The sequence below is a fragment of the Bradyrhizobium erythrophlei genome, assembly GCF_900129505.1.
Classification (GTDB): domain Bacteria; phylum Pseudomonadota; class Alphaproteobacteria; order Rhizobiales; family Xanthobacteraceae; genus Bradyrhizobium; species Bradyrhizobium erythrophlei_D.
On the sequence record NZ_LT670818.1, the window covers coordinates 9,124,012 to 9,181,682 of the forward strand.

The 57,671-nt window shown below is 62.5% G+C and carries 50 protein-coding genes and 2 pseudogenes (2 of these 52 only partly in view); 33 read left to right on the top strand and 19 right to left on the bottom strand.

The genetic code is table 11. The features are described 5' to 3' along the window. Positions 1 to 183 carry the end of an NADH-quinone oxidoreductase subunit B family protein gene (locus tag B5525_RS43180; protein ID WP_079572630.1) on the top strand. The gene continues 348 nt to the left of window position 1, outside the view, so 183 of the gene's 531 nt are visible here — the last part of the coding sequence; its start codon lies beyond the left edge, outside the window; the stop codon is at positions 181 to 183. Between the two features lie 18 nt (positions 184 to 201). Here the strand turns inward: B5525_RS43180 and B5525_RS43185 are convergent, their stop codons facing one another. Then, a complete protein-coding gene (locus B5525_RS43185) occupies positions 202 to 528 on the bottom strand; it encodes a helix-turn-helix domain-containing protein (protein ID WP_079572632.1) in 327 nt (108 codons plus the stop codon). A 100-nt stretch (positions 529 to 628) separates the two neighbouring features. Here B5525_RS43185 and B5525_RS43190 point away from each other — a divergent pair, with 100 nt between their 5' ends. Next, entirely contained in the window at positions 629 to 1,348 is a 720-nt protein-coding gene (locus B5525_RS43190; protein WP_154073768.1) for a spermidine synthase, read from the top strand. A 98-nt stretch (positions 1,349 to 1,446) separates the two neighbouring features. Here B5525_RS43190 and B5525_RS47690 read toward each other — a convergent pair whose 3' ends face one another. After that, on the bottom strand, positions 1,447 to 1,737 hold the full coding sequence (locus B5525_RS47690; protein WP_079574542.1) for a hypothetical protein: 291 nt from the start codon (positions 1,735 to 1,737) through the stop codon (positions 1,447 to 1,449). A gap of 417 nt (positions 1,738 to 2,154) precedes the next feature. Further along, complete coding sequence (locus B5525_RS45205; RefSeq protein ID WP_154073769.1) at positions 2,155 to 2,331, bottom strand: hypothetical protein; 177 nt, start codon at positions 2,329 to 2,331, stop codon at positions 2,155 to 2,157. 354 nt (positions 2,332 to 2,685) lie between these two features. On the opposite strand from B5525_RS45205, the gene B5525_RS43200 reads away from it, so the two are divergent. The 6 genes and pseudogenes from B5525_RS43200 (at position 2,686) to B5525_RS43230 (ending at position 10,635) form a co-directional block, all read left to right on the top strand. Continuing rightward, entirely contained in the window at positions 2,686 to 3,600 is a 915-nt protein-coding gene (locus B5525_RS43200) for an ABC transporter substrate-binding protein (protein WP_079574543.1), read from the top strand. Continuing rightward, positions 3,600 to 5,219, top strand: a complete 1,620-nt coding sequence (locus tag B5525_RS43205; protein ID WP_079572634.1) for an amino acid ABC transporter permease/ATP-binding protein — start codon at positions 3,600 to 3,602, stop codon at positions 5,217 to 5,219. Before B5525_RS43200 ends, B5525_RS43205 begins: the two co-directional genes overlap by 1 nt. Positions 5,220 to 5,259: 40 nt before the next feature. After that, on the top strand, positions 5,260 to 6,501 hold the full coding sequence (locus tag B5525_RS43210; RefSeq protein ID WP_079572636.1) for an acetamidase/formamidase family protein: 1,242 nt from the start codon (positions 5,260 to 5,262) through the stop codon (positions 6,499 to 6,501). A gap of 632 nt (positions 6,502 to 7,133) precedes the next feature. Continuing rightward, positions 7,134 to 9,017: pseudogene (locus tag B5525_RS43215) on the top strand (acetamidase/formamidase family protein); the annotation flags it as partial. A gap of 95 nt (positions 9,018 to 9,112) precedes the next feature. Continuing rightward, positions 9,113 to 9,499: a RidA family protein gene (locus tag B5525_RS43220; protein WP_079572640.1), complete on the top strand. Its 387-nt coding sequence runs from the start codon at positions 9,113 to 9,115 to the stop codon at positions 9,497 to 9,499. A 434-nt stretch (positions 9,500 to 9,933) separates the two neighbouring features. Next, positions 9,934 to 10,635 carry a hypothetical protein gene (locus B5525_RS43230; protein ID WP_079572644.1) on the top strand — a complete coding sequence of 234 codons (702 nt, stop codon included), beginning with the start codon at positions 9,934 to 9,936 and terminating at the stop codon, positions 10,633 to 10,635. Between the two features lie 17 nt (positions 10,636 to 10,652). Here B5525_RS43230 and B5525_RS43235 read toward each other — a convergent pair whose 3' ends face one another. Beyond that, on the bottom strand, positions 10,653 to 11,000 hold the full coding sequence (locus B5525_RS43235; RefSeq protein WP_079574545.1) for a hypothetical protein: 348 nt from the start codon (positions 10,998 to 11,000) through the stop codon (positions 10,653 to 10,655). A 561-nt stretch (positions 11,001 to 11,561) separates the two neighbouring features. Between B5525_RS43235 and B5525_RS43240 the strand changes: the two genes are divergently transcribed. Further along, complete coding sequence (locus tag B5525_RS43240; RefSeq protein WP_079572645.1) at positions 11,562 to 13,286, top strand: carboxylesterase/lipase family protein; 1,725 nt, start codon at positions 11,562 to 11,564, stop codon at positions 13,284 to 13,286. A gap of 405 nt (positions 13,287 to 13,691) precedes the next feature. Here the strand turns inward: B5525_RS43240 and B5525_RS47090 are convergent. The 5 genes and pseudogenes from B5525_RS47090 to B5525_RS43270 form a co-directional block, all read right to left on the bottom strand. Continuing rightward, positions 13,692 to 13,823 (bottom strand): annotated as a pseudogene (locus B5525_RS47090) (SDR family oxidoreductase); the annotation flags it as partial. 109 nt (positions 13,824 to 13,932) lie between these two features. After that, on the bottom strand, positions 13,933 to 14,982 hold the full coding sequence (locus B5525_RS43250; RefSeq protein WP_079572649.1) for a hypothetical protein: 1,050 nt from the start codon (positions 14,980 to 14,982) through the stop codon (positions 13,933 to 13,935). A 395-nt stretch (positions 14,983 to 15,377) separates the two neighbouring features. Beyond that, positions 15,378 to 16,556 carry an acetyl-CoA C-acyltransferase gene (locus tag B5525_RS43255; RefSeq protein ID WP_079572650.1) on the bottom strand — a complete coding sequence of 393 codons (1,179 nt, stop codon included), beginning with the start codon at positions 16,554 to 16,556 and terminating at the stop codon, positions 15,378 to 15,380. A gap of 578 nt (positions 16,557 to 17,134) precedes the next feature. Further along, the gene (locus B5525_RS43260) at positions 17,135 to 17,776 is read right to left on the bottom strand and encodes a class I SAM-dependent methyltransferase (RefSeq protein ID WP_079572652.1); all 642 of its coding nucleotides are present in this window, start codon (positions 17,774 to 17,776) and stop codon (positions 17,135 to 17,137) included. Positions 17,777 to 18,238: 462 nt separating this feature from the next. After that, positions 18,239 to 18,427 (bottom strand): hypothetical protein, encoded by a 189-nt coding sequence (locus B5525_RS43270; RefSeq protein WP_079572654.1) that lies wholly within the window; start codon positions 18,425 to 18,427, stop codon positions 18,239 to 18,241. A 209-nt stretch (positions 18,428 to 18,636) separates the two neighbouring features. Between B5525_RS43270 and B5525_RS43275 the strand changes: the two genes are divergently transcribed. Next, positions 18,637 to 18,816: a hypothetical protein gene (locus B5525_RS43275; protein WP_079572656.1), complete on the top strand. Its 180-nt coding sequence runs from the start codon at positions 18,637 to 18,639 to the stop codon at positions 18,814 to 18,816. Positions 18,817 to 18,863: 47 nt separating this feature from the next. On the opposite strand, the gene B5525_RS43280 is transcribed toward B5525_RS43275, so the two are convergent. From B5525_RS43280 to B5525_RS45220, 8 genes are all read right to left on the bottom strand, one after another. Further along, the gene (locus tag B5525_RS43280; protein ID WP_079572658.1) at positions 18,864 to 21,209 is read right to left on the bottom strand and encodes a hypothetical protein; all 2,346 of its coding nucleotides are present in this window, start codon (positions 21,207 to 21,209) and stop codon (positions 18,864 to 18,866) included. A 139-nt stretch (positions 21,210 to 21,348) separates the two neighbouring features. After that, a complete protein-coding gene (locus B5525_RS43285; RefSeq protein ID WP_079572660.1) occupies positions 21,349 to 23,238 on the bottom strand; it encodes a GMC family oxidoreductase in 1,890 nt (629 codons plus the stop codon). 8 nt (positions 23,239 to 23,246) lie between these two features. After that, a complete protein-coding gene (locus B5525_RS43290; RefSeq protein WP_079572662.1) occupies positions 23,247 to 26,027 on the bottom strand; it encodes a hypothetical protein in 2,781 nt (926 codons plus the stop codon). Between the two features lie 25 nt (positions 26,028 to 26,052). Further along, a complete protein-coding gene (locus B5525_RS43295; RefSeq protein WP_079572664.1) occupies positions 26,053 to 27,546 on the bottom strand; it encodes a cytochrome c in 1,494 nt (497 codons plus the stop codon). After that, positions 27,543 to 27,983, bottom strand: a complete 441-nt coding sequence (locus B5525_RS43300) for a hypothetical protein (RefSeq protein ID WP_079572666.1) — start codon at positions 27,981 to 27,983, stop codon at positions 27,543 to 27,545. The genes B5525_RS43295 and B5525_RS43300 overlap by 4 nt, the downstream gene beginning before the upstream one ends. Then, complete coding sequence (locus B5525_RS43305) at positions 27,980 to 29,548, bottom strand: c-type cytochrome (RefSeq protein WP_079572668.1); 1,569 nt, start codon at positions 29,546 to 29,548, stop codon at positions 27,980 to 27,982. The genes B5525_RS43300 and B5525_RS43305 overlap by 4 nt, the downstream gene beginning before the upstream one ends. Before the next feature lie 33 nt (positions 29,549 to 29,581). Then, positions 29,582 to 30,979, bottom strand: coding sequence for an NADH:flavin oxidoreductase (locus B5525_RS43310; protein ID WP_338075255.1), 1,398 nt, complete (start codon positions 30,977 to 30,979; stop codon positions 29,582 to 29,584). A gap of 457 nt (positions 30,980 to 31,436) precedes the next feature. Beyond that, on the bottom strand, positions 31,437 to 31,700 hold the full coding sequence (locus B5525_RS45220) for a hypothetical protein (protein WP_154073771.1): 264 nt from the start codon (positions 31,698 to 31,700) through the stop codon (positions 31,437 to 31,439). A gap of 533 nt (positions 31,701 to 32,233) precedes the next feature. Between B5525_RS45220 and B5525_RS43320 the strand changes: the two genes are divergently transcribed. The 23 genes from B5525_RS43320 to B5525_RS43435 all read left to right on the top strand — a co-directional run bounded on the left by B5525_RS43320 (position 32,234) and on the right by B5525_RS43435 (position 56,614). Then, complete coding sequence (locus tag B5525_RS43320; protein ID WP_079572672.1) at positions 32,234 to 33,484, top strand: ABC transporter substrate-binding protein; 1,251 nt, start codon at positions 32,234 to 32,236, stop codon at positions 33,482 to 33,484. Between the two features lie 147 nt (positions 33,485 to 33,631). Continuing rightward, the gene (locus B5525_RS43325) at positions 33,632 to 34,447 is read left to right on the top strand and encodes a helix-turn-helix transcriptional regulator (protein ID WP_079572674.1); all 816 of its coding nucleotides are present in this window, start codon (positions 33,632 to 33,634) and stop codon (positions 34,445 to 34,447) included. Positions 34,448 to 34,696: 249 nt separating this feature from the next. Continuing rightward, complete coding sequence (locus tag B5525_RS43330) at positions 34,697 to 35,707, top strand: branched-chain amino acid ABC transporter permease (protein ID WP_079574550.1); 1,011 nt, start codon at positions 34,697 to 34,699, stop codon at positions 35,705 to 35,707. A gap of 2 nt (positions 35,708 to 35,709) precedes the next feature. Next, complete coding sequence (locus tag B5525_RS43335) at positions 35,710 to 36,792, top strand: branched-chain amino acid ABC transporter permease (RefSeq protein ID WP_079572676.1); 1,083 nt, start codon at positions 35,710 to 35,712, stop codon at positions 36,790 to 36,792. Continuing rightward, on the top strand, positions 36,785 to 37,585 hold the full coding sequence (locus tag B5525_RS43340; RefSeq protein ID WP_079572678.1) for an ABC transporter ATP-binding protein: 801 nt from the start codon (positions 36,785 to 36,787) through the stop codon (positions 37,583 to 37,585). The genes B5525_RS43335 and B5525_RS43340 overlap by 8 nt, the downstream gene beginning before the upstream one ends. Further along, on the top strand, positions 37,578 to 39,794 hold the full coding sequence (locus B5525_RS43345) for an ABC transporter permease (protein WP_079572680.1): 2,217 nt from the start codon (positions 37,578 to 37,580) through the stop codon (positions 39,792 to 39,794). Before B5525_RS43340 ends, B5525_RS43345 begins: the two co-directional genes overlap by 8 nt. Before the next feature lie 3 nt (positions 39,795 to 39,797). Continuing rightward, the gene (locus B5525_RS43350; protein WP_079572683.1) at positions 39,798 to 40,631 is read left to right on the top strand and encodes a phosphoenolpyruvate hydrolase family protein; all 834 of its coding nucleotides are present in this window, start codon (positions 39,798 to 39,800) and stop codon (positions 40,629 to 40,631) included. Between the two features lie 25 nt (positions 40,632 to 40,656). Then, entirely contained in the window at positions 40,657 to 43,554 is a 2,898-nt protein-coding gene (locus B5525_RS43355; RefSeq protein ID WP_079572685.1) for a flotillin family protein, read from the top strand. Positions 43,555 to 43,561: 7 nt separating this feature from the next. Beyond that, positions 43,562 to 43,999 carry an SRPBCC family protein gene (locus tag B5525_RS43360; protein ID WP_079572687.1) on the top strand — a complete coding sequence of 146 codons (438 nt, stop codon included), beginning with the start codon at positions 43,562 to 43,564 and terminating at the stop codon, positions 43,997 to 43,999. A gap of 4 nt (positions 44,000 to 44,003) precedes the next feature. Continuing rightward, a complete protein-coding gene (locus B5525_RS43365) occupies positions 44,004 to 44,447 on the top strand; it encodes an SRPBCC family protein (RefSeq protein ID WP_079572689.1) in 444 nt (147 codons plus the stop codon). 16 nt (positions 44,448 to 44,463) lie between these two features. After that, positions 44,464 to 45,282: an FAD binding domain-containing protein gene (locus B5525_RS43370; RefSeq protein ID WP_079574552.1), complete on the top strand. Its 819-nt coding sequence runs from the start codon at positions 44,464 to 44,466 to the stop codon at positions 45,280 to 45,282. A 16-nt stretch (positions 45,283 to 45,298) separates the two neighbouring features. Further along, complete coding sequence (locus B5525_RS43375; protein WP_079572691.1) at positions 45,299 to 45,778, top strand: (2Fe-2S)-binding protein; 480 nt, start codon at positions 45,299 to 45,301, stop codon at positions 45,776 to 45,778. A gap of 9 nt (positions 45,779 to 45,787) precedes the next feature. Beyond that, a complete protein-coding gene (locus tag B5525_RS43380) occupies positions 45,788 to 47,377 on the top strand; it encodes a xanthine dehydrogenase family protein molybdopterin-binding subunit (RefSeq protein WP_079572693.1) in 1,590 nt (529 codons plus the stop codon). Positions 47,378 to 47,379: 2 nt separating this feature from the next. Then, positions 47,380 to 48,402 (top strand): xanthine dehydrogenase family protein molybdopterin-binding subunit, encoded by a 1,023-nt coding sequence (locus B5525_RS43385; RefSeq protein ID WP_079572695.1) that lies wholly within the window; start codon positions 47,380 to 47,382, stop codon positions 48,400 to 48,402. Beyond that, positions 48,402 to 49,283, top strand: a complete 882-nt coding sequence (locus tag B5525_RS43390) for an AAA family ATPase (protein ID WP_079572697.1) — start codon at positions 48,402 to 48,404, stop codon at positions 49,281 to 49,283. The genes B5525_RS43385 and B5525_RS43390 overlap by 1 nt, the downstream gene beginning before the upstream one ends. Then, complete coding sequence (locus B5525_RS43395; RefSeq protein ID WP_079572699.1) at positions 49,280 to 50,398, top strand: vWA domain-containing protein; 1,119 nt, start codon at positions 49,280 to 49,282, stop codon at positions 50,396 to 50,398. Before B5525_RS43390 ends, B5525_RS43395 begins: the two co-directional genes overlap by 4 nt. Beyond that, the gene (locus B5525_RS43400) at positions 50,395 to 51,282 is read left to right on the top strand and encodes an amidohydrolase family protein (RefSeq protein WP_079572701.1); all 888 of its coding nucleotides are present in this window, start codon (positions 50,395 to 50,397) and stop codon (positions 51,280 to 51,282) included. Before B5525_RS43395 ends, B5525_RS43400 begins: the two co-directional genes overlap by 4 nt. A 43-nt stretch (positions 51,283 to 51,325) precedes the next feature. Continuing rightward, on the top strand, positions 51,326 to 52,174 hold the full coding sequence (locus B5525_RS43405) for an MBL fold metallo-hydrolase (protein ID WP_079572703.1): 849 nt from the start codon (positions 51,326 to 51,328) through the stop codon (positions 52,172 to 52,174). 21 nt (positions 52,175 to 52,195) lie between these two features. Next, positions 52,196 to 53,767, top strand: a complete 1,572-nt coding sequence (locus tag B5525_RS43410) for an isochorismatase family protein (RefSeq protein WP_079572705.1) — start codon at positions 52,196 to 52,198, stop codon at positions 53,765 to 53,767. Between the two features lie 34 nt (positions 53,768 to 53,801). Continuing rightward, entirely contained in the window at positions 53,802 to 54,428 is a 627-nt protein-coding gene (locus tag B5525_RS43415; protein WP_079572707.1) for an FMN-dependent NADH-azoreductase, read from the top strand. 377 nt (positions 54,429 to 54,805) lie between these two features. Continuing rightward, on the top strand, positions 54,806 to 55,453 hold the full coding sequence (locus B5525_RS43425) for a CoA transferase subunit A (RefSeq protein WP_079574553.1): 648 nt from the start codon (positions 54,806 to 54,808) through the stop codon (positions 55,451 to 55,453). Between the two features lie 4 nt (positions 55,454 to 55,457). Next, positions 55,458 to 56,108 carry a 3-oxoacid CoA-transferase subunit B gene (locus B5525_RS43430; RefSeq protein ID WP_079572710.1) on the top strand — a complete coding sequence of 217 codons (651 nt, stop codon included), beginning with the start codon at positions 55,458 to 55,460 and terminating at the stop codon, positions 56,106 to 56,108. Positions 56,109 to 56,155: 47 nt separating this feature from the next. Then, positions 56,156 to 56,614 (top strand): MaoC family dehydratase, encoded by a 459-nt coding sequence (locus B5525_RS43435; protein WP_079572712.1) that lies wholly within the window; start codon positions 56,156 to 56,158, stop codon positions 56,612 to 56,614. A gap of 233 nt (positions 56,615 to 56,847) precedes the next feature. Here the strand turns inward: B5525_RS43435 and B5525_RS43440 are convergent, their stop codons facing one another. Next, positions 56,848 to 57,369 carry a GNAT family N-acetyltransferase gene (locus tag B5525_RS43440; protein ID WP_079574555.1) on the bottom strand — a complete coding sequence of 174 codons (522 nt, stop codon included), beginning with the start codon at positions 57,367 to 57,369 and terminating at the stop codon, positions 56,848 to 56,850. 38 nt (positions 57,370 to 57,407) lie between these two features. Then, positions 57,408 to 57,671 carry the 3' portion of a hypothetical protein gene (locus B5525_RS43445; RefSeq protein WP_079572714.1) on the bottom strand. It continues 150 nt past the right edge of the window, so 264 of the gene's 414 nt are visible here — the last part of the coding sequence; the start codon falls outside the window, past its right edge — the gene reads right to left on this strand; it ends in the stop codon at positions 57,408 to 57,410.

Here is a 57,671-nt window from a genome sequence, read left to right on the forward strand (position 1 = left end):
GTCGCGGTCGGAGACTGCGCGCGCGACGGCGGCTGCTTCGCCGGCAGCTATGCGGTGGTCGGCGGCGTTTCCGAGGTGATCCCGGTCGACCTGCATATTCCGGGCTGCCCTCCTGCGCCCATGGCGATGCTGCAGGCCTTGCTGGCGCTGCTCGAGCGGGTCGACGCAGCTGCCACATCTTGAAGATCGTTTCGCGGTCGTTCAGCGCGCGCGTTCCAGCGCCCGCGGGGAAGACGGCTTCGGCTTTGTCTTCGTCTTGACCGACGTCTTCGGTTTCGTGACATGCTCGCGCAGCCGCACGCCGCGGCCGCCACTCGTGCTCGCACCACCGGGATTGATCAGCTCGATTCCGGCGCCATCGAGCGCCGCCACCAGCTTCATCAACGAATCGACATTGCCGCGGACGACGCCGTCGCTGGCCTCCATGCGCTGGATGGTCGGCACCGAGAGGCCGGCAAGCTCCGCCATTTGCCGCTGATCGATGTTCAGGAGCGCACGCGCGGCCCTGAGCTGATTGGCGGTGATCATGCAGTCGATTTCTCCGGTTCAGCGCTCGAACGGTCGGTCGCGGACATTGGCGTCCGACATCTTACATGATAAGAGATGTCTGATACATATTATTTAATGCATGGTGGCTGCTGTGCGGCTGTTGGGACGATACCAGGGCAGGAACGGCGAGATCGAGATCGTCGAATGCCTGGAGTCCGGCACCCGCATCTATTTCGAACAGGGCGTGCGGCAGAGCCAGGCGACGCCTGACGGCGAAAGCATCTTCACCTATGTCAGGCTGATGGACGAGTTGTTGTCGCGCGCGGCGAACGTCCTCATCCTGGGATGCGGCGGCGGCAATCTCGCCACCAGGCTGACCCATCTCGGCAAGCAACTGACGATCGTCGACAACAATCCGATCAGCTTCGTGATCGCCCACAAGTTCTTCGCACTGCCCGACGATCTCGCCTGCATCGTCTCCGATTTCCGCAAGTTCGTCTTTGCGGACGAGGCGCGTTACGACGGCATCGCCATTGACATCGGCGGTCCCGGTTTCAACTTCGACGAGGAGTTCGACGTCGAGACCTGCGAGGCGATCCGCGCCCGGCTGGCGCCGGGCGGCCGCATCGTCATGAATGTGACGGTGCCCAACGATATCGATCCGACCGCAGACCGGATCGCGGCGCGGCTCGCCGGCGACACCTTGCGGGTATGGATCATCGATGAGCAGGGCATCGAGGACCGCAATGCGATCCTGGCCTGCCTGCCGGAGCGGCAATTGAATGCGCGTTCAGCACTACAAGAGGTGATGGGCACCACCAGGGAGCGCTGGTCGATCCGGCACGGCAGGCTGCGCTGAAGCGGCCTGGCCTACGGACCGTCCAACGGCTGACAAGCCGTATAGCGCCCCCGCTCAACGGCCATCCTTTCTGGAACAGCAGCCCGGCGCGAACCGGATCAGTGCTTGAACTCGAGGACGATGACTACGCCCGTCAGTTCCGGCTCATGCGGTTTCAGACTGGTCAGAGTGGCGTCGCTCCAGTCGGCAAGACTAACGACTTCACCGGTCTGAGCTTCCATGTCAGGCGTTTCAGTCGGCTCCAGCACCTTGAGACCGGTACCGTCGAGAAAAAACGTGTGGTTCCCGAACAGATTGTTCAATTGGGTCACCGCGGGATGATCATCGGGAAGAACCTCGGCATCGAACTGGCTCAAGGTTTGTTTCACCTGTGCCGAATTTAGTTTCATGGGCTGCTCCTGTTCTTTACGCCAGTCCGCCTGGACGTTTTCCTCCTGGGGTGCCACGGTTTGCGGTACCTGGCACAATTTACTGCCCAGCGGATGATGCTTCTCGACTTCCGCTATCGCCTTGTTGGCGAGAACTGCCTGGTTCCTTACGCCTCGCCGCCACTCCGCCATGATCGCCTCGCCAGCGACGGCTTCCATGCCGGCGTACAATTCCTCGTCATGCGGCAGGTCAAAACAGCGCATGACAATATCCAGCGCCTGGTTGAGAACCAGCTCGTCTTCGGTAACCGCCGAAGGGAAACTCATCGCACATCCCTCCGGAAGTTGCGCCGAAATCCGGAAACGCGCCGGGGACCGGAGCGTTCCATCTTGAACTGCAGATCGAAAAGCAGGCGACGTTGCATCCGGGCCCAGGATTCAGCGCGCGAAGGCCGTGAGCAACGCCAGAACCACCGCGCCAGCCAACCCTGCGACAAAGATCGCGCGGCGAAGCGGCGTGCGCAGAATAATCTCGCCACCCCTGACCTTCTCGCTGGGATAGGCGGGCCGCGGCGGCCCGTTTTTCTCTTCAGTGATCTGAGTGGTCCGGGGCATCGCCAAATCAGCTCTCTGTTCGTTTGCACCCTGTCGAGCCAAATCAAACCGGCGGCGAAGGTTCCGCGCTCCCCGCGCAATCTTTGCCGGCGTCCGAAAGGCTCGGCGTCGGCGAGTTCGTGATACCCGACAGCCGAACCTCGTTCCGCCGGTGGGCGAGCCGGACGTTTGATCCCGGCTCTGCGCGTTTCCTGCGCCGATCGCCCATAAATTCCGCAGTACCTGCCTAAATCCTGGTACCCGCGCATCCAACTTTTTGTGCGCCCCGGGACAAGCCTGAAACCGGCAAGCGACCGTAGGCTTCCTTGGAACTTGGAACATGGCGTCGCCATGACAATTTCGAAGGAGAAACAGATGCACAGGCAGTTTTCCACCGAGGCCCGGCCGCGGCATTCCGCCGTGATCTCCGGTTTGCGCAATGCCGCGCTCGTTGCGTTCCTGTTGGCGGCCGTGTGGGCGCCGACATCCGCCAGCGCTGCGGCGCCTGCGGGCTGCGCGGCCCTGCAGGCCAAATATCCGCAATTCAAGGGCACGCAGCTCGTCAACGCCATCAACCCGCATACGCCGGGCTATGAAGCGATCGACCCGAAAGATCCGAACAAATATGTCGGCTTCGACATCGACCTCGGCGAGGCGATCGGCGAGTGCCTCGGCTTCACGCTGAGCTACAAGCCCGTCACCTTCGCGGCGCTCCTGACCACATTGGCGAGCGGACAGGCCGACATCGTGATCTCCGACATCTATGCCACCGAAGAACGGGCCAAGGCCGCCGACTTCATCACCTATTCGAAGGTGTTCGACGGCGTGCTGGTGGCCAAGGGCAATCCGAAGAAGATTACCGGCATCAATATCTCGATGTGCGGCGCGGCGGCCGCCGAGAATACCGGCTTCGTCGAGGTGCCGCTGGTGCAGGCGCTGATTCCGGAATGCAAGGCGGCCAGCAAGCCCGAGCCGACGCTGCAGCTCTATGACAACAACGCCAACTGCATCCAGGCGATCCTCGCCGGCCGCGCCGACACCTATGTCAACGACGTCAACACCGTCGACCAGGCAGTCAAGGCCAATCCCGACAAGCTGGAGAAGGCGATCGCGGTCACGATCCCCTACTCGGTCGGCATCGCCGTTCCCAGGGACAAGCCCGATTTCCGCGACGCCGTGATGGCCGCGCTGATCGAGGTCCAGAAGGCCGGCACCCACAAGGCCCTGCTCGCGAAGTGGGAGCTTGACCCCAACAACTTCAAAGAGCCCGATATTCTCTCGGTCAAGTAATGTCGCTGTTCGTCCACTATCTCAGCCTGCCGTATTTGAACGAGGGCATCTGGTTCACCGTCGCGGTGACCGCCCTCGGTCTCGGCGGCGGGCTGATCCTCGGGCTGGTGCTGGCGGCGATGCAGCTCAGCCGCTTCGCGGTGCTGGCCGCCCTCGCCCGCAGCTATACCGTGATCTTCCGCGGCACCCCGCTGATCCTGCAGATGGTGTTTGCCTATGACGCCTTGCCGCAGATCGGCTTGAAACTCTCGGCGGTCGGCGCCGCCGGCCTCGCGCTGGCCGCCAATGAAGCCCCGTTCATCGCCGAAATGCTGCGCGCGGGCGTGCTCGGCGTCGACCGCGGGCAGGTTCTGGCCGGCCAGGCGCTGGGGATGACGCCGGCCTTGCTGATGCGCCGCATCATCGCGCCGCAGGCGATCCGGACCATGATTCCCGCGTTCGGCAACGAGACCGTCAGCGCGCTGAAGAATTCCTCGCTCGCCAGCGTGATCTCCGTGCAGGAACTGACGCTGCGAAGCACGCAGCTGGCGTCCTCGACCTTCGATTTCTTCTCGATCTTCTTCGCCTCCGGGCTGATCTACCTCGTGCTCACCACGCTGGTCAGCGTGATCCAGCTGTTCGTGGAGCGCGCGCTCGATCTCGACCGCGTCACACCGCAGGGGCGGCTTGCGATCTTCCTGCCCTGGCGCCGCGTCGATCTGCAAACGAAGGCAAAACTCGCCGAACAGACCGCGCAAACCGCCCCGGCGCACAGCCTGCTGCCGGAGATGCCGGCGCCGCGCCCGACCTCGCGGAGCGACCGCGCCAAGCATGCCGCGATGGTCGAACGCAACAATATCGCCGTCGAGGTCACCGGCCTGCGCAAGAATTACGGTGAGCAAGCCGTGCTCAACGGCGTCGACCTCACCGTGCGGGTCGGTGAAGTGGTGGCGCTGCTCGGGCCCAGCGGATCGGGCAAGAGCACCTTGCTGCGCTGCATCAACCATCTGGAGAACTGGGATTCCGGCATGGTGCGCGTCGGCGGCCGCCGTCTCGGCCACAGCGACGACGGCAGGAAGCTGACCCCACGCGCGATCGCCAATGAACGCGCCAGCGTCGGCGTCGGCATGGTGTTCCAGCAGTTCAACCTATTTAGCCATCTGACCGCCCGGGAGAATGTCGCAGGCCCCTTGCGCTGGGTGCACGGCCTGAGCCGCACCGACGCCGACCGCCGCGCGCAGGAACTGCTCGAACGTGTGGGCTTAAGCCATCGCGCCGACGCGCTGCCGCGGCATCTGTCCGGCGGCCAGCAGCAACGCGTCGCCATCGCGCGCGCGCTTGCGCCCAATCCGAGCGTGCTGCTGCTGGACGAGCCGACCTCCGCACTCGATCCCGAACTCGTCAACGAGGTGCTGGAGGTGATCCGGCGGCTGGCGGTCGATGACGGGCTGACCATGATCATCTCGACCCATCAGATCCGCTTCGCCGACGAAGTCGCCGACCGCGTCGCGTTCCTGTCCGGCGGCTCCATCATCGAACAGGGACCGGCGCACGAAATCCTCAGCAATCCACAACACCCGGCCACCGCGCGCTTCCTCAGCGTGATGGAGGCCGACAAGGCGCCGGAGAGCACGTCATGACCCGCCGGCCGAGACTTCTCTTTCTTGAAGAGGCAATCGCATGAAGCACTATACGCTGCCGGTGTCGCCGGCTTCCGTTCACTGGGGCTATTTCAGCAAGAGGGTCGCGCCGTCCCTGACGCTGCGCTCGGGCGACCGCGCCACCATCGAGACCCTGACCCACCACGCCAACGACGATTACGAGCGGATGATCGCCAATGATCCCGGCGCCGAGAGCGTGTTCCACTGGACCCGCGAACAAAAAGCGGTCGTGCGCCGCGGCGCCGGCCCGACCGAAGGCCCGTTCATCCGCGGCTCCGGCGAAGGCCTCGGCGTCCACCTGTTGACCGGACCCGTCGCGGTCGAGAACGCCGAACCCGGCGACGTGCTGGAGGTCCGCATCCTGGATGTACGGCCGCGCCCCGCCTGTCACGCCTGCCACGCCGGCCGCTGCTTCGGCTCCAACGCCTCGGCGAATTGGGGTTTTCATTACCACGATTTGATCGAGGAGCCGAAGCCGCGCGAGGTCATCACCATCTTCGAACTCGACACCACGGGCGAGCCGTTCGCAAAGGCGGTGTACAATTACGTCTGGACCCCGCAGACCGACCCGGACGGCATCGTGCATACCACGATCGATTATCCGGGGGTGCGGGTCGATCACACAACCATCCGCAAGCGCGAGAATATCCTGACCCAGGTGAAGGTGCCGGCGCGGCTGCATTTCGGCACCATGGGGCTGGCGCCGTCGGAATCGGATTTTGTGAGCTCGATCCCGCCGAGCTACACCGGCGGCAACATCGACGACTGGCGCATCGGCAAGGGCGCGAAGATGTATTATCCGGTCGCTGTGCCCGGCGCTTTCTTCTCCGTGGGCGATCCGCACGCGGCGCAAGGCGACAGCGAACTCGGCGGCACCGCCATCGAGACGTCGCTGACCGGCGATTTCGAATTCATCCTGCACAAGAAGGCGGATCTCGACGGCACGGTGCTGGAGGGGCTTGCCCATCCGATGCTGGAGAACGACACCGGCTGGTCGGTCTACGGATTCACCTATCCGAACTACCTCGCCGAACTCGGCGCCAATGCGCAGACCGAAATCGCCAACCATTCCAGCCTCGACCGCGCGATGCGCGACGCCTTTCGCAAGCTGCGCCGGTTCCTGATGACGGTGCATCATCTGAGCGAGGATGAAGCCATCTCGCTGATGTCGGTGGGCGCCGATTTCGGCGTCACGCAGGTGGTCGACGCCAATTGGGGCGTGCACGGCACCATCCGCAAGAACATCTTCCGGTGCGACTGACGCGCCCGCGGATGGAACCACCTGACATCGGGGCCAGATCGCAAGTTGTAGCCCTCACGGGGATATCCGGGAGTTGCATCCACTGGCTGCCGCGGCAAGATGTCCGGCGGTTCTGGCACGGAGGTTGCTTCGATTTCCCTGTTTGGGGTCGATCCATGAGCTTCCGCCCATTCACGAGCGAATCCTATTCCGAAGGCGACCGGCTGGAGGCGTGGCGTGACGTTCTGAGCGCGGTCGGCCTGCAGCCTTCGCCCGGTTCGGCCGTTCACACCGGGCACGCGACGGCGTCACGCCGCAACGCCGACGGCGTTGTGCTGGCGCGGCTGGCGGCGGGATCGCAGGCGGTATCGCCGCTCCCCCATCCGGCCGTCGACATGCCGATCATGCTGCTGCCGACCGAGGACGGCGTCACGCTGCGGACCGCCACCGGTCATCAGATCATTTCGATCGGGCACCTCCTGCTGTTGCCGCGCAAGGGCGACTGGAGCGTGACGTTCCAGCGCGACATGCGCGCCATCGTGCTGTCGGTGACGCCGGATGCGTTTGGCGGTCGCAAGGTCAGCAAGCCGATATTTTCCGAAGTGCGGGTGCTGCCGCCCACCGGGTTCACCGAGGTGTTTTCGCGCGGGCTTGAATCGACGGCGCGAAATCTGGAAACACTGACCAATACCGAATGGGCCGCGGTCGCCCAGAGCCTCGCCGATCTCCTGCCGACCTTCGTGCGGCAAATGATTCCACCGGCGACGGATGCCGGCGGCACGGCGACGCGGGCGGCGCTGCTGCACCGGCTTTGCCAGACCATCGAGCGCAAGCTCGACGACCCCGATCTCACGCCGGCGCGGGTGGCCGAAGCGGAGGGAATCTCCGAGCGTTATTTGCAGAAGCTGTTCGAGGGCTCGGGCAGCAGCTTTACCCACTACGTGCGCGAGCGAAGGCTGCAGCGGGCCTCGGCGGAACTGTCCAGCCCGGCGGAAGCGCATCACTCGATCTCGGAAATCGCCTATCGCAACGGCTTTAACGATTCCGCGCATTTCAGCCGGGCGTTCCGCCATCGCTTCGGGCTGTCGCCGCGCGAATTCCGGCAACAGGAACTCGAGCGCGCGTCGGCCGCCGCCGTGACCGGCCAGCGCGGCTGGCCGCAGCAGGCGCTGGCGCAGTTGCGCAGCCATTATCCGCTGGCGGGCGCCGAGCGAAGCGCCGAAGCCGCGCCGCCCGACAACGCGCCCCTCTGCACCGAGGGCGAGCAGCGCCATCATCACCTTGCGGTGGAAGCCGCGCGCGTGCATTGGGGATATTTTTCGCGCTCGATGCCGCCGCAGATCGAGATCAATTCCGGCGAGACCATCACGATCGAGACGCTGACGCAGCATGCCTCCGACGATCCCGAACGGATGATCAAGGGCGACGCCGGGGCCGAAAGCGTGTTTTACTGGACGCGTGACGCAAAGAACGTCGACCGGCGCGGCGCAGGCCCAATGGATGCGTCCGTGTACGGCCGCGGCGCCGGCGAAGGTTTCGGGGTCCACATCTGCACCGGTCCGGTGGCGGTGAAGGAGGCGCAGCCCGGCGACGTGCTCGAGGTCCGCATCCTCGACATCGTGCCGCGCGCCTCGCGCAATCCCGATTTCGAGGGCCAGGTGTTCGGCTCCAGCGTCGCGGCCTGGTGGGGATATCACTACAACGAGCTGCTCGCCGAGCCGAACCCGCGCGAGGCCGTGACGATCTACGAGATATTTACGGGCCGTGAATGCGATCACGACGCGATGCCGCACGCGCGGGCGCTTTATTCCTATCGCTGGGAGCCACAGACCGATCCGTTCGGCGTGGTCCACACGACCTATGATTATCCGGGCGTGCCGGTTCGCGCCGGTTCGGTCAAGCGACGGCACAACGTGCTCGACGGCATCCGCATTCCGCTGCGCCCGCATTTCGGCGTGATCGCGGTGGCGCCGCGCGAGGTGGATTTTGTCGATTCGATTCCGCCGTCCTATTTCGGCGGCAATCTCGACAATTGGCGGCTCGGCAAGGGATCGACGGTCTATCTGCCGGTCTCGGTGCCCGGCGCGCTATTGTCGGTCGGCGATCCCCATGCGAGCCAGGGCGACGGCGAACTGGGCGGCACCGCGATCGAATGCTCGATGACCGGAACGTTCCAGCTCATCCTGCACAAGAAGGCGGATCTGGCCGGCCGTGTCTTTGCCGACCTCACCTATCCCCTGATCGAGACCGAGACCGAATGGGTGTTGACCGGCTTCAGCCACCCGAACTATCTCGCCGAGTTCGGCGCCAAGGGCCAGAGCGAGGTCTATGCCACCTCCTCGCTCGACCTCGCGATGAAAGACGCCTTCCGCAAGATGCGGCGCTTCCTGATGCACATCAAGGGGCTAAGCGAGGACGAGGCGATCGCGCTGATGTCGGCCGCGGTCGATTTCGGCGTGACGCAGGTGGTGGACGGTAATTGGGGCGTGCACGCCATCCTGAGCAAGCGCCTGTTCGACGGCGCACCGCGCGGTTAAACACGAGCATGATCCGGACCGGAACGGCCGCGTTGGCGCAAAGTGGAAACCGGTTTTCCGGAAGGATCATGCATAAATAAAAAACGAGGCATATCTTGAAGTTTCACATGATCGCAGGCGGACCGAGACCGGTGGCGCCGTTCAGCCATGCCGTCGAGACCGACGGCTTTGTCTTTGTCACCGGACAGATGCCGGACACACCCGACGCGCCCGGCCAACTGCCCGACGGTATCGAGGCGCAGACGCGCGCCGTAATGGAAAACTTAAGGCTGGTGCTGGCTGGGCTCGATCTCGGTTTCGAGCACATCGCGATGGCGCGGATCTACCTGACGCGCTTCAAGGAAGACTATCCGGCGATGAACGCGACCTATCGTAGCTATTTCCCGCCCGATCGCCTCCCAGCCCGAACCTGCGTCGGCGTCACCGGGCTTGCTTATGACGCGCTGATCGAAATCGACCTGGTCTGCCGCCGGCCGTCTTAATTTGCTTCCAAAATTAAACCTGCCGTCGTAGTGGAGCCCAGACGGGCACGGGCAGGCGGTGAGTCCCCCTGTGTCAGATCTGCCGCACTGTAGGCCTATTCATCTAACGTGTCCTCACTGCCGCACTGTGGACGTATTTTGAGGGGAAATGCTTGACAGCTTGCTGCTTGGTTTCTTCGAACTTAGGGGGAATACCGTGATGAAAGTTGTGATTGTTGTGGGCGCAATGCTTGCCGTGGTGACTGCCGCTGGCGCTGCCGACCTCCCGCGCAGACAGCCTGTCTACCAGGAGGCTCCAGTCGGCAAAATGCCAATTGGCAAGGCCCCCATCGGGAAGACCCCAATCGGCAAGGCCCCCGTCGTGTCGCGATACTGACTTTCGACTCAGGTCTCGCTAAACTGACTTTATCGTCGACGGTTGAGGGGCGAGAAGCGTGGCAAATAGGCGAAAGAGATCAGGGTTTTGCCTGCTTGCAGGATTCACGCTCGCGGTTTTGCTCCAGTGCGAAATCCAATCGGCTTCTGCAAACGAAGCTGACACGGGGGCCGTTTCGGAACGTTTCGTTTCGCTGATACGGGAGTTCCAGAAGCACGTTGTCGACGCGAATGCGCTTGTTTCCAGCGAGGCGCCCGTTGAATCGAAATCGGCGCCCCAGTCGACTTGGAAGCCGGGGTCGGCGAAGGGCGCGTATTACGTTGATTTCAGAGCCAGAACGGCGGCGAGCTGGGGCCACGCTTTCGTCTGGTACGGGAAGACAAGCGAGCGACAAGTTGAAGTCGCGGGCCTTACCCCTGCCGGAGATACCCTGGCTTATGTAGTCGGTTACTTGACGTGGGTGCCGTCCGAGACCGGGGCAAGCTATGGCGATCTTGATCCGGAGTACCTGACCGCTCATTACCGCGTTTACCTGAACGAGCCGGACGCAAAGAGGGTCTTCGCATACATCAAAGAATTGCAGGCGAGTTCACCGGTCTGGAATGCCGAAATATCCAATTGCACTTCGTTTATTGGCAGCATCGCAAGCTTTATGGGATTGAAAGTTCCTCACCGCTGGCAGCGTCCTGAAGAGTATGTGAACAGTCTTAAGGCGATGAATGGCGGGCGCCAGGTTGTACGCCTGTCGTCAGTGCAATAGCTCGGTTCGCCGCTACGTCAAAGACGTTTCATAGTCCCGTCACCAACCAATCGAAGATCGATCCTGCCGATCAGATCCGAACGAAGCATCTCGGCGGCGGTCATAGCGGCCATCGTCTCTCGCAACGTACTGACGTTCGATCCGAGCGACACGATTCCGCCTATCACCACTGCGATCGCTCCGATGGCGGTGACCTGATTGGATCCGAATAGGCCAAGCATCGTAACGAGCAGCAATGCAGCGCCGCCAGCGATTGCCGCCTTGGAAACCACTATAATTTTTCGGCATCGCTCGGAGACCTCGGCAAGCTCATCGAGCTGTGCTTCGATCCGTGAAATCTCGTCGATCGGGCTGTCCTCGTCCATCAGATTCAAGATCGATATCTGCAAGGTTCGCTGTCGGAGATCGCGGCAGGTCCGCTCATGTCCGTCCTCCCCAATAACAGACATCAATCACGATCGAAAGGACGTCCGCTAGCCGCCAAAGGCCGCCATTCCCGCAAAGGCCAGTTTTTGGGGCACGTTCGAGACCTGCGGATTGCGCCCCGAGAATGTCCGTCGATCTGCGAACACCGGAAGTGGGCAGCGCACGGTCGACGTGAAGCGAACGACCCAGCGCGGCCTGTCGCGCGTGTGGAAGACTGACGCGCATCTCTGCGTTCATCTCGCAACGCCCGATCTTGGTCCTCAGCGTGAAAAACAGTTATTCGGCTCCAGGCAGCGCCATGAAGTTTGAACCCGGTGGGCCGCTGGACATACTGGTAAATTGCGCAGTATCGTTCAAGCTGCGATGTCGAACTGTCACAACCTCGCTTTCCCGAGGCTCGGGCAAAGAAAATCCTACCAGGCATGCCGGGTCGCGTGGCGGTTCGCGTCGCGTCGCACGAAATCTGGTAGCGCAACAATCTTTCAGCAGGAGGAAACGTCATGTTCAGGGTGAAAGTCGCTTCCGTTCAACGACTGCAGGAATCAGCGCGGCCGCGCCGGTGGCTGCGGGGCCGGCTCTGCCCGGTACTGCTGCTCGGCGTCGCCTTCGCATTGGCAGCGCCGATTGACCGCTCGCTCGCGGCCTCCACGCTGGTGGCGGCGCCGGACGGCACATTTCAGGGCAAGCTCAACGCGACCGGCACCGTGCGAGAATTCCTCGGCGTCCGGTACGCCCAGCCGGTGACTTTGAATCTGCGCTGGAAGCCGCCGCAGCCCGTGACGCCCTCGCTCGTCACGCAGGATGCGACACACTTCGGCAACCATTGTCCGCAGGGACCCACGCCCTTCGGCAACGCGACGCTGACCGAGGATTGCTTGTTCCTTAACGTGTATACTCCCGACCGCAGCGGCGATCACGGTTTTGACCGCGACGACGGGCACGATTCTGACGGCGCCGAGGGGCGCCCAGTGATGGTGTGGATCCACGGCGGTGCGCTTGCGGTTGGTGAGAGCAACGAGTACGACGCAACCAAGCTGGTGCAGCGCGGCGTGGTCGTTGTGACCATCAACTACCGGCTGGGGGCGCTCGGATTCCTCGCCCATCCGGCGCTGACCGCTGAGTCTCCCGATCGCATATCAGGCAATTACGGGTTCCAGGACCAGCAGGCCGCCATGAAGTGGGTGCGGCGCAACATCAGGGCGTTCGGCGGCAACCCGGAGAGGGTGACGGTGTTCGGCGAATCGGCGGGCGGACTGAGCACATTCGTCAACCTGGTGTCGCCGACGGCCCGCGGATTGTTCGATCGCGCGATCGTCGAGAGCGGCGCCTATTTGCTGACACCGCCAACGCTGGCGCAGGCGCAGGCGGCCGGAACGAACTTCGCGAACGCAGTCCAGTGCAATCAGCCCAATCCGGCGGACGTGCTCACGTGCCTGCGCTTGCTCACGGTTTCGACGATCCTCGGCGTCGCCAGCTTCAGCCCGGCGCCAAACGTCGATGGCAAGATCCTGACGCAGTCGATCGCCTCCGCGCTCGCGAACGGACAGTTCAATCGCGTGCCGCTGATGAACGGCTCCAATCACGACGAGTGGAACCTGTTCGTGGCGCTCGACTTCGACCTCACCGGCCACCCGGTGACCGCCGCCACCTATCCGGCGGCGATCGCCGCCACGATCGGCGTCCCCCTCACGAGCCCGGCGGTGGCGCTCGTCCAGGCGCAGTATCCGGGCGGGAGCTTCCCGACTTACGACCAGGCGGTTGGCGCGTTGGGAACGGACGCGATATTCGCCTGCACGGCCCGGTTCGCGGACGAGCTTGCGTCGGCGTACGTCCGGACCTTCGCATACGAGTTCAACGACGGGAATGCGCCGCAGAACTTCCTGCCTCCTGTGACCTTCCCGTACGGCGCATCGCACGCCTCGGAGATCCAGTACATCTTCCCGGCCGCTAATCCGTCGGGACTTGGCCTGAATCTCCCGCAGACGCCACTGAACGCTAATCAGCGGCTGCTGTCGGACAAGATGGTCGGCTATTGGACGGAGTTCGCCAAGAGCGGCGACCCCAACGGGAATGGCTCGCCGCACTGGCCGGAATTCGAGCGCGGACGTCAGGTGATGCAGTCGCTCGTCCCGCCGACGCCGACCACGGAGACGAACTTCGCGACGGCGCACCAGTGCGCGTTCTGGGACCAACTGACGGGCCGCATGTTGCTCGCCGGACGATGATCACGATTTTGCCGCCGACAACGATGAAAGCGAGCGCTCTCGCTGAGATACCCCATCGCGCACGCGCGATGGGGTATCTCTTCAGGGGATGGCTCGACGACGTTCACGGTCGTCAGAAGCGCCACGCAAGCGACGCTCCGCCTTTCGGCTATTCCTTGTTGAGCAGGAGGGTTCCGGAGACGCGTCTTATCTCGTTGATAGAGCCCTGGGACAAATTGATCGCCGCATGTGCCTTGCGAGACTGCCGAAAAGCCTGGCGTTTTCGGACATGCATGGCGGGTAATGCGCCGACCGCACCCTAGCCGCGCTGAATCCAGGAGCTCCGACAATTAATTGGGGCTTCGGCCCATGACCGCTTTGCGCCAGAAGCGGTCGGTCGTTTCAATCGGCGCACCGCGCCACATTTCAAAACGTACCGGGATACGCACCACTATCCATGAGGATGTTTTGACCGGTGATGTAGCCGGCGCGCGCCGAGCACAGGAACGCGCAAGCGGCGCCAAACTCCTCGGGGCGACCGAACCGCCGCGACGGATTACTGGACTGGATATCCCTGGTTACCTCCTCAACGGAACGTTTTGTATTCGTTGCGAGCGCCTGCAAATTGGATTTCAGTCGATCGGTATCGAAGGTGGCACCGTCTTTTCTACTTCGAACGCGGTGTGGGAAAGAAGAATTTGGCCAGGCGAATTTCGACGCCGATGTTCTGCCTGAACCCGCCGGTCGCCTCGAAATCGTGAAACACGTCACCTGCTATGGTAAAATCCTGAGCGAGCGGGATTTGAAATTGGAAATGGCCCCTCAAGAAGTCATCTCGACCGATCGACACATTGGGTTGAGGGATCTCGACCGGCAGTCCGGCAACGATAAATCTGCCGTTTGTGCCGATCTGCTCGCCTCCCCATGACTTCTCTATGCCAACGGCGGCAAAAAGAAACGTGCTCGGATTATAGCGCAGGAAGGCCTTGACATCGTACGAGGGGTGTTGCGTCAACGTATCGTATCTCAGGACTCCGGGGAGCGGGGCGCCAGGCGGATTGACCACCTCGAGAGGACTGTCGCCGTCGGTGTGGAACGATGCGTCGGCGATCAGATCGAAAAACAGCCCCTTAAGGCTTGGCGAAAACTTTCCAAGTCCCTCGGTCCATCCGAACTGAGGGGTGTCGGTGAACTGCCGCGGCGTGGAGACATTGACCACACTGCGGTTGTCAAAGTTGCGCCCCCACGGCAGCCAGATAAAATTGGTGACGCCGACCCAGCGCTGGACCGTCGCGTCGGTGATGAGGAAATAGGTCAGGTGAATCACGGGGTCCACCAGTCCTCCGGCAACCAGATTGTTAGTGCCGGGGATGTTCACGTCCGTCAATGTCGCAACTGGCAGGTCCGCCTCGATCACAAGGGGGCGGTTCGCGAACTCGGCAAAATAGGTCAACCGGGTAAACTCTACCCAAGTATTGGCGTGCGAGTCCGGCAGCGCGCGGCCGGTGGGATCGACGAAAGCATCGGCATGAGCAAAGCTCCCGTATTGGAACGCAATGAAGGTCCCGATCGGAAGCGACCCGCCCTGGTAATCTCCCGCGTATGTTCTTGGGTTGTTGTCGGAGGCCGCGATTGCGGGTGTATTGCCTCCGATGACGCTGCCGAGCACCACGGCCACTCCAGTGAACACGACGCTCCACCAGGATTTCGCCGACATCTCCCCCTCCTTGCTGTTCGTACGGCCGAGGCCGGATCGCACTACCTCCACGTGAATTGAATCAACCCACGACAGGGTATGCCTGCTGGAGACAAATGCTGTGATCGCCAAGCAACAGTGCGAATCAATTGTGGGTCGAAGAGCCGTGCGCAGCACGTATGCCGGGAGGTGCTCTCGGAAGATCGCGTCGGACGCTCCGGGGCTCGCAGGTACAGCAGGGTCATTGGCTCAAATATGTGGATTGCGCGGATTCCATCCTCGAGACGCCACTCCGAATTGTAGACGGAATGGCCGTCGTGACGGAAGGCCCCGCCAACGGTCTTCGTTGGAATGAGGTGGCCGTCGCAAGATATCGACTGGCTTGAGACAGATGCCGCCGGCGAGCCCTCTATAGTTCAGGGACGTTCGAGAAAGGCGGCCGTCGCCATGCCGCCCGCCGTGCACACCGCCACCACTGCGCGGCGCGCGTTGCGTCTGGCGAGTTCAAGCAGCGTTTGTCCGACATAGCGGATACCTGACATACCGTAGGGGTGGCCGAGCGCTATGGCGCCACCGTTCACGTTCGTCGTCTCCCACGGCGTCTCGAGCTGCGCTTGGTTGTAAAGCGTGGTAACAGCATACGCCTCGTGCAGTTCCCACAGATCGATGTCGGTCATGGCGAGCTGGTGGTGTTTCATAAGTTTGCGGATTGATGGGGTGATCGCGATGCTCATTTCTTCAGGCGCGACCGCCGCGAGCTGCATGCCGCGGAACAGACCCAAAATCGGAAGCCCACGCCGCACAGCTTGGTCGACGTCCATCATGACAAGCGCCGCCGCGCCATCGGACAGTTGGGAAGCGTTGCCGGCCGTCGTCGTGCCGCCGGGGTAAACCGGCTTAAGCGCAGCCAAGCCGGCAAGCGTCGTATCTGGGCGGGGTCCCTCGTCACGGTCCAGTGTGACTTCTTGCGTATGACTTTGCTTGGTGACTTTGTCGGTCACCGTCATCGTGGTTTTAAACGGCACTATCTCGGCGGCGTATTTTCCGGCTGCAATCGCTGCGGCAACACGTTTCTGGCTTTCGACGACGTAGGTATCCAGAGATTCGCGGCTTATGTTGTATTTTTGGGCGACAAAATCGGCCGTCTGATTCATCGTCCACCACACGGCGGGCATGCGCTTGGCGAGCGGCTCGTAAAAAAAACCGTTCATGTTTAGGTTGAATTGCACCAGGCTGATACTCTCGACGCCGCCGGCGATCACAATGTCAGCTTCGCCTGTGGCAATACGATTGGCTGCCATGGATGCAGCCGTAATGCCGGAGCCGCAGTATCGGTTGATCGTTACGCCGGGCGTGCCGACGCCGAAGCCGGCCTCGAGAGCCGCGTTACGCGCAATGTTGTGACCGGTCGCGCCCTCGGGCAAACCACAACCAAGAATGACATCTTCGACTTCACCGGGATCAATCTGCGCGCGCTTGACGGCGTTTCGCAAGACGTGCGCAGCCATGGGAATACCATGTGTTTGGTTGAGTGCGCCGCGGCCGGCCTTGGCGATGCCTGTGCGGCAATAAGAAACAACGGCGACGTCCTTCATACAACATCCCAAGCCTGCAGCGTTGAAGCCAGATTCTGAACTTGCGACACCCGCAATTCAATCCACAAGCAAAAATCGTCGGATCGCTCGTTGAGGTCGCGACCCCTCGCAGCTCGCATTGCAGAGATTGAAACGGAAGTCGGTAATCATCCTCACTCGCGAATGCTTTAGTTCGAGTATCGGACGGCTTTGGACTTTCCAAATAAGCTTGATGAAGCTTCCACCCATCGCGCTCGGAGAACGACAGCATTGTTGACGGAGGCGAGATAGTGCACGCGTTGAACCCGAGGTCGTCTATGGGTCGCTGACGTTGTCAATCGGCGTCCAATTTTGACCCCTTTGAGCGGCGTGTTTTGACGGTAGCGCTCGTCTCGTCGGAACTGGCCGGAATTGGCGCGCGACACCCACGCGCCTTTGTTTTGGGAGAGTGAAAGACTATCTTCTGAGTTTCGGTCAGCCCGTCGAATAATTGCCGGTGTGTTTCCGGTCAGCCGGGCCGTATGGCGACGTATGGTCGAATTGCTTGTTCCGGCCGGGGCCACACGAAGTCTCTCTTGCTGGGTCATCGAATATCCGAATCAGTGGTGTTTCGGTGCACGAAGTGCGTATAGTCTTTGGTAGATCATCGACTCTGGGATCCAATCAAGCAAGGTGTGTGCAAGCGGCAGCTTGATGAGGTGAGCGATAATTCTAGATGAAGGCGGATGCCAATAAACGGACAGGTTATAAAACTTAAGAGGAGCGAATCCTAAAGTCGTGAACTCGTGCATCAATCGCTTATGACTGAAGTGTCTTCTGTAGTCCACAATTGGACCCGAAAGCAAAAGTATTTTGCCAGAGTGTTCTTCGGCAACTTTCTCCAGAAGCGCTCCCCGCTCCTGTAGGGACAGATAGTAGACGCAATCAATGGCTGCGATCACGTCGTACCCCTCGAATGACGCCTGTAAAAAATCAGCGCTTTCAAATCTGGCATTCGGCAAGTTCAGCGATTTAGCGCGAGCAATTGCGACATCGCTTATGTCGATGCCAACCACGGATCGTGCTTTGCTAAAAATGGCCTGGGTCAAGTGGCCTTCGCCACAACCGAGTTCAAGAACCGATTTGTCCCGGATGAATGGCATCAGACACCGGCGAAAAACCTTATCCCTGAATCGCGAGTGGGAAATATGCCAAGGGTCAGGGGCCGCGTAATAGAGATTGAAATCTGCAGCCGTTCGCATTGCTGGTTTTCCGCTGCGCGCCTGGTAGCGTTCTTCGCGAGTCGCCAAAACTAACTGTTTGTGACGCGTAGGCGCAATCCCGGCATTTCGAGACCTTGGGGGGCACCGCCTATTGCATTCTCACCCTTTCGCGCCACCGCGCTTCGAAAGTATCAGAGTCTTTCAGTGCTCGAGCTTGCGAGTCTAATGGATTACCAGGCTTCTCGGTCCCAACGCTTGTAACTTCTCGGTTTGAAGCGGGCTGCGCCGATGTCTCCTCGGTCCATTCCAACAACGATTTTGAAAGCATGGGCTTGCCTTCGTACCAACACTTTCGTCCATCGATCAGGCGGTAGGACCACCAACGCCCGTGAGGATTTGAGGGCGCCGCGGCGCTGCATTGTTGCTTGGCCTGCGCACTTCGTATTCCAACTGACAAGAGCGTAGCTATCGAGGCGGCCAAAGCGATGGATGGAAGTTTCCTCATTTGCGCACTGCGAGACTGTTTTGTTGCTGCAAGCGGCTTAAAGCGACTACCAAATCGGGGCGTTCGAGAACATCCACCAATTTGTCGAGGATACGCTCATTGTTCTGCGGTCGGGGCCGAAGGTATTCTTCCAGTATGAGTTGCGCTTCGTTGATTGCCTGAAGAGCCAGTTGTTGATCAGTCATCTCTTCTTACCTATCGAAATTGTCGATCCGTCACCTCTTCTTACCCATCAAACAAAATGATGCCCGAAAAGAAGAAGAAAAAAATCAAGCACTTTTGGGATGTATCCCCGCTTTTTTGAATGATCTCATCAATTTTTGTTTCAATATGGAGGCCCTCAGCGCACGATCGCGGCGGTTTTTTGGTTCAACACGGCTTCAGAAGTCGACCCATGTGGCTCGACTGGCGGCTACTGAATCCCGTGATACGTGTTTCTGATCTCAAAGACGTGCTCGGCCTTATCAGCATGCCGAAGGTCTTGCGCAACGATGCGGGGCGCGATCATCTCGCTTTGAGCGCCTCTGCGTCGAAGAGAGTCCCCGACGCAGTGATTTTGCCGGCATTGTCGTAGGAATTGTATCCACGTCTACCCTTATGCCGGCTACCGGCAAGAAGCGTCTACCCAGGACTTCCATCTGGAGTTTTGCAGCTCGATGATTGCATTTCCTGCCAGATGGCCTTCAGGCGTGGGAGATTCTGATTGTGTTCCGCGCCGTTTCCGGATTTTGGATTCTGACTGTCTTCGGTCTGGCGGTGGATTCGGCGCTGCACCAAAGGCGACTCCCACCAACTCATCGACAACGGTTTGTCGCCATCGGGCGAGATGCGCAGCTGGATCACGAGCCTGCCGCAATCAGCAATGGAAGTGTGCAGCGCGGTGCGTAATTCGTTGACAGCCTGCACGCCGTGCGCCGTCCGGACATCGACGACGGTGGTAATCGGAGCGATGACCTCGGTGAGCACTTCTCCAGCGGCAGCAGTCGGGCGTGGCTGGACCTGCTGATCGTTGGCGATGTCGTCAGTGGCGTCAAGCTGATCGGCGGGATCATTCGATATCACTATCACGAGCGGCTTGAGTTGCGGAGCGACCGCGTGCACGGACAAAGCCAATTCCCTGGCGGTAAGCGTGCCGTAGTTCTCGAAATAGCCGCCGTCGACGATGCGATCGACGAGCCTGTAGTCCTGATTGCGGATAGATCCCGGCGGAGAAATCAGAGGGAAGCGAGCCGAATTCAGTGCGGCCGTGCTCAGGCGGATGTCGTTTTCTTGTGCGCCGCCGTACAGAATTCGCCCTAAGGTACCCAATCGCTTGCTCCAACCGCCGTCCGTAACCTTCATTTGCAATAGCTGGTGAAAACTGTCGGCTTCCACGAACAGCGGACAGGAGGCGGCCTCAACAGCCGTCATGCATTTCTTCGGGAGCTTATAGGTCATTGCCAGCGGCGTCGTCAGTATCCTTCGGCCGACAGCTTCCGAGGTGCCGTTGAGGACCAGTAGCGGGATCCAGTGTCCCGGCTGCGGCCGTAACGAGAGAAACGGACAATCCAGTCCCAGGCCCTGGCAGTCCGACGCTGCGTTCCCGTTCGTCGCGGGTACGACATCGCGAAAGCGATTGCGCCAACTATCTTCCAGCACCGCGGCGCGGTCGCGAAAGGCGAAAGGCAGCATATCGTTGAAGGCAAGGCCGAGGAAACCGGCGGTCAGGAAATCCCCGCTGGTCAGCGCTTCGAGACAATCCCGCCAGTTGTTAACCTTCATACCCCACCACTGGTCGACAGATGTGTTCACGCAAGGTGGCTTGTCGCCGGCCGATGATGCGGCGTTCAGCGCTGCCGTGACCATCACCGCTCCCATCGATCCGCCCGATACGCCTGAAATCGCGAAGAAGCGGTTGCGGACGTCCCTGGAGCTCAATCCCTTGACGCCGTAAGGCGCCGCTCCGCTCGTGTCCAGGAAATAGCCGACCATGCTTGCCATCATGAAGCCCGCGCGGCTCGCTCCACCCGCCGCCGCTACGATGATCGGACGAGGACAACTCACGGCAGGCGTATTTGGGGAGGTCTTTGGATTGCACCCGTTCTCGGTCATCCAAAGGTCGATCGCATCCTCGATCGGCATGGGTGCGATGTCTTTCGATGCGATACGGCGCACCGCGTGGTTATCGCCGAACACGACGGCTAGAATCGCGATTAACGCGGCTAGTCCGGTGATCAGTGGCGCGCGGACTTGCCGTCCAATACCTGAAAGGTAAGCCAGAAACGGCAGCCATCCGCCCAGGATGAACGGAATCGCCATCGACCGCGGAAACCAGCCAGCGATGCAATCGGCACCTGCCAGGAAGATCACCGCAAAGCCAACAAATACGCCGGCGAGAAGGAGCCGGCCGAAATCGCGGCTTTCCTCGTCTGCTGACCCGCGCACGCGCCCCGGAGAGACAGCCTGCCAGAAGACTCCAAGTTTGGCGTTAAGCCGCCCGAGCAGGCCTGTAGGCCTGAAACCGCGGGGCCGCATGAATATCCAGACCAGATATGCGGCAGCGCCGATCGCAACCAGGACTGCCATCGCAATCAGCGCATGCTCAACACGCTGGACGACGTCCTGCTCGTCCAGGGTCGGAATGTTCTTGTAGGATCGCCAGATCGCAACTTCAACGGCCAGGAATGTCAGCAGTCCCAAGAGGCGAGGCAGACAGATCGCTGCACCCCTGAGGCATGGGCTTCCATTCGCAGGCGCCCTGGGATCGCTGTTAACCAGCATGCGGGCAGCATAATGGGTCGGGAGGGCCCAAAGCAGGGTCAGGACAAGCACCAACAGAATCATCCGTAACCAAGTGCCCGGCGACACGTCGAGAAACTCGGTGAACAGGTCTTGTGCCTGCGGGGTGACACCGAGCAGGACCCATCCGAGCGCAGTCGTTGTCGTCGGCACGCGGAGAATCCATAAGACAAGTGCGATGCTGAGCATGCATGCCCACCATCGCGGTACCGACGGCGGACCGCACGGCTTCACCGCTTCGTCTCGACCTGCCTCGGTCGACAAACGCCCGCTCGTCGTCATGGTGCGTCCCCCTTCGCTACGGCGCCACTTTGGGCGACCACTCATTTCATCTGTTTACCCGTACGCACTGGCGATTACCCAGAAGAACGTCGGCGGCCTTTTCGGCGACCATGTATACGGCGGTAACGATGAAATAGCCGGGGATGCGGGGGAAGATGGACGCATCGACGATCCGGAGATTTCGTATGCCGTGGACTCGAAATTCGCTGTCGACCACACCCCCCTGGTCTTCCGGCTTCATGGCGCAGGTGCCGCAGGCGTGATGGCCCCAGGCATTGTTCTCGACGTGCCACCTCAGTTGATCATCGGTATAGAGATGGCGGCCCGGGACCTCCTCTTCGGCGACCAGACCCTCCAACGCATCGAACACCTTGCGCCCCACCCTAATTCCGGTGACGACCGCATCGAGATCCATAGCTGCAGCGCAATTGCCCTCTCCAAAATAGTGAAAGTTGATCAGCGGCCGCTCCAACGGGTCATTGGATCGCAATTGCACGGTGCCTGCGGTGTTGGGCGTGTATGCCTTGAGGACCGTCCAGGTAAGATAATCGAGCTTCGTGATGCGTTGCGAATAACCCGGATAGTAGCCGCGGAAATCGGCGAGCAGAAAAAAGCAAAAGAGGTCGGGACGCTCTTGGTCGGTCCGCGACCGGAACATGGCCGATAACAGAAGGCCGTTGCTGGTATAGGCGCCAGTCCGCCACCGTCGCCACTGACGGTATAGCCGATCGGTGGCAGTGTAAGTCGCTCCACGCAAGGCTTTCCACGGCCGCTTGACCCGATTGACCACGCCGATCTCATATCGGTCCTGAAGGTTTTGGCCGACACCGGGTAACCTCTTCACCAGAGCGATTCCGTTCCGCGCCAGGTGTTGGGGATCGCCGACCCCCGACAACATCAGGAGCTGCGGGGTGTTGAAGGCGCCGCCGGCCAGGATCACCTCTCGGCTCGCCTCGACAAACTTTTCTTCTCCGGCTTCGCCGTGAGGCCGCGCGGCGGCCCGATAGAGCCGCCTCCCCTCACGATAAAAAACCCCGGAGGCAGTTCGCGAAACAGGATCAATCCTGACGCGGGTGACGAATGCGTTCAACCGTATGGTCAAATTTCCCGGACATCGCCGCTGCACATCCAGCAGGAAATCGCGAGGCCCCGCGCGGGCATGGCGCGCGGAAGACATCGGCGTGATGCAGACTGTCGAGGCCTCGGCATCCATGAGTCGCTCGTCATTTGGATCGCCGAGGCTGCGCGTCAGCCAGCCCCAGCCTTCAACCGCATCCGGCATCAGACTGGCGGCGGCGAGCAGCGCCCTCCACATCATGCGCCGAAGGCGCCAATCCAGGATCGCGCGCAACGGCAGCGCACATTCAGTCGAGAGCCAGCCACGCCAGCCATGTCCGGTCGGGTTCCAGCCAAAGAGCCGATCGAGCCATCTCAACACGAACCACCGGTAACGGCAGCGTTCGAGCCGGCGAAAATAGCGTTGCATGCTGGACGCGCGCCACGACGCGTCTCCGGTTATCTGCCAAATGTGGTTCCAATCGGCATTGTTCGGCCGAACGATGATCATCGCGTTGTGGCCGGTACAGCCGCCAAGACCACTCGCGCGCGGATAGAGCACGCCATCGACCGCTTCGCCGTCCCAGTTCTCGCGGTAGCGCCGATCCTTCTGTTGTTGCGCCGTATTCGCATAGTGGCGCACCCAGAAATTCCAGCTGAGCTCCGAGTTCTCGGAAGCAAAGGGATGGAAGGCAGGAACCTCATAGTCCTGCCATGCCGGCCGGCTCTTTGGCGATACTTCGTCCGACGGTCTTGCGGGATCATCGCCAGCGTCCAGCACCAGCACGCGCCGGCCCGCCTCGGCTAATCGCGCAGCCAGCACGCCGCCGCCAGCGCCCGCGCCGACCACAACGTACTCGAAGCTTTCCTCCCCCGTCACGGCGCGCCTCAGAAATGCTTGAGATAGGCCACAAGTGCTTCCTTATCGTCGGCGGGCAGATCGGTTCCGAAGTAATGGCCGCGATTGACGACATAGTCCGGACACTTGCTCAGTCCGACCAGCGCGTCGACCAATCCGGTATCGCGCACGGCAGCCTCGGAGTTGGCCTGGGTTTGCGGATCGGCGAGTTCGACGGGCGAGCATTTGCCGCCCATCTTCTTGAAGGCGCTGGCCAACGTCGGCAGCGCCTTCGCGAGGCGCCAATAATGGCCGACCTGTCCGGGCTCGTCGTGATCGGGCAGCAACTTGGTATTTGTCAGCGCATTGATCGGAAAGTTCTTCGGCAGTGGCCCGAGCGCAATTCCGCCCCTCTCGTCAATTGCCCAGGGCGCGAGCCAGTGCAGGGAGCCGGACACACGCTGCTCCCATGACGGCATGTAACCCCCTGGGACCATCAGGCAGGCTGGCGCGGTCGTGCGATAGACATAGCCGGGCACGGGGATCTGCGTGTGCTTGTCTACGCGTCTCTCCGACGGGTTCAGCATCTGCCGGATCGACCGATCGAACACCTTCATCCTGTTGGCGACACATGGCAGGTATGGATCGTCATCGCTGGCGGCCGGGCATCGTTCCGCACTCGAGTAGTCATCATTGCCGGTGTCTTGAGATGCAGGGGCGCGATAGTTGGAATAGTAACTTGCGTCATCTTCGTGCCCGACCGAGTTGTTCGACAGGAACGGGGCCGTCGACCAGAGGCTGATCAGCGAGGGCGGGCGAAGATAGCCGCGTCCCTTGCCGAGCGGCCGCAGCGGCATCGACGCGCCCGAGACCGGGTGCTGGACGGTGAGCTCCTTGACCGGCGGCAGGCTCTTGTATGATGACGACGTGAAATTATCCCAGATGTCACCGGCCAGACCATTGGTAGCGAGTGGCGTGCAGGCGTTGGTCTGTAACAGGTCGACAGGAACACGGCGCTCGGACGACAGATAATTGCCGTCCAGAAAGACGTCATGGCCGGACTCGTCGCGCGCCGTGACCAGCTTGACCATCTCCTCCTTGAACGCTTTGGACTGCGTCCATTCCCAATAGCGATCCCAGCACACGCGATAATTGGGCCCGTTCCCGCCCCCTGCGCAGATGCCATCGTCAATCCCGGAATTGGCAGGGATTTGCGGAATCCTGCTCGAGTGGCACGCGGCGCAATTTTCGCCGAATACGACCTGGCCGCGTTTGACCTTGTCGGAATCGAAGGGATCGAGGAACGCCTTGCCGCCGGGCGCGTCCTTCAGATGGTCGGGACGGGCCGTGACGAGGAAGAAGATCGCCATATCCGCCGTCCGGTCTTCCGTCGCCTGCCAGTAAACCGACTGCTTCTCCGCATCGCTGATCTTGATCGGCGTGATCTTGAGGCCGCCGATGAAGGGACGGAAATGCAGCAGCCATTCCTCGCTGAACAGACCGATGTTCAAATAGACACGGTTGAGCGCACCCAGGGTGCCCACGGCATCAGAACCATCCTTCAGCACCCGCATGGTGTGCGACGTTCCCCGCGCGGGATCCCAGAACTGAGCGAGCGCTGCTGTCTGCGGATAGTCCTGCAGCTGCTTGTTATCCAACTCGCCTCCCTTCAGCTGCTCCGCACCGTGCTCCAGGCTTAATTTCAGACGAGGGATGACACTGTAGACCGCGTTCATGGTCCGCGGATTGTTCAGATAGTCTGTAGAGACCAGCGAAGTGTCCAGGCTTCCGGGCGGGTTGGTGTGGAACAGCTGGTAGAGGAAGTTGCCCTCATTAGGCGCGGGCGCATTGTCCTTATCGCGCGGTTTGGTGTTCCAGAAGAAAATTCGATTGACCCAGTAATATTGAGCGCCGGGGTTTGAGGCGAGGTTTTCCCATTCAGGTTTTTCCGGATTTGCCGGCGGATTGATCGCGCTGGGCCCTACGTGGCAAAACGCACAGGACATGCCGACCCGATAGGGACGGATCAGCTTGGTATTGTTGTAGTATGACGCGTCGTTGTAGTAGCGCTCCGGGTCCCAATCCGCGCGCGCCTTTTCGTCGAAATCCGGATTTGGAAAGAGCCGCAAACCGAGTACACCGGTCGGCTCGCCGTAATAGGAGCCGACAGGTACGGTCTTGCCGCGGGCGCCGATGCTGACGCCCGGATATTTGACGGGGTCGGCAAACGGCTCAGCAGCGCAATTCGGATCGCGTTGGTCCAACCACAACCCGAACCGCATTGCATCGGCCTCCTTGGCTTCGGTGAAACATGGCTCATTGACAAGCCCAAGCCAGGACCAGCGATTATGGCGCCCGTAGGCCATGCCCTTGTAGGACGAGACCGTTTTCAGCAGATCAAACGCACCGGCAGTATGACCCGCGGCGTAGTCCCAGAACCGATCGTTGCCGCCGGTCCAGATGAGCCAGGCGTTCTGACCGAGGCTCGCGCTCTCGCGCACTTTTTCCGGAGGCAGCTTTGCCAACTCGGCGACTTCCATCACCTCCTTCGGATAGGACGCCCCATCGGCGGGCTTGACCAGAAGCCCCTTGTCCATATGGCTGAAATAGCTGCAATCGGCCGGCTCCTCGCTGCACGGCTTCGCCACAGCCGGCAGCGACTGCCGGGTCCAATTGGCTGCCTTCGCTTCGTCCGGAATGGTGCCGAATTTCGCGGTCTCCGGTTCGACGATCGCCCTCAGCAGGAGGACCCCGCCAACAGCAAGCAGTACCGACAGCACCGCCAGCGAGATGACCGTCCATTTGAATATCCGTATCGCGGTGCGTCTCATGGCTGGGTCCCGTCGATTGGCAAAGTCACAAGGTCTTCAGGAAAGCCACCAGCGCATCCTTGTCGCCGGCAGGCAGATCGGTACCGTAGGGATGTCCGTCGTTCGCGTTGCCGGGAATGGACGTGTCGTAGAGCGTGCCAAAGCGCTCGGCCGGCGTCCCCGCCTGACTGACAAATCCGCCATTGATCGGATCGACCAAGTCATAACCGCGGTAGAATTTTGGTGCTCGCTCGGACTGGGGCGCCAGGAGATCGCGCAGCGTCGGCACCGAGCCATTGTGCAGATAGGGGCCGCGCAGCCACAATCCGCTCAGTTCATTGGCCAGGTAACCGTTGGTCTTATGGAATGCGTGGAAGCCCCAATCGTAGCCGCCCTCCCGATAGTTGCTGTAGCGATCCTTCGCAGCTTCGGTCCACATGTCGATGCGATGACGATCGGTGTCCAGCTCCGTTGCCGAAATGACGGTGCGGAAGCGAGATCCGCCGGGCTCGTGACAGACAGCGCAGCGATCCTGGTAGACAGCCTTGCCTTTCTCCACCTGCTCCCCATCGACGTGATAGGGATCGTCAGCATTGAGCCTGGCGGAGAATGGCGACGTCGGCGGCTTCTGCAGCCGGACGAAATCGATGATGGTGTCCAGGGCCGCCGTGGCACCGGCATAACCCTGATAATTCATGCCGTCGCCGATCGCGCCCGCGATTGCGGTTTCCCGCAGGCTGGTGCTGAGCCCATCCCAGTGCAGCGAATATTCGCGGCTCGGGTCGGTCAAGCCGTCGAGATGCCAGAGCGGCATGATGTCGGAATTCCCGATCGTGCAATCGTCGGGCAGCTTGAGATTGGAAAACTTGACGGGATTGAACGGGTCGATCCGCCCCGGCCCCCAATCCGGCCGCGGACATCCGGGTCGCGGGTCCATCCAGGCAAAGCGAGTAGCCTGCTCCTCGAAGCCCTTGCGGACCGCTGGAATCAGCAAATAGCGATACAGCAAGCGCTCGTAGAACGGCATGTCGTAGATGGCCGTGATCGCAGCCATGACCCTGTCGGCGGTGAAGCGATCCTTGTTGCGGCCGATCGCGGACAGGAAGCGTATGAAGCCCTGGATATTGACCCGCGTGCCGGCGCCGGCCGGGACAAAGGTTGCGGGATCATCGGCATGCAGGCGATAGCTGCCCTGGTGACAGAACGCGCAGTTCGGCGCGACCCGCGGGATGACGCCGAGTGTCTTCCTGGAGAAACCGACGGGCAGTTCTTCTCCGGCAATCCAATAGACGCCGATCGAGCCGTAGCCGTCCTGGTTGCCCGGCAGATATTCGGGAAACAGCGTCGGCAACACCCGCCAGATCCAATAGGGAATCCCTTGCGTGCTTTCATTGCCGATCGAGCCGTGGTCGAAGACCTGCAGCGGATCGTTGGTGGCGGGCTGCGCGACCGGACGCAGCAGGACGAACCACGCGAGCGGGATCGCGATCGCGATCAACGCGAGCAGAACCGCCAGGGATATGGAGACGATCCTGGTCATTGGATCATGCCCGACTCGCGGCCCTGTTTCTCAAGCTTCCTGATGCGGATCAGGCAATACAGCGTGGTCGAGCCGATCAGCGCATCGACAAACGAGATCGCCAGGAAACCGGGAGGCTGCCCGAACAGCACCACGGCGAGGAAGAAAAACGTGGCGCCGAACGTGCGCGAAGGAAAGACTGCAATGCAGGCATTGGCGCGATAGCGCACGAAATCGACGGCGGCCGGAATGTAAAAGACCGAGATGATCATCAGCAATCCCGCCGACGCGCGTGCCCAGATCAGCTCCTCGAGCGGAATGTTGAACAGATTGAGGAACCATCGTGGAAAAAACAACATCGGGATGACGAACAACGCGTTCAGGAAAATGCCGAACCACACCAGAATCGTGTGACGCAGGATCCACGCGCTCGCCGTACTTTCGACCGAGGTTCTCATAGCGTTTTCATATACTCCACCAAAGCATCCTTGTCGGCCGGGGACAGTTCGGTGCCATAGTCCTTGCCCTCGTGTCCGCTGTTTGAATTGCCCGGGACGGAGGTGTCGTAGAGAAAGAGATCGTCCGCCGGCGCCCCATATCCGTCGTAGCGGTAGCCGACCTTGCCGGTGTCAAGGATGTCGCTTCCCCGGTACCATTTCGCCGGGCGGTCGTGGACCGGCTCCAGCAAGTCCCGCAGTGTCGGCACCGAGCCGTTGTGGAGATAGGGCGAACGCGCCCAGATGCCGTCGAGTGGCTGATTGGCGTAGCCGGCCGTCTTGCTGAAATGGCTGAAACGCCAGGGGTAGCCGACGTAGAGCGTGTTCTGCGCGGCGGCGAAGTCCTGCGTGTAGGATTGCCAGCGGTCGGGATCCGTGCCGATCTGTTTCAGATCCTCGATCTGGCCGAGACGGGGGAAGCGGTTGGTGTCGTAGCTGTAGTCTCCCGCCTGATCCGTCATGCCGTGGCAGCCGGCGCAATATTCCGCGAAGAGCTCGCGGCCGCCATGAGCTTTCAATGGATCGATCGACGGACCCGGGAATGACTTCGGCTTCAGGTCCCAAATCCAGTCGCGTACCCGCTTGATCGCCGCGATATCGACGGTGACGGGAGTTACGCCCGCGCCGAGAGCGGCACTCAGATTGCGCTCATCGACCGACGTGTTGTTGCCGTCCCAATGAAGATGCATGCCGTCGCGCGGATGCTGTCCCCAGATCGAAGGGAAGTCGGAAGCACCGTTCAGTTCGGTAACCGTGATGTGCGCGGCATCCATCGGGAAATTGAATTGGATCGCCTTGTAAGGATTGAAGGTATCAACCCGGCCCGGGCCCCAATCGTAATAGGGATGGTATTTGGGGCGTTCGTTGCCCGCGCCGTCCCCTTGCCTGCCAAGGAACGCAAACTGCCGGGAAAGATGCATCAGTCCGGCCTGTACGCGTGGAAACACGATGTACCGGTAAATCAAGCGATCAATAAAATTGAGGTGCCCGCCAACCTCGGGACTGTTGATAGCCTCGATCAGGTTATCGGCATTAAATTTAGGGTCGGCGCCGACCTTGAGAAAGAATTTCAGCAGGTCATAAAGACGCAAATTGTTGGAAGGCGCGCCGTAGACGAGCGTAGGCTTGTCGGTCGGGTGGATCCTGTAGGTGCCGACATGGCAAACGGCGCAATTGAGCCAGACCCGCTCGACGCCGGCGACGATCCGCCGGGACATGCCGATAGGTAGCTCCGACTGCTCCGTTTCGTAGAGCAATCCGAACCGACGGTAGCCTGTCGGCCCAAGTTCGTCGCGGTACATGACCCCGAGCGCCTTGAATACCAGGATGGGAAGCCCGTTGTTCGGTTCGCTGCCGATCGACCCGTACTTGAAATGGTCCTCGGGGCTCTTGTAGGCGACGACGTACTGGTTCACGAAAGCCAGGTAATAGACTGCGAGTAACAGCAACAGCAGAACGACCAGGAAGCGAATCCACCGATAGCGGGCCAGAACGCGTTCGACCGGGGTAGGCGGATCATAGTTCATGAAAACACCCCCTTTTCTGCGTGTCCGTTCACGTCAGCGGAAGAGCGGCGGCTGAAAAACCGACATGACGGACTTGATCATGTCCTCCCATTTCTCGTCGAATGTGTCGCCGTCGTAGCGGGACACCTCGTAGCATCCGAGCGGATTGGCAAGGTCATTGAGCAGACACTTGTTGCAGTATGTGCATTCCTTCTGCTTGATCGGCCCGTTGGCGTTGCGCAGGATTTGCGGCAGGTCGTTGTTGGCAATAAGCGGCCGCGCCATGCTGACGCCGTCACACGAGCCGTCCCTTATCACCCCGGCGATGTTGGCGGCGTGCTGGAAGCCGCCGGTACAGATAAATTTGATGCTCGGGTCGATTTCCGAGATTTTGTCGCGTAGAAATTTGCTGTAGCCGGCATTGATGCCTTCGATGACCTTGCCGCGCCGCAAGCGCCACAGCCACTGAAACAGCGGCCCGCCAACTGGATTGTTGAAGATCGCATAATTTAATCGGGTGCGGATACCTGAGGGCAGCATGCCGCCGTACCAGCGCACCAGGTTCTGAATCGAGATGTCGCCCGGCGGATTGCGCGGATGGGGAAACGTCGATCCGCTGGAGATGTGAAAGGCATCCACGCCTTTGCCGTCGTCGAGCAGCATCTTGCAGATCGTCAGTGTATCTTCGAGCGTGTTGCCCTTTTTCTTCCAGGGATAGAGCCAATCATTATGGTCGACGCCGTTGATCTTCATCTGGAGATGAAAATCCGGCCCGACTTCACGGCGGATGGCCCGCACGATCTCCAGAACGAACCGCGCCCTGTTTTCCACGGGGCCGCCATAGTCGTCGGTTCGATCGTTGATCCCCGAGCTCAAAAACTGAGTAATGAGATACCCGTTTGCGCCATGCAGCTCGACGCCGTCGAGTCCCGCTTCCTTGGCACGTCGTGCAGCCTGGGCAAACTGCTCGACGATCTCATGGATCTCTGGAACGGTCATGGCCTGCGCCAATATGCCGTGAAAGAAATCCTTCTGGCTCGTCGAACTCTGGGCTTTCTTGAACAGGTTCTCGACACCGCCCATGTCCTGCTGTCGCCCGGAATGGCTGAGCTGCATGAGAAAGCGGCAATCATACTCATGCACCCGCTTGCCGACCTCGCGCCAGAACGGGATCTTGTCGTCGTGATCTATCATCGCGTATCGGATCAAAATTCGCCCGCGCACCGCGACGGGAGTGTAGGACGAAATGATGCAGCCGACACCGCCTTTGGCGAACTTCTCCTCCCAGTTTATGCGCGTATGTCCGCCATAGCCGTTATACTCGTCAAACATTCCGGACAGATTTGACCGGAACAGGCGGTTTTTGATTTCAAGACGTCGAAATTTCAGCGGCGAAAAAATAAGCGCGGCGTTGTCTTCGTGTAAAAACGCCCCGTCCATAACCTGCGTCATATCTAACTTCCCCGGCGATATGAGTCGGCTGATTCAAAAAATCTGACGCCCTGACTTCACGGCACTCGCATTGCACGGTTCATAACGCGCGAATTCGCTGGTGCGTGTGAAGCAGGGCAACTTCCAAAAAGCATTTATTCAAATCTGCTGGTGACAAAGGGCCGCGCCATTCACGCTACCCGCACGATCCAAGGCGCCCGTTCGTAGAAACGACCTCTGGATAAAATCTAGCCCGTCGTTCCTTTTCTATCAAGAGCATTTCTATCATAGCGTGCAACAATTACAAATTGTATCTTCGATAATTCGCGCCGATGTGATCTTTACGCAAAATGGTTTCCACCGTCAGCCGACAGGCTGATTGGTTGGCTTTATTCCACGCAGACCGGACGCTGATGTCAAACATCAACTTTGGCAGTGAAGTTACGCGACGATCGGACACTGTCTTAAAGAAGATGAGTCAGCTTGGTTGCGATGAGGAAGACGCGTCCAAGGCAATCGCACTGCCGTAAGATGGGGGTTCATCGAGCCCGAGAGCCTGGTCGCCGACAAGCTGGCCGAAGACGACGCTATCGGGATGCACGCGTCTGGCTTCATCCACATGCGGTTCTTTTTGGAACGCGCTGAGTACCTGATCGGCGTAACGTCGAACTTGCAGTTTGCTTCCCGTGAGGCCGCCCAGGACATCGGCCAATTGTAGGCAAGCCAAGACCATCGTGGTCATGGAAGAAATCGGCCAGTGGCCGACGCGGCGGCGTGTCGCGTATTGCTCGACGAGTTAAAGAGTATCGCGGGCGCGTGGAGTTCGCGATTGCCTGTTCATTTCTCAAACCGTGAACGACCTCTTGTGCCGACGACGCATCATCATGCTCGCCGCCGCGGGGTCTCTCAGGCTTGGCCGACGGTTTGGATATTGGCCTGAATTGGGTAAGTCCCGCTGGCCTATGCGGGTCGCGTCAGAGGTGCACCGCCCGAACATCGCCCCAAATCGGCGTGATCATGACAGCACGCAGCGTCCGGACAAAGTTGTTCTACCAGCTGATACCGAAAGTTCGAGCGACGCTTGTGCACGTCTCGCTGCGCCGCAACACGGAAAATGAGACTGACGTTCAAGCAACCCGGCAGCTTAATAGCCGCCCTATGCGCACTATTCCACTTCCGCGGAAACGCGGGGCGTAAAGAGCGCGTCAATCCGGTGCAAGTCTTCGCGCAGCGAACGTCAACAAAAACACGAATGGGACCAATGGGAGGAGTTCTATGTTGAAGGGCAGTTTGTGTCTTGCTGCGCTGGCGAGCCTGTTTATGTCGGGCGCCGCTTTTGCGCAGGAAAAAATCAAGGTCGGCGTTACGGCGACCCTGGAGGGCACCTACACCGTGCTCGGCGAAGATGGCATTCGCGGTTTTCAGACCGCGTTGAACAAATTCGGCAAGAAAGTCGGCGACAAGGAACTCGAATTCGTCATTGCCTCCACCGACGCCACGCCGGATTCCGCGGTGCGCGCTGTTCGCAAGCTGATCGAGCAGGACAAAGTGCAGATCCTGCTTTCACCGCTATCAGGCGACGAAGGTATTGCGGTCAAGAATTTCGCCAAGACGCACCCGGAACTGACGTTCGTGAACGCCGCTTCCGGCGCGCAGGAAACAACCTATGTCGACCCGGCGCCAAACTTCTTCCGCTACAACATGGACGGCGCCCAGTGGCAGGTCGGCCTGGGCAAATACGCCTATGAAACCAAGGGTTATCGCAAGATCGCCACGGTGGGCGAGGACTACTCGTTCATCTATACCCAGGTGTTCGGGCTCGTGCTCGATTTCTGTGGCGCCGGCGGTCAGATCACCAACCGGCAATGGGTACCGCTCGGAACCAAGGATTTTGCCTCGGTCATCGCCGCGCTGCCAGACGACGTCGACGCGGTCTATCTCGGGCTTGGCGGAGCAGACGCCGTCAACTTCCTCAACCAGTACCAGCAGGCGGGCGGCAAGGCGCATCTGCTCGGCGGCTCGATCATGGTCGACCAGACCATCCTTTCCGCCAAGGGCAACGCCAAGAACGCGCTGATCGGCACCATCGCCGCCAGCGGCCAGGCCGACACCTGGGAGGATCCGGGCTGGCAGGCCTTCGTGAAGGACTATCAGGCCGCCTTCCCGCCGGAGAAACGCTTCCCGAGCCCGTCTTTGCTCGCGACCAATTACTATGGCTCGACGATGGCGTTGATACTCTCGCTCAGGAAAGTCAACGGCGACCTCAGCGACAATCAGTCCAAGCTGAAGGCCGCACTGGCGTCCATCGAGATCGATGCACCCAACGGGAAAATCAAGCTCGATTCCAATCGTCAGGCGATCGGCACCAACTTCGTCACCGAAGTCGTCGACGACGGCAAGGGCGCGCTGTTCAGCAAGGTCGTGAAAGTCATACCGAACGTGAACCAGACGCTCGGCTACGACCCGGCGGTATTCGCCAAGATCGGCCTGCCGAGCCGCACGGTTCCCGAGTGCAAAAAGTACTGAAACGAACCGGGCGGCCGGCGCCATCGGTGCCGGCCGCCCACTCTCCAAATCCGGCATTCGAGCAGCCCTCGAACGCTCTCTTGCATTCTCCTCCGCGAATGATCAAACTTATAAAAAACAATAAGACACAATCCGCGGGAGGAATGCATGAGCCGGGCTCTTGCCGTCTTTCACGGCCATTTTGGCCGGGCGACGGTCTATCAGCTCAATCGTCCCTTCAACGTTCACGCACATCGCGAAGGGCATTTGATCTTCCACATCGGCGGCACGCCAGGCCGCATCGAGGTGTTCGAGCAACCGCATTTGCTCTGCGAAGAAACCGTGGTCGCGGTCAATCCCTGGGAACCGCACAATTTCCTTCCGAAAGATTTGGCGCATGGTGCGCTCTTCCTCGTCCTTTACGTCAATGCCGAGTGGTTCGCAGGCGTCCGCGGCCTGCGCTTCGGGTGCACGAAATTCAAGCGCACGGCGACGCTCGATGGAAATATCAGGGCGGCGGCTGCCATGGTTTGCGGTGCGCCCTCGCTCAACGGCCTCGACGGGGAACTTCGCAGCCTGATCGACGCCTGCCACGAAGAGAGCTGGCGCCAGGCGGAGGCCTCGCCGGAGGATCACGCCGGTGGCGCGGTCACGGATTTTCGCGTGCGCAAGTCCATCAGGCTGCTGGCGGAAGGTGTTGGCGCCGAGATCGAACTCGATGCGATCGCGCGCGAGTCGGGCCTGTCGCGACCGCATTTCTACAAGCTTTTCCGCAGCCAAACCGGCATTACCCCTCATATCTACGTCAACACGCTGTTGATGGAGAAAGCGCTGGATTCGCTGGTGAGCACCGAAACGTCGATCGCCGATATCGGCTTCGACCTCGGCTTCTCGTCACAGAGCTCGTTCACGCACTTCTTCGCCGGCAATGTCGGCATGGCGCCCACGGACTACCGGCGCGCCGCCAAGGTCCTGAGGGCCTGAGCGGGCAAGCCGGCGCGCGAAAGGATACTGGCGATCAAGTCCGGGCCGCACAGACCGATAGGATAGCCGCCGTAGCGGGCGTCGAACCATCGTCGCGCCGAAAATCATCGCGCCAGGAATCGTCGCGCCAAGGGAGGACAAAGGCGAGATGGCGTTGAATGTTGCAGTCCCAGCCTATGGACACGCGGCAGCTGGCGCAGGGCGGGCGCCTGCACGCCCCGAACCTCCGATGGAACGCAGGTGCTGTTCATGAACAAATTCGTCGAACGCCATCCGTTGTGGTCACTCGCCATTCTGATTGCCGTGGCGGCGGTGCTGTGGTTGTTCTTCGCAACCTGGCCGCCGGGATTGGAGGAAGCGTTCGGCAGGAAGAAGGTGTTCCTCAGCGCCGTTTTCAACGGCTTCACGCTCGGCGGCCTGTATTTCCTGGTGGCGAGCGGATTCACCCTGATCTTCGGGCTGATGCGCAACGTCAACCTGGCCCACGGCTCGCTCTATCTGTTCGGCGGCTATATCGGCTACGCGGTGAGCGTCGCGACCGGATCCTGGTTATTGAGCTTCATCGCCGCCTTCATCGTCGTCGCGCTGGTCGGCGTCGCCATGCAGATCCTCGTCTTTCGTCGCATCGAGGGACAGGACCTGCGCCAGACCATGGTGACGATCGGGCTGTCGATCGTGTTTGCCGACCTGATGCTGTGGGCCTTCGGTGGCGACTTCTACCAGATTCAGACGCCGCAGACGCTGGTTGGCCCGATCGAATTGCCGTTCGTCACTGCCGTCAAGTCTTCGGGCGAGGCGGTCTATCTGCAATATCCGATGGTGCGCCTGGTTATCTTCCTGGCGTCCGTCGTCATCGGTGTCGCCATGTGGCTTGCGCTCAACCGCACCCGCATCGGCATGATCGTGCGCGCCGGCGTCGACGATCGCGACATTCTGGCGGCAATGGGCGTGCGCATTCAGCTGGTGTTCGTCCTGGTGTTCGCGCTCGGTGCCGGTCTTGCCGGCATAGCCGGCGTCGTCGGAGGCACGTTTCAGTCGATCTCGCCCGGCGAAGACATCCGCTTCCTGCTCGCTTCCCTCGTGGTCGTCATCATCGGCGGCATGGGATCGATCCCCGGCGCGGCACTCGGCGCGCTGATCGTCGGCCTCGCCGAGCAGCTCGGCTCGGTTTACATTCCGACCTATGCGATCGTGGTGACATTTCTGATCATGGTGCTCGTGCTGGCCGTTCGGCCGCAGGGCCTGCTGGCGGGCCGCTAGCCATGTCGATCACGCAGGACGCGCGACTTCAGCCCAAACCGGCCACTGCCGCTGCGCCCTTGAACGGCTTCGTCCGATCGGAATTAGGTCATCCGGCCGCCTGGGTCGTGGCCTTCCTCCTGTTGATCATGCCGCTGATCGCCAACGGCTTCTTCCTCATCGAGATTTTCGGCACGACGCTCATTCTCGGCATCGTGGCATTGAGCCTGATGTTCCTGGCCGGCTATGGCGGCATGGTCAGCCTGATGCAGCTGACCATCGCGGGCGTTGCCGGCTACATGGCCGCGGTGCTCGGCGCCAGCGGCAATGCCAATATCAGCCTCGGATGGCCCTGGTGGCTCGCGACGCCGATGGCGCTCGCTCTGGCGACGCTCTTCGGCACCATCGGCGGGGCGCTGGCGGTGCGCACCGAGGGCATCTATACCATCATGATCACGCTGGCGATCGCATCGGCGTTCTACTACTTCACCAACCAGAACTGGGTCATCTTCAACGGCCATACTGGAATCAACAGCGTCGTCACGCCGCATTTCTGGGGCGTCGACTGGCGCGCGGATATCCCCTTCTACTACGTGATACTTGCGGTCGCGGCCCTCTGCTTCGGCGCGGTCAGCTATCTCTCGCGCGCACCGTTCGGTCTGGCCCTGCAAGGTGTGCGCGACAACCCGCGCCGCATGGCCGCGCTCGGGTTCAACGTCAATGCGCACCGCGTCGCCGCCTATGCATTCGCCTCCTTTCTGGCCGCGCTCGGCGGCGTCCTGCAGGTCTGGAACTACCGGCAGATCTCGCCTGGCTCGGTCGGCGTCGAGCGGGCCATCGACATTCTCATCATTGCCGTCGTTGGCGGCATCACGCGTCCGGTCGGCCCATTCATCGGCGCCCTTATCTTTGTCCTGCTGCGCACCTTCACGCTGGATTTCCTGGTGGCGATCGGGCTCGACGGCAATCGCTTCCGCCTGCTGATCGGCCTGGGCTTCCTGGTCATCGTGCTGTTCTCCCCGGACGGCGTCGTCGGTCTCTGGGAGCGGTGGCGCGACCGCGGCCAATCGGGACGGCAACTACCGGGCGGAGACCGCCATGGATAGCGTCGCGCAGCGTCTTTCAACCGTCGGCGCAGGCGCCGCGCTGGAATTGCGCGGCGTGACGCGGCTGTTCGGCGCGCTTGCCGCGCTCACCGACGTCACGCTGACGGTGCGCCCCGGCGAGCGGCGCGCCGTACTCGGCTCCAACGGCGCCGGAAAAACCACGCTGTTCAACTGCATCACCGGCGATTTTCCGCCGACCTCCGGCACCATCCGTTTCTTCGGCGAGGACGTCACCCACTTTCCGCCCTTCGAGCGCATCCGCCGCGGGCTTCGGCGCACCTACCAGATTTCCGCGCTGTTTCCGGGGCTAACCGTTCACGACAACGTCTACCTTGCCTGCTGCGGCGTTTCGCGGGGACGCTTTTCGCCGTTCCGGCCACGCGCCGACGATGTTCTGAAGCAGTCGGCCGACGATCTGGTCCAGGCGGTGCACCTCGCGGCAGTAAAAGACCGGCGCGTCGCCGAACTCGCCCACGGTCAGCAGCGCCAGCTCGAAATCGCGCTCGCGCTCGCAGGAGCGCCGCGCTTCATCCTGTTCGACGAACCGGCCGCGGGCCTGTCGCCGACCGAGCGTGCCGAACTGGTGGATATCCTGACCGCGCTGCCCGCCCATATCGGCTACATCATCATCGAGCACGACATGGACGTCGCGCTTCGCGTCGTCGAAAGCGTGACGATGATGCACAACGGCCGCATCTTCAAGGAAGGGCCGCCGCAGGAAATCGAATCCGACCCCGAGGTTCAGGAGCTCTATCTGGGAGGCGGCCATGATCTTGGAGGAAGATATGGTTGATGCACGCCGCGCCGCGCCGATCCTCGAAGTCAGGGGCCTCGACGTCTATTACGGCAGTTCGCATGCGCTGCAGGGCGTCGATCTGACGCTCGACTCCGGCGTGCTGTCCGTCGTCGGCCGCAACGGCATGGGCAAGACAACGCTCTGCAAGACCATCATGGGGCTGGTGCGCGCGACCGGCGGCTCGGTGCGCATGGGCGGCGAGGATCTGCTGGCGCTGCAACCCGCGCAGATCGCCCGGCTCGGTGTCGGCTACGTGCCGCAAGGACGGCGGCTGTGGCGCTCGCTTACCGTCGACGAACACTTGCGCATGATCGCGGGCATGCGGCGCGGCGCGTGGAACGTCGAGCGCATCTACGACACGTTTCCGCGGTTGGCCGAACGCAAGAACAACGGCGGCGCCCAGCTCTCGGGCGGCGAGCAACAGATGCTGGCCATCGCGCGCGCGCTCGTGACCAATCCGCGTCTCCTGATCATGGACGAGCCCACCGAAGGACTGGCCCCTGTCATCGTCACGCAGGTCGAAGAGATGCTGGTGCGCCTCGGTGAGGAAGGTGACATTGCCGTGCTCGTCATCGAGCAGAACATCGGGGTGGCGACGGCGGTCTCCGGAAACGTCGCCATCATGGTCAACGGCCGCGTCAATCGCCTGATCGAATCCTCGCGTCTTGCCTCCGACCGCGACCTGCAACAGCGCCTGCTCGGCGTTGGACGCCATGCCGAGGCCGGGCCGGAGATCGATGCCGAGACGAACGAGAACACAGCGGCGGGTCCGGCTGCGCCGCGGCCGTCGATGCTGGCGCCGACCAGGGTTTACATTTCGAATCCGTCGCCGCCGACCCGATGGTCGCAGCCCGTGCCGATCGCGCGCATCGAGGCGGGCGCACGGACACTTTCCAGCGGCGTGTTGAAGCTTCCGGAGACCGTGCGGCCGCGCCGCGCAACGGCCGGCCGAAGCTCCGGGCCGCCGACCGTGCTCGTCGTGGGCACGCTGGATACCAAGGGCGAGGAACTCCGGTTCATCCGCGACATCGTCGGCGGCAGCGGCTTGCGCGCGCGGCTCGTCGATGTCTCGACCAGCGGGAAGCTCTCGACCTGCGATGTCTCCGCCCAGGAAATTGCCCTCAACCATCCGCGCGGCGGCGCCGCCGTGTTCGGTCCAGATCGCGGCGCCTCGGTGACAGCGATGGCCGAAGCCTTCACCAACTGGCTGCGACGTCAGGCCGACATCGTCGGCGTGATCTCGGCGGGCGGGTCGGGCGGCGCATCGCTGGTATCGCCGGGCATGCGCGCGCTCCCGATTGGTGTACCGAAGCTCATCATCTCCTCGGTCGCCTCGGGCGATATTGCCCGCTATGTCGGACACGCCGACATCACCATGATGTACTCGGTTACCGACGTGCAGGGGCTGAACTCGATCTCGCGCCAGGTGCTGGCCAATGGCGCCAACGCGCTGGTCGGCATGGTGAAGGCGCGGCTCGACGCGCGAGCGGAAAGCGCCCGCGAGGCGAACACCAGCCTGCCGTCGGTCGGCCTGACGATGTTCGGCGTCACGACCCCGGCCGTGCAGCAGATCACCGCAGCCTTGCGCGGGGATTACGAGTGCCTGGTTTTCCATGCCACCGGCGCCGGCGGCCAATCGATGGAGAAGCTGGTGGAGTCCGGCCTGCTGGCCGGGGTGATCGACCTCACGACCACGGAGATCTGCGATCTCCTGATGGGCGGCGTCTTTCCGGCGACCGACGACCGCTTTGGCGCGGTGATTCGCACCCACCTCCCCTATATCGGCTCGGTCGGCGCGCTCGACATGGTCAATTTCGGAGCGCCTGACACCATCCCCGAGCGCTACCGGGGCCGCAAGCTGCACGTGCACAATCCGCAGGTCACGCTGATGCGCACCACCGCGGAAGAGAACGACCGCATGGCACGCTGGATCGGCGGGCGCCTCAATGCGATGGACGGACCGGTGCGATTCTTTCTGCCTGAAGGCGGCGTCTCTGCGCTCGACGCACCAGGGCAACCGTTCTGGGATCCCGAAGCCGACGCTGCACTGTTCCGCGCCCTCGATCAGACCGTGCGCCAAACCGGCAACCGCCAGCTCATCCGGTTGAAGCGCAACATCAACGAACCCGAATTCGCAGCGGCGGTCGTTGCCGCGTTCCGTTCGCTGGTCGGACGTCCGGGCACGCGCCGGCGGGTAGCGAGGTGAAAGATGGCCCGATTTGAACGCACCGAGCTCCTGAAGAAATTCCGCGCCATGGTCGCGCGCGGCGAGCCGATCGTCGGGGCCGGCGCCGGCACCGGGCTCTCCGCCAAATGCGAGGAGGCCGGCGGCGTCGACCTGATCGTCATCTATAATTCGGGCCGTTACCGAATGGCCGGGCGCGGCTCGCTGGCAGGGCTGATGCCGTACGGCGACGCCAACGCGATCGTTGTCGACATGGCCGGCGAAGTCCTGCCCGTGGTCAGCAAGACGCCGGTGCTTGCCGGCGTAAACGGCACCGATCCGTTCCGCGACATGGATGTCTTCCTCGACCAGTTGAAGGCCCTCGGTTTCGCGGGCGTGCAGAATTTTCCGACCGTCGGCCTGATCGACGGCGTCTTCCGCGCCAATCTCGAAGAGACCGGCATGTCCTACGCCCTGGAGGTCGAGATGATCGCCAAGGCGCGCGCCAAGGATTTGCTGACCACGCCCTATGTGTTCAATGCCGCCGACGCCAAGGCGATGGCGGCAGCTGGTGCGGACATCGTGGTCTGCCATCTCGGCCTCACCACCGGCGGCTCGATCGGCGCGCAGACCGCGCTGAAGCTGGAGGATTGTCCGGCCCGCGTCGACGACTGGGCATCGGCGGCGCTGGCGGTCAATCCCGATATTCTGGTGCTGGCGCATGGCGGGCCGGTGGCCGAGCCGGCGGACGCCGCCTTCATCATGAAACACGCCCGCAAATGCCACGGCTTCTACGGAGCTTCCTCGATGGAGCGGCTTCCGGTGGAGCGGGCGTTGACGGAACAGGTTCGAAAATTCAAGGCGATCGACGGACGTTGAGCGCCGGTTACGGGAGGTTGACACCATGTCGGGGATTCTTATTGGCGCATTGATCCTGTGGTTGATCGTCGCGTTGATCGTGATCGTCGTGGCGGTCTACGTCGTAAACTGGCTCTATCACCGGTCCTCAAAGGAAGTGTCGTTCGTGCGCACCGGCTTCCTCGGCGAGCGGGTGGTGATCAACGGCGGCGCCTTCGTGCTGCCCTTCATTCACGAGTTCACGCCCGTCAACATGAACGTGCTGCCGATGCCGATCATCCGGTCGAAGCAGGACGCCGTCATCACCCGCGATCGCATGCGCATCGACATCGAGGCCGATTTTTACGTCCGCGTACAGCAGACACGCGAAGCAGTCGCGATCGCCGCGGCGACCCTTGGCCGGCGGACGCTGGAGCCCGAGAAGCTGCATGCGCTGCTGGCCGGCAAGTTCGTTTCCGCGATGCGCTCGGTGGCCTCGGAAATGACCATGGAGCAGATGCACGAAAAGCGTGGCGACTATGTCGCGCGCGTCAAGGCCGCGGCCGCTGAGGCGTTGGCCCAAAACGGTCTCGAGCTGGAATCGGTGGCGATCACCGACCTCGACCAGACCGACCTCGAATTCTTCAACCCGTCGAACCGCTTCGACGCGGAAGGCCTGACCCAGCTGATGGAAGACATCGAGGCCAAGCGCAAACTGCGCAACGACATCGAACAGGATTCGATGATCAAGATCCGCACTCGCAATCTCGAAGCCGAACGGCAGGCGCTTGATATCGAGCGCGAGAGCGAGACCGCACGGCTGGATCAAGAGCGCGACATCGAGGTTCGGCGCGCCCTGCAGCGCACCGAGGTGGCGCGCGAACGCGCGTTGCGCGAGACTGAATCCGAACAGGCGCAGATTTCCGCGCGCCAGACCATCGAAAAGGCCCGCATCGCCAACGAGCAGGCCATCGCGGAGGCTCGCATCGCCTCCGAGCGCGAAACCCGGCAGAAGGAAATCGAACGAACCCAGGCGGTCGAAGCCAAGGAAATCCTGGCGCGCGAGGAGATCGAAAAGGCGCGCATTTCAAACCAGCGTTCGGTCGATACCGCCCGGATCGCCTCGGAACGCGAGGTGCGGCAGAAGGAAATCGAGCGCACCCGCACCGTCGAGGAAGCCGAGATCCAGGCCCGCGAATTCATCGAGAAGGCCCGCATCCAGCAGGACCGCGTCATCACCGATGCCCGCATCGCCAACGAGGAGGAAACCCGCCGGCGCGAGATTGAACGAACGCGGGCGGTTGACGAAGCCGAGATTTCCGCAAAGGAAGCGACCGAAAAGGCGCGCATCGCCCAGACCAGGGTGGTCAATGCCGAGCGGATCGCTTCGGACGAGCAGACCCGCTCCCTTGAGATCGAGCAGGTCCGCGCGATCCAGGAAGCCGAGATCGCAGCCCAGCAGGCGGTGGAGGCGGCGCGTATCGCCCGCGAACGCGCCCTCGCCTCCAGCCGCATCGCCGCCGAGCAGAGCACCCGCAAGCTGGAGATCGACCGCAATCAAACGCTCGAGGTCGCCGGCATCGCCGCGCGCGAAGCCACCGAAAGCACCCGCATCGCCCAGGAAGAACGGATCCGGGCGCTCGAAATCGCGCGCAACCGCGCGGTCGAGGAGGCCGACATCGCTTCCCGTGAAGCCATCGAGGCGGCGCGAATCGCCCAGGAAAAGGAGATCGCCCTGGCGCGCATCCTGAGCGAGCAGGAAACCAGGGAGAAGGATATCGAGCGCGCGGAATCGATCGAGTCCGCCGAACTGAAGCGGCGCGACGCCATCGAGCGCCAGCGCATTGGCGTCGAACTTGCGCTCGAGGCCGAGCGCATTGCCTCCGCCAGGACCCGCGAAGTGCTCAATATCGACCAGAAGCGGGCAGTCGAACTCGCCGACGAGGAGCGGGTCATCGCGCTGTCGGCGAAACGCTCCGAGCGCATCGACGCCGATCGCCAGGTCAGGCAGGCCGAGATCGTCGCCCGTCGCGACGTCGAAACCACCGAAGTGTCGCGGGAGCAGGCGCTGGAAGCAGCCCGGCTGGAGCGCCGGCGCGTGATCGAACAGCTCGAAATCGCGCGTGTCCAGGCCTTGCAGGAAGCCGAGATCGCCTCCAACGAGGAAGTCCAGCGCGCGCGCATCGCTTCGGACCGCGGCCTCGACGAGGCCCGCATCGGCCGCGAGCGCGATTTGCGCAAACTGGAGGTTAACCGCGAGAAGGATGTCGAGACAGCGCTGATGGAGAAGGCGATCGTCCTCTATCAGAAGTCGCTCGAACATTCCGCCGCGCAGGCGGAAGCCGAGAATGCCAAGGCGCGCGCGACCGAAGCCGCCGAGCGCGTCATCACCGTGCGCGACAGCGAGATCGCCAAGCGGCGCAAGACCATCGAAGTGCTCATCGCCGAGAAGGAAGCCGAGGAGAAGCGCATCGGCGCCGAGGCCGAACGGATACGGGCGGCGGTCGAGGCCGAGGGCCAGAAATTACTCAACGAGGCCGAGAACGTGCTCACCGACCAGGCCCGCTACTCGCTGTTCCGCCGCAAGCTGCTCGATCGGATCGAAGGCATCGTGCGCGAGAGCGTCAAGCCAATGGAGAAGATCGAGGGCATCCGCATTCTGCATGTCGACGGCCTGGCCGGCGGCAATGGCGGCAATGGCGGCAACGGGAGCGGACGCAGCGCGACCGACGAAGTGATCGACTCGGCCTTGCGCTACCGCGTCCAGGCGCCGCTGATCGATTCCATTCTCGCCGACATCGGCGTCGAAGGCGGCAGTCTCTCCAAGATGCCGGGGCTCATTCGCGAAGCGCGCGACATGCAGGGCATCCGCAAGGAGGCCGCTCCGAAGAAGGAGACCGAGGCCAAGCCGGCTGCTCCACCCCAGGGCGAAGGGCCGCCTGCGCGCCCGGGCAAGAAGAGCTGAGGTCGCCATGGCCCGGGTCTATGTATCGACCGTCGTCAACGTACGCCACGATCGGGTCTGGGCCCGGGTGCGCGACTTCAACGGCCTGCCCAACTGGCACCCGGCGATCGCCGAGAGCCGCATCGAGGGAGGCGAGCCCGCCGACAAGATCGGCTGCGTCCGCGATTTCACCTTGCGCAATGGCGACCGTATTCGCGAAAAGCTGCTCGGGCTTTCCGATTTCGACATGTTCTGCACCTATTCGATTCTGGAATCGCCGATGGGCGTCGAGAACTACGTCGCGACGCTGCGCCTGACGCCGGTCACCGACGGTGACAAGACCTTCCTGGAATGGTCGGCGGAATTCGACTGTGCGCCGGAGCGCGAGACCGAGCTGATCGGCTCGATCGGCGGTGGCGTGTTCCAGGGCGGCTTCGATGCGCTCAAGCGGGTGTTCGGAGGCTGATGCCGTGCCGCACATTGTCAAGAGCACGATCCTCGATGCGCCGACCGGCGCGGTCTGGAACGTGCTGCGCGATTTCAATGGCCATGACCGCTGGCATCCCGCGGTCGCGACCAGCGCGATCGAGCGCGCCCAGGTCGCGGACCGCATTGGCTGCGTGCGGCGGTTCACACTGCAGGACGGCTCCGAGCTGCGCGAGCAATTGCTGGCGCTGTCCGATCTCGAACAGAGTTTCAGCTATTGCCTGCTCGATACGCCAATTCCGATGTTCAACTATGTCGCGCATGTTCGCTTGCTGCCGGTTACCGATGGCGACCGGACCTTCTGGCATTGGGAGTCGCGCTTCAGCACGCGGCCCGCTGAAGCGGCGCAAATCACCGAAATGGTCGGCGAACAGATCTATCAGGCCGGGTTTGATGCGATCCGGCGCCATCTGCGGGGGACCGCATGACAGCGGAGGCGAAATCATGCCCGTCACGGTAAAGACCTTCGCAACCTGGGGCGAAGCGGCGGCCGCGCTGTCGTCGGAACGCGACGCGCGCTATCTCGGCGGCGGCACGCTGGTCATGCGCGCGCTCAACGAGGGCGATGTCTCGGTTGCGACGGTGGTACGGGCGACGGACCGGGCGCTGACGCATCTCGACGTCACGGGCTCCCGCATCACGCTCGGGGCCGGCGTCACCTTCGCGCGGATCCTCAGCGAGCGCGAACTCGGCTTCCTGCACCCTGTCGCCGGTTCGATCGGCGGTCCCGCCGTGCGCAACATGGGCACGGTCGGCGGCAATCTGTTCGCGCCAGCGCCGTTCGGCGATTTCACCGTTGCCCTGCTCGCGCTCGACGCCACCGTTGCGCTACAGGGCGGCTATGGCGCGCGGGACACGCCGATCGAGGAGTTCCTCGCCGGGCGCGGTCGGATGCCGGCCGGCCTCGTCCTGTCGGTCTCCTTCCAGCGCCCGTCCAGCGCGGAGGCGTTTCGCTATCGCAAGATCGCGCGCATCAAGCCGAAGGGCGGCTCCGTGGTGACGCTCGCCGCACATGTGGCGTCCAGCGGCGGCCGCGCCATCGGCGTCCGCATTGCGCTCGGCGCCATGGCGGCGACCGCCGTTCGGGCCAAGGGCGCCGAACGCGCTCTCGAAGGACGCGCGCTCGACGCGGCGAACATCGACGCCGCGGTCGCCGCGGTGACGGAAGGAACGTCGCCGAGCGACGACTCGCTCGCCAGTGCCTGGTACCGGCGCGAGGTCGTCGGCGTCCATCTGCGCCGCCTGCTCAACGGCCAGCCATAAGGAAAGCGGAATAACCATGGCCAAGACCGCCCTGCAATTTCGTCACAACGGCCGCGACGTCGCCGTCTTCGTCGATGGCGGCGTCAATCTGCTGACCACCTTGCGCGATCTGATCGGCGACATGACTCCGAAGTTCGGCTGCGGCCAGGGAGGATGCGGAGCCTGCACGGTGCTGATCGACGGCGATGCGCACCTTTCATGCCTGACGCTGGCCGAAAGCGTGCAAGGCCGCTCGGTGGAAACGCTTGATGGCCTCAAGGACGGGCCGAACCTGCACCCCCTGCAGCGTGCCTTCATGGAGCATTTCGCGGCGCAGTGCGGCTATTGCACGCCGGGCATGCTGATGGCGGCAAAAGCCCTGCTCGACCGCAACCCGCAGCCTTCGCGCGACGAGGTCGTCAACGCGATCTCGGGCAATATCTGCCGCTGCACCGGATATGAACCCATCATCAACGCCGTGCTCGCCGCCGCCTCGGGCGGCCGCGCGCACGCCTAGAGGACCGCCATGCTGGAATTGCGCAAGGATATTTTCGCCGACGAGCGCGACGACAATCTCAAGGAGATTGGCAAGGGCACCCAGCGCCAGGACATGCTCGGCCATGTCACCGGCACATCCACCTATTTCAACGACCACCAATTGCAGGGCATGCTGCATCTGAAGGTGCTGCGCAGCCCGCACGCGCACGCCCGCATCCGCCGCATCGATACCGCCGAGGCCGAGCGCTCCCCCGGGGTACGCCGCATCATTCGCGGCGCCGACGTGCCGCGTAACCTCAACACGCTGCTCAGCCTGATCAATTTCGGCAAGGACGACGAGCCGACGCTGGCGTTCGACAAGGTGCGCTACAAGGGCGAGCCGGTGCTAGCCATCGTCGCCGACAGCCCCCGTGAGGCGTTCGAAGCCGTCGCCAAGGTCCACGTGGATTACGAGCCGCTGCCCGCGGTTTTCGACGTGGAAGAAGCGCTGAAAGCCGGCGCGCCGGTCGTCAACGAAACCTATCCGAAGAACACGTTCACCTATCACGACATCTATGATCACCAGAAGTTGCGCTTCGGCGATGTCGAGCGTGCCTTCGCCAGCGCCGACCATGTGATCGAGCAGCGCTATCAGATGTCGCCGATCGAGCACGCGCCGACCGAGACCAACGGCTCGATCGCGGCACCCGACACCAATGGACGCTACGTCGTCTACACCTCGACGCAGGCGCTGTTCTTCTCGCTCGACACCTGCGCCAAGATACTCGACGTGCCCTCCAACACCTTTCATTTCATCGGGGGCACCGTGGGCGGCGGCTTCGGCGGCAAGGTCGATACCCTGACCGAGCCGCTTGCGATCCTTGGCGCGATGCTGACCGGGCGTCCGGTACGTTACATTTTCGGCCGCGAGGAGGAGATGCAATACGGTCCGCCGCGCGGCGCGGAACGCATCTACCTGAAGGACGGCGTCATGCGTGACGGCCGCATCGTTGCGCGCAAGGTGCGCGCCTATTTCGACAGCGGCGCCTACACGCGGTTGTCGAGCTACGCCGTCGTGAAGTGCGTGGCGCATTTGCCCGGGCCCTATACGATCCCGAACGTCTACGGCGACGTCTATTGCGTCTTCACCAACCGCACGCCGGCAACCGCGATGCGTGGCTTCGGCGTCACTGCGATGGATTTCGCGATCGAATGCCAGATGGACAAGCTCGCTCATCTCGTCGGCATGGACCCGATGGAATTCCGTCTCCTCAACGCCTATCGCGACGGCGACATGAAGGCGCACCGGCGCGAGGCCAAGAACACCGCGCTGATCGAATGCGTGCAGGTCGCCGCCGAAAAGGCGAAATGGCCGCTGCGCGAGGAGTTCAAGCGGATGTCCTCGCGGAAGGACGGCGGCGGCGCCCGCGCGGCGATTCCCGCGACCACGAAGGATGCGGCGCCCGCGCGCGCTGCCACGCAGCAGCGCACGTCCTATGACCGGCTGCCGCAGCCGGCCGCTCACGCCCAGCCGCCGCAGCCGACGCCGCCTGCCCCGGTCGCGCCGGCGCCCGCGCCGCAGCAGCCCTCGCACGGCGCGATACGCTTTTCTTCCGTGTTCGGCTCGAGGAGGCGCTGACCATGACCAGGCATCGCGGACGCGGCATTGCGTCGATCAATTATCCCATCGGGATGAACCTCGGCGGCGATCCGAGCCAGGCGCTGGTGCATTCCAATCCGAGCGGCAAGTTCACGGTGTCGCTGTCCTCGATCGATCTCGGCCAGGGCATGAAGTCAGTGACCCGGCAGATCTGCGCCGAGACGCTCGGCGTGCCGGTCGAGGATGTCTATGTCGACACCGCCGATTCCGACACCGGCCCGCACTGCATGGGCAGCTTCGCCTCGCGCGGCACCCATCGCGTTGGCAACGCAGTGATGGCCGCCGCCCGAGAAGCACGTGGCGTGATGATGGAGGCCGCCGCCGAGGAGCTCGAGGTCAATGCCGCCGATCTCGAAACCGACGGTCGCGGCAACATTCACGTCAAGGGCGCGCCGCATCGCTCGATCTCGACTAAGGATGTCGCGATCGCCGCGCAATTCAGGCAAGGCAAGACCATCTCCGGGCGCGGCATCTTCCTGGTGCCGCTGTCCGCCGTCGATCCCGAGACCGGCGAGATGTCGCCGGCGACCTGCTACGCGCACGCCTGCATGGTCGCCGAGGTCGAAGTCGACGATGAAACCGGCGAAGTGACGATGGTGCGCATGGACAGCGCCTACGAACTCGGCCGCGCGCTCAATCCGCGTCTGGTCGAACAGCAGCTCGTCGGCGGGGCCTGGATGGGCGTCAGTCACACGCTGTTTGAGACCACGGAGCCGTATTATCCCGACCCTGGCCACGGGCCGCGCGATTTTGTCGAATATCTGATGCCGGGCCCCGGCGATATCTGCCCGCATGACATCGCGGTGCTGGAGCGTCCGGCGGCGGATGGTCCGTTCGGCGCCAAGGGCCCGGGCGAAATGTGCGCCAATCCCGTGATGCCGGCGGTCGCCAACGCGATTTTCAACGCGGTCGGCGTGCGCATCGACGAATTGCCGATCACGCCGGAAAAAGTGCTGCGCGCGATCAAGGCGCAAGGCGGCGCGCGGCCGCAGGCGCGCCGCTGATGGCAGTTCGCGGCAGCATCGGCGGTATCGACAGTCCGGATGCGCTGGAGAGAGCGCTGCGCGCGGCCTATTACCTGGCAGACGACGGCATCGCGACGGCGGCCTATCTGGCGCTCGCTTTGGGCAAGCCGTTGCTGCTCGAAGGCGCACCCGGCGTCGGCAAGACCGAGGCGGCCAAGGCGATCGCGGCGGTGCTCGGCCGTCGGCTCATTCGTCTGCAATGCTACGAGGGTATCGATGCATCGGCGGCGCTCTACGAGTGGAACTACCCGCGGCAGATGCTGGCGATCCGCCAGGCCGGCGAGCAGACCATCGACATTTACGGCGAGAGTTTTCTGATCGAGCGTCCGATGCTGGCGACGCTGCGCGCGCCGGATTCAACGGTGCTTCTGATCGACGAGATCGATCGTTCGGATCAGGAGTTCGAGGCTTTCCTGCTCGAATTTCTTTCCGATTTCCAGATTTCGATTCCCGAGCGCGGCACCGTCCGGGCGGCCGAGCGGCCGGTGGTGGTGCTCACTTCCAACCGAACCCGCGATCTGCACGAAGCGCTGCGCCGGCGCTGCGTCTATCACTGGATCGATTACCCGACGGCGGAGCGCGAGGCGAGGATCGTCATGATGCGTGCCTCCAGCGTCGCCGAAGCGACCGCACGCGCGGTCGTCACCGCGGTCGGCAAGCTTCGGCGCGAGCCGCTGAGCAAGGCGCCCGGCATCGCCGAGGCCGTCGATTGGGCGGAGGCGGCGACGCTGCTCAACAAGCAGGGCGCGCGCTGGCCGGACGCCTTCAAGCGTTCGATCGGCGTCGCGCTGAAGGACGAGGAGGATCTCGCCTTCATCTCGCCCCGGCTGGACGCGCTGATCGCGGAGGCCGCGGCGTGAAGGACGAGCCTAAGCTGCCCCGCGCCGCGCGCGCCTTCGTTTCGTTCGTGGCCCTGTTGCGCGCCAACGACTTTGCCATCGCGCCGGAGCAGACCGCCGCGTTCCTGGAAGCGATTACGCTGCTCGGTCCGCGCGCGCCGGAGGATATCCGGCAGGCGGGGCTCGCGACCTTGGCGCCGCCGCCCGAGCGGCGCGCGGTCTACGACATGCTGTTCCAGATCCACTTCCTCGGCGGCGAAGAGGTTCGCGGCCCCGAGGGTGCGGACGACGAGGAGGTTCGGTTGCAGGATGAGGGACACGGCGACGAGGAGCCGCCGCTCGCCGATGAAGCCAATGAGTCCGGCGCGATGGCGGTGCGCGCCGAAGCCCTGGTCGAACGCCGGTTCGGCCAGGGCGTGCAGAACGATGCGCTGCGCCGCCTCGCCCGCGAAGCCCCGACCCGCCTGCCGCGCCGGCGTGGGCATCGACGCATGCGCGCACGGCGAGGACCCTGGGCGGATCTGCGGCGAACGCTGCGCGAATCCGTACGCAACGACGGCGAGGTGATGCGGCTCGGGCGGCTGAAGCGGCGTGCCCGGTCGCGCAAGATGCTGCTCTTGATCGACGTCTCCGGCTCGATGAAGGCGCGCTCGGAGGACAATCTCCGCCTCGCGCATACGCTGGTGCACGCGGCGCGGAGTATCGAAGTATTCACCTTCGGCACGCGCCTGACGCGGGTGACGCGGGCGTTGCGGCTGAAGCGGCGCGAACAGGCGCTCGCGGCCGCCGCGCATCTGGTCAGCGACTGGGACGGCGGAACGCGGATCGGCGATGCGTTGCAGGCGTTTCTCGCCGTACCGCGGTTCGGCGGCTATGCCCGGGGTGCGGCGGTCGTCGTCCTGTCCGACGGGCTGGAGCGCGGCGATCTCTCAGCCTTGCGCGACGCGGTCGCCAGGCTTGCGCGGCGCGCCTGGCGCCTGAGCTGGCTGACGCCGCTCGCCGCCGGTCCGGGCTTCGTGCCGCAGACCGAGGCGCTGATCGCCATTCGCCGGTTCGTCGACGACATGGCCGATGGCGGATCGAGCGCCGCGGTGGTTGCGCATGTCCTTTCGCTTCGGCAACGGAGAGCCGCGTGACCGGTATCGTCGACGCGCATCATCACATCTGGCGTCAGGCCGACCTTCCCTGGCTCATCGGGCCGATGCAGCCGCGGATCTTTGGTCCCTATGAGCCGATCCGTCGCGACTATTCGATCCGCGAATACCTCGACGACCTCGCCGGCAATGGCGTCATCAGGTCGGTCTATGTGCAGACCAACTGGGCGAAGGAGCGGTTCGAGGACGAGACGGCCTGGGTCCAGCGCATCTCGGAGGAAACCGGCTGGCCGCACGCGATCGTCGCCTACGCGGATTTCGGCGCGGACGACGTGCGGCCGCAGCTCGACCGGCTCAGGCGCTACAGACTGGTGCGAGGCGCGCGGATGCAGCTGCACTGGCACGAGAAGGAGCTCTATCGCTTCGCGGCGCGCGCCGATCTGTGCGCGGACCCGACGATCCGCCGCAACATCGCAACGCTGGCCGACTATGGCTGGAGCTTCGACCTGCAGGTATTTACTTCGCAGATGCCCGACGCAGCCCACCTTGCGGAAGCCTGTCCGAAGGTCACGTTCGTGCTGCAGCACGCCGGAATGCTGGAGGACCTATCCCCTGCCGGCCGCTCGGCCTGGCGCGCCGGCATGGTACGGCTGGCGGCATGCCCGAATGTCGTCTGCAAGCTCTCGGGACTGGGCACCTTCATTCACCGCAACGACCCCGCGCATATCGCGGCCATCGTTGCCGAGAGCGTGGCGGTCTTCGGACCCGACCGCTGCCTGTTCGGTTCGAATTTTCCGATCGAGAAGCTGTGGACCAACTATCGCGATCTGGTCCAGGCCTTTCTCGACGCCACGCAATCAAACCCGCGCCATCGCGACGCGATCCTGCGCGATACGGCCATGCGGATCTATCGGCTCGCGCCTTAGTCCTGCGCGGGAAAAAACAGACAAAGGAAAACGGGAGGCAAACATGGCGCTGGAAATCAAGATTCTCGATTATGGAGACATCGAACTCGAATCGAGTTTTCTGGTGCTCGGTCGCGACTGCGGGCGCACGCGCCGGGTGCTGACACTGGGCTTTCTCATCGTCGGAGGCCCCTACCCGATCGTCGTCGACACCGGCTACCGCTCCAACCAGATCATGGAAACGCTCGGCATGCGCGGCCTGCAGTTCCACGAGAACATGATCGAGAACCAGCTCGCGCGTCACGGCGTGCGCATAGGGGACGTCCGCTTCGTTTGCCACACCCATCTGCACATCGACCACGCCGGTAAGGACGATTTGTTTCCAATGAACACGACCGTGGTCGTCAACCGCAAGGAACTGGAATATTCCGTCTCCGGCCTGATGCATCCGCAATATCCGGCGCCGGACATCAAGCATCTGATCGACCGCCTGCACACCAAGAGCGCGCTGCGTTTCCTCGATCTCGAAATCACCGGCCCGGTCGAGCTGATGCCCGGCGTCTATTGCGAGGCCGCCAACGCCCACACCGAAGGTTCGATGAACCTGCACGTTCACACCGCCGAGGGTATCGCGACGATCTGCGGCGACGTGCTCTACGACATCAACGATCAACTGGTCGATCCCTTCCGCGAGATCCACGACGCCGAACCGCGCACCACCGGCAATCACGGCACCTCGAAGCGTGCGGAAAAGGCGGCCATCAAGAAGCTCGTCAACAGCTCGCGCTTTCTGCTGCCGGTGCATGACCGGCCGTGCAAGATCGAGGGCGGCAATGTCGTTGGGCGGCTGCAGGACCAGGTACCGGGCCCGATCGTCCAGTCGCTGCCCAAACGCAACTGGTTCCCGGCCTGAAGCAGAGCGAAGGGATCGCCCATGACCCACGCCACGTTGCGTTCCGAATTCGAAGATCTGATCGATCCCTACGCGCCTGTCGGGCAACTCGGCAGCGGCTTCACCTTTACCGAGGGGCCGATCTGGCATCCGGCCGGTCATTATCTGCTGTTTTCCGACATGCCCGCTGACGTGCGGCGCCGCTGGGACGCCGCGCGCGGTGTCATCGAGGTCAAGCGCCCTTCGAACAAATGCAACGGCATGACCTATGATGCCGAGCTGAACCTGATCGTCTGCGAGCACGCGACGTCCTCGCTGATCCGCGAGCGGCCCGACGGCCGCCGCGAGGTAATCGCCTCGCATTTCGAGAAACAGGAGCTCAACAGCCCAAATGACGTCTGCGTGCATTCGAGCGGCACGATCTATTTCTCCGATCCCTGGTACGGTCGCATGCCGGTCTACGGCGTCGAGCGGCCGCGCCAGCTCGGCTTCCAGGGCGTCTATCGCGTCCCTCCCGGCGGCGCGCCGCAACTGGTGGTCGACCGCTATTTGTTCGAGCAGCCGAACGGGCTCTGCTTCTCGCCGGACGAAAAACGGCTCTATGTCAACGATACCGTGCAGGCGCTGATCCGCGCCTTCGACGTCGCCCCCGACGGTTCGCTCGCCAACGCCCGCGTGTTCGCCAGCGGCATCCGCTCGGAACTCGAGCCCGGCGTGCCCGACGGCATGAAGTGCGATCAGCGCGGCAATATCTGGGTGACCGCGCCGGGCGGCGTGTGGGTCTACGCAGCGAACGGCGATCTCCTGGGCAAGGTTCGCGTGCCCGAACTCGTCGCCAATCTCACCTGGGGTGGCACCGACTTCCGCACGTTGTTCATGACCGCGACGCACTCGGTTTACACCGTTACGACCAAGGTTGGGCCGCGCAGCGAGCCTTACATGACCTCCGCGGGAGGCGCAGCCAGCGCGACGCCGTCTTCCGCGCCCGCACCCATTCTCAGGGCTGACGGCCTTGAGCTCGATCCGAAGCGCTGCGCGCTGATTATCCAGGATCTGCAGAACGACGTCATCATGGAGGGCGGCGCCTTCGCGGACTCGGGCGCGCCGGCCCATGCCCGCGCCCAGCACGTCGTCGACAATGTGCGTCGGCTCGCCGACGCGGCGCGCGCGCGCGGCGTCGTCGTGATCCATGTCTGGTTCATTGTCGAACCGGGCGCGCCCGGCCTGACGCTGAACGCACCGCTGTTCGAGGGCCTCGCCGATTCCAAGGCACTTGTGCGCGGCTCCTGGGGCGCCGCGCCCGTGGCAGGGCTCGAGCCGCGTCCGGGTGACTTCATCGTCGAGAAAATGCGCATGAGCGCGTGGGAAGGCAGCCGGCTGGAGACGATTCTGAAAGCCACCGGCCGCGACATGCTGATCGATACCGGCGCCTGGACCAACATGTCGATCGAACACACCGCGCGCACCGGAGCCGACAAGGGCTATTTCATGATCGTGCCCGAGGATTGCTGTTCGACCATGAACGCCGAGTGGCACCATGCGTCGATCAATTTCGCGATGCAGAACGTCGCCATCGTCACCAGTGCGGACGCGGTGATCAAGGCAATAGGTTGAGCGTCGGGAGCGGCGTCGAGAAAGGCTGGGAGCCGTGCCAAAACTGTTCCACCTGCGCTGTTCGCCGCGTCCGGCCTCCGAATCTTCGGCCGGCGCCGACATATTCGTGACCCGATTTCAGCAGGTGCGGCCGGACTGGGACATCGACGTGATGGACATCTGGCGCGAAACCCTGCCCGAATTCGAGGGCGATACGCTGGACGCCAAATACGCGCGCCTGAGCGGGCGCGAATTCAGCGGCGCCGAGCGCGACGCGTTCGCCGTCCTCGAGCGGATGGCGATGCGGTTCGCGCTCGCGGACCGCGTCCTGATTTCCACGCCGATGTGGAATTTCGCCATTCCCTACAAGCTGAAGCAATGGTTCGATCTGATCGTGCAGCCGGGGCTCACTTTCCGCTTCGATCCGGCCCAGGGCTATCTTCCGCTCCTGAAAAACAGACCCACGGTCGTGATCCTGGCCAGCGGCAGCGATTTTGTCACCGGCATGAATCGAGGGCGCATCGACATGGCGAGCCCCTATTTGCGCGAGGCCTTGCGCTTCATCGGCGTCAGCGACGTTCGCTTCGCACTGATTGGGCCGACGGCCGGCCCCGCCGGGCCCGCGAGGCTCGCCCGTGATGCGGCGCACCGTCATCTGGTCGAGTTGGCGTCAAGCTTCTGACGGTGGGGTTGGGGTGTCGGGCCCTGATGGCCACCGCGCCGGACAATCAAGCAGGCCGGTCCGGCGTACCGAGGCCATCGGTACCACGCCAGAAACGCCCCGCTCCCTAAGAGCCCGCAGCTTCTGCCGGTTCGTAACGCCGTCAACGCGGCCGTCGAACATCGTCATGCGCAGGTACGCGAGCTGTGGGAGGCCGTGCTCGACGGTATCGGCGTGCGCCGCGATCAGCCTGATGCGGAGCGGGCATAGCTGCAGCGCGGTCACTCCCAACAACGCGACCTCTCGCACATCACATTGTTGTTTGATGCAAATCAACGCGCCGCTTCCGCATTGGTGTTCGAATGTTTTTCCGCTTCCAGCCTGACGGAGAGTGGATCATGAAGGTCGTTTCCCTAGAAGAAGCAGTCGGCGTGATCCCCGATGGCGCCAGCGTCATGATCGGCGGATTTATGGCGGTCGGGACACCGGAGCGTCTGCTCGACGAATTGGTCCGACAACACAAATCCAATCTTTACGTCATCGCCAACGACGCCGCGCTGCCAGGAAAGGGAATCGGCAAGCTGGTCGACGCGGGGCTGGTTACCCGCATGATCGCCAGCCACATCGGTCTCAATCCCAAGGCGCAGCAGCTGATGATGGCGCAGAAGATGGCCATCGATCTGGTGCCGCAGGGAACGCTCGTCGAGCGGATCCGCGCCGGCGGCTGCGGACTGGGCGGTATTCTGACGCCGACCGGCGTCGGCACCACCGTCGAACAGGGCAAGCAGAGGATCGAAGTCGGCGGAAAAACCTATCTGTTGGAGACGGCCCTGCGTGCCGACTTCGCTTTGGTCCATTCGTTCCTGGCCGACTATCTTGGCAATCTTCAATATGCGCTGACGGCCCGCAACTTCAATCCGGTGATGGCAATGGCGGCAGATACCGTCATCGTCACCGCGGAGAACATCGTGCCTGTCGGGGTCATTGCGCCGGACCATGTCGTGACTCCCGGCCCGCTCGTGGATTACCTCATCGCCAACGGGTGAAAAAATGGACGCACAAACAATTATCGCCCGCCGCGTCGCGCTCGAACTCCGCTCGGGAATGCTCGTCAATCTCGGCATCGGCATTCCGACGCTGATCGCGAACTATGTTCCGGCCGACCTCAAGGTGTTCTTCCAGTCCGAAAATGGATTGATCGGCACCGGTCCTATTCCTGAACAGGGCATGGAGCATCCGCTACTGACCGATGCCGGCGGGCGCCCGATCAGCGCGCTTCCCGGCGCATGCTGCTTCGATAGCGCCATGTCGTTCGGCCTGATCCGCGGCGGCCATGTCGATATGACCGTGCTGGGCGGGCTTCAGGTCGATAGCGGAGGCCAACTCGCCAACTGGACAATCCCGGGCAAGATGGTCCCGGGGATGGGCGGAGCGATGGATCTCGTGACCGGCGCCAAGCGCGTGATCGTCGCCATGCAGCACGCCGCCAAGGGAAAGTCGAAGATCGTCAAGAAGTGCAATCTGCCGCTGACATCAGTCAGGGCGATCGACCTTGTCGTGACCGATATGGCGGTGATCGCGTTTCCTGAAGGACGCGCGACCCTGATGGAGACCGCGCCGGGCGTCAGCGTCGCAGACGTCGTCGCCAATACCGAGGCTGAGCTTGCCGTCCCGACCAAGGTGCCGGAAATGGCGATCTGACCCGACATCCCGGCTCGCACACGAGTCAACCTCGAGGGTAGCACAAGATGCGAGTGTTCAACGATTTCAGTGAACTCAAATCCGCAGTCGGTACCGAGGTCGGCGTCAGCGACTGGATCGAAATCACCCAGGACCGCATCAATCAGTTCGCCGAGGCGACCGGCGACGAACAATGGATCCACGTCGACACCGAGCGCGCCGCGCGCGAGTCGCCCGGCGGGACTACGATCGCGCACGGACTGCTCTCGCTCTCGCTGATCCCGGTGTTCATTCGGTCGATTATCGGCGTGAAGGGGCTGAAGAATACGCTGAATTATGGCGCCAACAGAATTCGCTATCTCACACCGGTCCCGGCAGGCTCGCGCCTGCGAGCGCGCGTTACCGTTATGGAGGCCGAGGATGTGCCACCTGACGCCCTCCGCGTCACGTACAAGGTCACCATCGAACTGGAGGGCGGCAAGCGCCCCGCCTGTGTTGCGGAGGTGATCGGACAGCACTATCGCTGAACAGCGCTGATTCGAGCGCTTCGACCGTTTTTCTCAGCCAACGATTTGCACTCAAGGGAGAGGCCGTCACAGGGGAAGTGGCGGCCTCCAGCTTTGGTGCTCTATGGGGGTCTCGAACACCAATACCAGCTCGGGGACGGCTGGGTCATCAAAACGTAGGACTCGATCGGTCGCTAGTATTGATCCAAATCAATCCGGCGCCGCTTCAAGCGATAAATCGCAGCCAGGCCGGCTTAGATCAACCGAAGCGTGACGTGCAAGCTCCCGGCGTCGCGTCTGGTGCTGACCGGCAGACCGCTTTTCCGGAAGACGTTCAACATCTGCCTGTTATCCGGCAGTACGTCCGCAATCAATTCCCGCAGGCCCGCCCGACGCGCGATCGCAACGAGATGGCGCGTGAGCGCCGTGCCGAGACCCTGACCCTGATATTTGTCGACCACAGCGAATGCGACCTCGGCCTGTCCCGGGCTCACAACAATAAAACGCCCGCCACCGACAATCGTCGGTTTGCCATCTTCCTCCACCACTGCGATCAGCGCAACGTGATTGACAAAATCCACATTGACGAAGAAGGCCGTCTCCTTCTCGCTGAACTCGCGTTTGACTGCAAAGAAGCGGCGGTAGAGCGAATCCGTCCCGATGCGGCCGACCGCCGCGATGAGATTATCCCGGTCTTCCGGTCGAAGGGCACGGATTTCGAACCGGCGCCCGTCTCGCATGGTCCCCACTTCTGAATATTGCGAAACTTTGGACATGGCCAGCGGCCCCGCCAACGCCGCTATCACGATCAGTGCTAGAGAGCACATCTCGTATATTTTAGCGACATCCCCGGGATATCCGGGAACAGCCTGTTCAGATTGTTGTCGTCGATGACCTTCAGGTTGAAACGAACGTTCTGGTTCATGATGCTCGTCGCGCAGGCCGCCCCTAAATCAAGATTATCGGCGTCCTGCTTTCTCGAGGTGATCGTGCATCGGGCGCTCTTTCCCCTGATCTTGTTCCCCTCAATGATGAAGCCTGAACCAAACAGGTCCGACAGCTCGGCGAACACGACCTG

Coding starts and splice junctions, on each gene's coding strand:
- B5525_RS43185 (WP_079572632.1), bottom strand. CDS start 528: ATGATCACCGCCAATCAGCTCAGGGCCGCGCGTGCGCTCCTGAACATC.
- B5525_RS43190 (WP_154073768.1), top strand. CDS start 629: ATGGTGGCTGCTGTGCGGCTGTTGGGACGATACCAGGGCAGGAACGGC.
- B5525_RS47690 (WP_079574542.1), bottom strand. CDS start 1,737: ATGAAACTAAATTCGGCACAGGTGAAACAAACCTTGAGCCAGTTCGAT.
- B5525_RS45205 (WP_154073769.1), bottom strand. CDS start 2,331: ATGCCCCGGACCACTCAGATCACTGAAGAGAAAAACGGGCCGCCGCGG.
- B5525_RS43200 (WP_079574543.1), top strand. CDS start 2,686: ATGCACAGGCAGTTTTCCACCGAGGCCCGGCCGCGGCATTCCGCCGTG.
- B5525_RS43205 (WP_079572634.1), top strand. CDS start 3,600: ATGTCGCTGTTCGTCCACTATCTCAGCCTGCCGTATTTGAACGAGGGC.
- B5525_RS43210 (WP_079572636.1), top strand. CDS start 5,260: ATGAAGCACTATACGCTGCCGGTGTCGCCGGCTTCCGTTCACTGGGGC.
- B5525_RS43235 (WP_079574545.1), bottom strand. CDS start 11,000: ATGGACGAGGACAGCCCGATCGACGAGATTTCACGGATCGAAGCACAG.
- B5525_RS43240 (WP_079572645.1), top strand. CDS start 11,562: ATGTTCAGGGTGAAAGTCGCTTCCGTTCAACGACTGCAGGAATCAGCG.
- B5525_RS43250 (WP_079572649.1), bottom strand. CDS start 14,982: ATGTCGGCGAAATCCTGGTGGAGCGTCGTGTTCACTGGAGTGGCCGTG.
- B5525_RS43255 (WP_079572650.1), bottom strand. CDS start 16,556: ATGAAGGACGTCGCCGTTGTTTCTTATTGCCGCACAGGCATCGCCAAG.
- B5525_RS43260 (WP_079572652.1), bottom strand. CDS start 17,776: ATGCGAACGGCTGCAGATTTCAATCTCTATTACGCGGCCCCTGACCCT.
- B5525_RS43270 (WP_079572654.1), bottom strand. CDS start 18,427: ATGACTGATCAACAACTGGCTCTTCAGGCAATCAACGAAGCGCAACTC.
- B5525_RS43275 (WP_079572656.1), top strand. CDS start 18,637: ATGTGGCTCGACTGGCGGCTACTGAATCCCGTGATACGTGTTTCTGAT.
- B5525_RS43280 (WP_079572658.1), bottom strand. CDS start 21,209: ATGCTCAGCATCGCACTTGTCTTATGGATTCTCCGCGTGCCGACGACA.
- B5525_RS43290 (WP_079572662.1), bottom strand. CDS start 26,027: ATGAGACGCACCGCGATACGGATATTCAAATGGACGGTCATCTCGCTG.
- B5525_RS43295 (WP_079572664.1), bottom strand. CDS start 27,546: ATGACCAGGATCGTCTCCATATCCCTGGCGGTTCTGCTCGCGTTGATC.
- B5525_RS43300 (WP_079572666.1), bottom strand. CDS start 27,983: ATGAGAACCTCGGTCGAAAGTACGGCGAGCGCGTGGATCCTGCGTCAC.
- B5525_RS43305 (WP_079572668.1), bottom strand. CDS start 29,548: ATGAACTATGATCCGCCTACCCCGGTCGAACGCGTTCTGGCCCGCTAT.
- B5525_RS43310 (WP_338075255.1), bottom strand. CDS start 30,979: ATGACGCAGGTTATGGACGGGGCGTTTTTACACGAAGACAACGCCGCG.
- B5525_RS45220 (WP_154073771.1), bottom strand. CDS start 31,700: ATGACCACGATGGTCTTGGCTTGCCTACAATTGGCCGATGTCCTGGGC.
- B5525_RS43320 (WP_079572672.1), top strand. CDS start 32,234: ATGTTGAAGGGCAGTTTGTGTCTTGCTGCGCTGGCGAGCCTGTTTATG.
- B5525_RS43325 (WP_079572674.1), top strand. CDS start 33,632: ATGAGCCGGGCTCTTGCCGTCTTTCACGGCCATTTTGGCCGGGCGACG.
- B5525_RS43330 (WP_079574550.1), top strand. CDS start 34,697: ATGAACAAATTCGTCGAACGCCATCCGTTGTGGTCACTCGCCATTCTG.
- B5525_RS43335 (WP_079572676.1), top strand. CDS start 35,710: ATGTCGATCACGCAGGACGCGCGACTTCAGCCCAAACCGGCCACTGCC.
- B5525_RS43340 (WP_079572678.1), top strand. CDS start 36,785: ATGGATAGCGTCGCGCAGCGTCTTTCAACCGTCGGCGCAGGCGCCGCG.
- B5525_RS43345 (WP_079572680.1), top strand. CDS start 37,578: ATGGTTGATGCACGCCGCGCCGCGCCGATCCTCGAAGTCAGGGGCCTC.
- B5525_RS43350 (WP_079572683.1), top strand. CDS start 39,798: ATGGCCCGATTTGAACGCACCGAGCTCCTGAAGAAATTCCGCGCCATG.
- B5525_RS43355 (WP_079572685.1), top strand. CDS start 40,657: ATGTCGGGGATTCTTATTGGCGCATTGATCCTGTGGTTGATCGTCGCG.
- B5525_RS43360 (WP_079572687.1), top strand. CDS start 43,562: ATGGCCCGGGTCTATGTATCGACCGTCGTCAACGTACGCCACGATCGG.
- B5525_RS43370 (WP_079574552.1), top strand. CDS start 44,464: ATGCCCGTCACGGTAAAGACCTTCGCAACCTGGGGCGAAGCGGCGGCC.
- B5525_RS43375 (WP_079572691.1), top strand. CDS start 45,299: ATGGCCAAGACCGCCCTGCAATTTCGTCACAACGGCCGCGACGTCGCC.
- B5525_RS43380 (WP_079572693.1), top strand. CDS start 45,788: ATGCTGGAATTGCGCAAGGATATTTTCGCCGACGAGCGCGACGACAAT.
- B5525_RS43385 (WP_079572695.1), top strand. CDS start 47,380: ATGACCAGGCATCGCGGACGCGGCATTGCGTCGATCAATTATCCCATC.
- B5525_RS43390 (WP_079572697.1), top strand. CDS start 48,402: ATGGCAGTTCGCGGCAGCATCGGCGGTATCGACAGTCCGGATGCGCTG.
- B5525_RS43405 (WP_079572703.1), top strand. CDS start 51,326: ATGGCGCTGGAAATCAAGATTCTCGATTATGGAGACATCGAACTCGAA.
- B5525_RS43410 (WP_079572705.1), top strand. CDS start 52,196: ATGACCCACGCCACGTTGCGTTCCGAATTCGAAGATCTGATCGATCCC.
- B5525_RS43425 (WP_079574553.1), top strand. CDS start 54,806: ATGAAGGTCGTTTCCCTAGAAGAAGCAGTCGGCGTGATCCCCGATGGC.
- B5525_RS43430 (WP_079572710.1), top strand. CDS start 55,458: ATGGACGCACAAACAATTATCGCCCGCCGCGTCGCGCTCGAACTCCGC.
- B5525_RS43435 (WP_079572712.1), top strand. CDS start 56,156: ATGCGAGTGTTCAACGATTTCAGTGAACTCAAATCCGCAGTCGGTACC.
- B5525_RS43440 (WP_079574555.1), bottom strand. CDS start 57,369: ATGTCCAAAGTTTCGCAATATTCAGAAGTGGGGACCATGCGAGACGGG.